This is a genomic window from Pantoea sp. XY16 (assembly GCF_025153065.1).
GTDB lineage: Bacteria > Pseudomonadota > Gammaproteobacteria > Enterobacterales > Enterobacteriaceae > Pantoea > Pantoea alfalfae.
The window spans coordinates 1-57,671 of record NZ_JANZNP010000013.1 but is presented as its reverse complement, the minus strand read 5'-3'; the positions used below and the strand labels follow the sequence as shown (position 1 = coordinate 57,671).

Below are 57,671 nucleotides of genomic sequence, written 5' to 3'. Positions count from 1 at the left end.
CTGATAATGCGCTCGGTACTGACCTGATTAAGCCGGGTCAGTAAGGCGCGGATGCGATGAAGGCGCGTTTCCTGCAGCATAGAGGTTTCCTTATAAAGCGCGAAGGGGACGGATGATACGCCAATGACGCGAAAGATGCCGTCTGAATCAGGAGCAAGCTTAGCGCGGGGATCGGCCTGCGTCATGTGTATTTTATTGCGTTTGTGTATTTGGTTGCATTTTGGATTCAGGCAGGCATGATACAGGGGTCAGCTCTTCCTCCTTCATCCTTGTCACGGGAGTCATTATGGCCACGCGTTCCACCATTATGGATACCAACAGTTTCCGCGCCGAACATGCCGATGCGCTCGACAGCGAGACGCGCAAACTGACCGATAAACGCAGCAAAGTGCTTGGCGAATCCTATCGCCTGTTCTATCGCAAACCGGTTCATCTGGTGCGGGGTGAAGGGCAATATCTGTGGGATGCGGCGGGCGATAAATATCTCGACGTCTACAACAATGTGGCGAGCATCGGCCATTGCCATCCGGCCGTGATTGAAGCGGTGACGCAGCAGATGAAAATGCTGAACACCCACACCCGTTACCTGCATGAAAATATTCTCGACTACAGCGAAGCGCTGCTGGCGACCACGCCTGCGGCGATCGATCGCGCGATGTATATGTGCACCGGCTCTGAAGCCAATGACCTTGCTATCCGCGTGGCGCGTGCTTTCAGCGGCGGTACCGGAATTATCGTCAGTAAAGAGGCCTATCACGGTACCAGCGAGCTGACCTCCGGCGCTTCCCCGGCGCTGGGCAGTGGACAGCCGCTGTCGCCTACCACGCGGCTGGTGATGCCACCGGATGCGTATCGTGTGGATGCGCCGGACCTGGGCGACTGGTTCGCTGATCAGATTCAGCAGCAGATTGATGATATGACGGCGCACGGCATTAAATTTGCCGGTTTCCTGGCGGACTCGATCTTCTCCTCCGACGGAGTTCTGCCCAATCCGCGTGGCTTCCTGAAAAAAGCGGTCGGGGTGGTGCACGCCAATGGCGGCATCTTTATTGCCGATGAAGTGCAGCCTGGCTTTGGCCGTACCGGCGACGCCTTCTGGGGCTTTGGCCGCCATGATGTGGTGCCTGATGTGATTACTACCGGCAAGCCGATGGGCAATGGCATTCCGGTGTCCGGGCTGCTGGCAAAAAGCGAGGTGCTGGCCGCCTTCAGTGACTCGATTCCCTATTTCAATACCTTTGGTGGCAATCCGGTTGCGATGGCGGCGGCGCAGGCTGTTCTGAACGTGATCACCGAAGAGGGATTACAGGAACACAGCCGCGTGGTCGGCGCGAAGCTGCTGGCGGAGTTGCGGACCCTGATGGATCGCTATGAGTGCGTGGGCGATGTGCGCGGTGCCGGGCTGTTTATCGGCTTCGAACTGGTCACCGATCGTCACAGCAAAACGCCGGACAAAACCCTGGCGCTGAACCTGATCGAGAAGCTGCGTGAACATCGTGTGCTGACCTCGGTCGCTGGCCCGTATGGGAATGTACTGAAACTGCGTCCGCCATTGGCTTTCCAGGAAAGCGACATCGACTGGCTGGCTGGTGCACTCGACAACTCCCTGCGCGAGCTGGGTCAGTAACGCGCAGGGCAGGGCAGATGCGGCGTCCGGGTGGAATGCATGCCCGCTTGCAGTCTGGCTCAGGCCTGCCGCGCGCCCTGTCAGATGGGGCAAAAAAGGGAGAGCCAGCAGCAGCATGCTGTAAAAACAACGGGTTGCTTTTGCCGGATTTCTCAAATCCTTATGGTTAATAGGGCATTGATTACCCTTTTACGCTACATGAATTTAACTATAATGATTCGACTGCTTACGCGGCACGCCCCGAATTCGTCGTGCTGCTCACACTAAATGGAGAGGAAGAACATGAGTTATTCACTGCCATCCCTGCCTTACGCATACGACGCACTGGAACCGCATTTCGACAAGCAGACGATGGAGATCCATCACACTAAACACCACCAGACCTACGTGAACAACGCGAACGCGGCGCTGGAAGGTACTGAATTTGCTAATCTGCCGGTAGAAGAGCTGATCACCAAACTGGATCAGCTGCCAGCAGACAAAAAAGGCCCACTGCGTAACAACGCAGGCGGCCACGCTAACCACAGCCTGTTCTGGAAAGGCCTGAAAACCGGCACCACGCTGCAGGGCGACCTGAAAGCGGCTATCGAGAAAGATTTTGGTAGCGTGGAAAAATTCCAGGAAGAGTTCGAGAAAGCTGCCGCCACCCGTTTCGGTTCTGGCTGGGCATGGCTGGTTAAGAAAGGCGACAAACTGGCTGTGGTTTCAACCGCAAACCAGGACAACCCACTGATGGGCGAAGCGGTTGCCGGCGTTTCTGGCTTCCCGATCATCGGTCTGGATGTATGGGAGCACGCTTACTATCTGAAATATCAGAACAAGCGCCCTGACTACATCAAAGCGTTCTGGAACGTGGTTAACTGGGACGAAGCGGCAGCCCGCTTCGCGTCTGCTAAATAAGTTAACCAAACGTAAACGTAATGAAGATAAACCGGTGAAATCTATTTCGCCGGTTTTTTTTGTCCTTATTTTGTGCATTGCCAAAAGGAAATGAAAATCGTCAGTTATCGGTTTTAATGTTATTCCACATTAACTTTTCGTTGATATTGGCTATGTTATGTTCGGTGACATTCCTGCTTAACTCACTGTGTGTCGCTGACTATGTCAATTATAACTACTCACGAAAATACGACCGAATCCTCTGCTTCACTTTTTTTCCAGTTAATCAGTGGCAAATACATTCCGGATAAACTCTGGAACAGTAAACGTTTCCGTCTGAAATTTGTGTTAAGAACCTTGATATCGCCGCTGACCACGCTGCATTATCTGGATGCGCTGTCGCATCTGCCGCAACTTCCTTTGCTGATGAGTACCCAGGGATTGCTGCCAGCCAAGCTGCACCGGCCCTATCTGCGTTCAGGTATGAGCATTGCTGCGCGTGCGCAGGCGATTCTCGACCACTACACGCTCATGAACAATCTCGAAAATCCTATGCTGCGTCAGCTGCTGCAGAGCGCTTCAGATAATCCGCTGGCCGCGCTGACTGGAAAAAATGGTGAGGCCTTTTTACTCTCCTGCAGTTCCGGTTATTTTGATCGTGAAGGGGAAGTGACGCTGGTATTACGTTATAACGACGAGATTATTGCTTCACTTTCTTTTTCGATTCTCAACGAGAATAACCAACGCACCTTATTAATTGGCGGATTACAGGGGCCGCGAAAACATATTAATAATGAGATGATCCGCGAGGCGACCAAAGCGGCTCACGGTCTCTTCCCGAAACGCCTGTTAATGGAAGCGGTATTTATTGTGGCGAAACAGTGCGGCGTGGAAAGTATTCAGGCGGTAGGCGATGAGACGCATGTATTCCGCAGCCTGCGTTATCGCCACAGCAAAGGGGATAAGTTCTTTGCCAGCTACAGTGAATTCTGGCTGTCGCTGAGTGGTGAAGCGCGCAGGGATGGGATGTTTACGCTGCCGCTGAGTCTGCCGCGTAAAACGCTGGAGGAAATTGCCAGTAAGAAGCGGGCAGAGTATCGCCGCCGTTATGAACTGCTGGATGCGCTGGCGGAGCAGGTTTATGCCGCCGCCGGCGAACACAAAGCCGATGTCGATCAGGCAGCTGCCTGATCGACCCGTCAGAATGCGGTTTTAGCGAAGCCCGTCATCGCTTTCAGACCCATCTCACGTCCCAGCGCGGTCATTGGATGCACCACCACCAGGCCGCGCACGCTTTTCTTCAGCGCACCCAGATTTGCCTGCTCTTTTTTGGTAATTTCGCGGCTGAAGCCCATTTTCTGCAGCTTCTGCGCTTCGGCACTCAGTTTTTCAACCCGCTGACCGCGCAGACGCTCAATCTCAATGACCAGCGCTTCTTTCTCTTTCAGCAACGCGCCCAGTTTCTCGACATCACCTGATTCCAGTAACTGCGGCTCTTTGCGGTTCAGTGCGTCCAGCTTATCGCTGAGAAGTTTGATTTCGTTCTTTTCTTGCTCTTTCATGACAACAACTCGTTGAGGAAAACAGGCCAAGGATACACCAAATCTGACGTATATTCCCGGCCAGGTTAAGACGAAAAAGGCGTCGTGATGACGCCTGACAGGATTAGCTACCGGACTTTTTAAACGCCTGCTTCATACTGATGCGGGCGATCAGCTCGGTGAGCGACAGGACCATGGTGGAACGCACCATCTGCAGATAGCGCTGCTGCTGCATGCTGCGCAGCTCAGCATCGTCGGTGTGAAACACCGGCGCAGGTGGCCAGGCGGTCACACAGTGCAGTTCACCAAACGGGCCGAGGATCTCATCGTCGGTGAAACGATAATCGCCGCTGTCGTGATTCAGCTCTTCGCGTAGTGCCAGCAGCAGTTCACCATCTTCATATTCGTGTCGGCTGATCACGCCAAGTCCGTAAATCAGCTTCAGGCGAACCGAGAGTTCGCCCAAAGGACCATCGCCCAGCAGCAGCGGTTCTACCGCATATTTCACTGCATAGTCATCTTTACGAAATACCTGCAGCACCAGCAGATTGACGGCTTCAGCCAATAGCTCAACGGCGGCGATCAGAAAGCTTCTCACCGAACGACCGGCGTTCAGGCGCTCAAGCACCCGGTTCTCAAAAGCCTGCTTCTCTTCCATTATTGCCTGCATGGGTTTAATACCGCCGTCGGGAGCAGGCGAACTGCGCCCGGCTTGCATCACTAACACGCGCGCATTATGCCATAGCGTGCCAGGCGCTCACCACAGAAGCCACCACTTCGCTATCGGCATCCAGCCCTGAAATCTCAGCCAGCGTCGTCTGTGGGCCTTTTTCGGCCAGCAGTGTGGCCAGTTCCTGCGCCTGTGGGTCCTGATCGCTGCGATAGTGCATCGCGGCGGCAATGCCCTGCACCAGGCTGGTGTGCGGTAAACCATATTCCAGCGTGCCCAGCGTCGGCTTGATCAGGCGATCGCCTGCGCTGAGTTTACGCAGCGGCTGACGGCCCACGCGCTCCACATCATCTTTCAGATACGGATTTTCAAATCGACCCAGAATCTTCCGGATGTAGGCCGCATGTTTCTCCGCATCGAAACCGTAACGCTTAATCAGCACCGCGCCGCTCTCTTCCATTGCGCCTTTCACCACAGCCCGGATTTTTTCGTCGAGGATGGCGTCACGAATGGTCTGATGACCGGCCAGCTGGCCGAGGTAGGCGGTAATGGCGTGACCGGTGTTCAGGGTAAAGAGTTTACGCTCAACAAAGGCCATCAGATTATCAGTCAGCTCCATGCCCGGAATGGTCGGCAGGTCGCCTTTAAACTGAGTTTTATCGACGATCCATTCGCTGAAGGTCTCAACGGTCACTTCCAGCGGATCGGTGCTGCCTGCTTCAGACGGGGGCACGATGCGATCGACAGCGGAATCCACAAAGCCGACATGCTGCTCCAGCCAGGCGTGATACTGCTCTGGCAATGCTTTCAGTACGTGCTGTTTCAGCTGGCTGGTGCCGCGTACCATATTTTCACAGGCGATAATATTTAACGGATGGGTGTTGCCGTTGTCGCTGCGTTTTGCCAGCCCTTTAGCCACACTGCCGGCAATACGCTCCAGAATCTGCGGACCCACCGCGGTGGTGACCAGATCGACCTCTGAAACCAGGGTGATGATCTCATCGCTGGTGCTGTTTACCGCACTGACGCCTTTAACGGTTTCCACTTTGGCCTGCTCGCCAACTACATGAACGGGATACTCATGACGCGCGTTCAGTGCATCCAGCACCGTCTGATTCACATCAGCAAAAACCAGTTCGATACCTGCATCAGCCAGTAATTTGCCGATAAAGCCGCGACCAATGTTTCCTGCTCCGAAATGTAACGCTTTCATAATTTTTGACCCATATCAAATGACGATGGGGCGGGCAAACCCGCCCCAGGAAATCGGGACGGGCATGACCGCCCCAGGGAAAATAATTGCTATAAATTACGCGATTACAGGCTTGCCTGACAGCAGATCCAGCACTTCCTGCACGCTGGTGGTGTTAGCCAGCTTCTCAATCACGCTGTCATCATCCAGCGCGTTGGTCAGGCTGGTAATCACCTGGATGTGCTCGTTGTTACGAGCGGCAATACCAATCACCAGTCGCGCCACATCGTCCGGCTCTTCGCCGAACAGGACACCTGCCGGATACTGACAGAACACCACGCCGGTTTTCAGCACGCGATCTTTCGCTTCAACCGTGCCGTGTGGCACTGCGATTGACTCACCCAGATAGGTCGGCGTCAGTTTTTCACGCGCCAGCATCGCATCAATATATTCAGGTTCAACGTAACCGCCCTTCACCAGCTGTTCGCCGGCAAAGCGAATCGCCTGCTCTTTGTTGCTGGCGGTCAGACCGAGGAAGACATTATCTGCGCCCAGTTTAAACAGGTGCGCATTGCCCTCATCGTAGCTGTCTGAGAGTGCAGTGTTCACCGTTTCACGATGCACATCGCTGCGGTTAGCCGCCACCAGACGTTCGGTCAGGGTGCTGTAGAGCGCGCTGTCGAGGAAGTTATTCAGCGAGATATGCTGCGCATGTGGCGCCTGGCGAATCGCGCGTTCAGTCAGGTCACGATGCGTAATCACGAGATCCACATCACCCGGCAGGGCGTTGATCGCGGTGTTGGTTACCGACACATTGCTCAGACCGGCATCCTGCACTTTCTTGCGCAGCACGCCCGCACCCATGGCGCTGGAACCCATACCGGCGTCACAGGCAACGATGATTTTGCGCACGTGATGCAGCTCGACGCTCATGGCATCGCTGGCGACGGCGCCGCCCGCTGTGCTCTGGCCTTTAGACTGCGCTTTCATCTCATGCATGCGCTGGGTCGCGGCTTCAATATCGTCATCTTCTTTGACTTTGCTGGTTTTCAGCAGGATAGCGGACACCACGAAGGAAACGGCGAAGGCTGCAGCAATAGCCGCGATGTTCGCGAAGTAAGCACCTTTTGGTGTCATTGCCAGCACGGCCAGGATAGAACCCGGTGAGGCAGGAGAGACCAGGCCACCGTTCAGCACGGTCAGCGTGAAGACGCCGGTCATACCGCCCAGGATAACCGCCAGCAGCAGGCGAGGGGCCATCAGCACATACGGGAAGTAGATTTCATGGATGCCGCCGAGGAAGTGGATAATTGCTGCACCGCCCGCAGACTGTTTAGCACTGCCACGGCCAAAGAACATGTAGGCCATCAGCACGCCCATACCCGGACCCGGGTTGGCTTCGATCAGGAAGAAGATCGACTTGCCCGCTTCGCTCGCCTGCTGGATGCCCAGCGGTGAGAAGATACCGTGGTTAATGGCGTTGTTCAGGAACAGGATTTTTGCCGGTTCCACGAAGATGGACGTCAGTGGCAGCAGGTTGTTCTGCACCATCAGATTCACGCCCGCGGCGAGAATGTGTGACAGGCCTTCAACCAGCGGACCAATCGCCAGGAACGCCAGCAGTGCCAGAATCATCCCGATAATACCGGCCGAGAAGTTGTTAACCAGCATCTCGAAGCCGCTTTTGATTTTGCCGTCAATCGCCCGGTCAAACGACTTAATAGCCCAGCCGCCCAGCGGACCGGCAATCATCGCACCGAGGAACATCGGCATATCCGCACCGACAATCACACCCATGGTCGTAATCGCGCCGACCACGCCACCGCGATCGCCGCCTACCAGACGCCCACCGGTAAAACCGATCAGCAGAGGCAGCAGGTAGGTGATCATCGGGCCAACCAGTTTGGCCAGCGTTTCGTTAGGGATCCAGCCAGTTGGAATAAACAGTGCAGTGATGATACCCCAGGCGATAAACGCCCCGATGTTCGGCATCACCATATTACTCAGAAAGCGACCAAAGCTCTGTACTTTGACCTTCACTGATGAGGACATAAACCCACCCCTTATTGAGACGCGCTGCAATAGGAGAGCGCGCTTGTTTTTGTTTAGCCACCCCGACTCACAGCCGGTGGTATTACTGTATGCACGCGGACTCTATCACGCGAATTTGACGCTGCGTAGCGCATGGAGCAAGTGTGATCTGTATCACGGATTAAGGGTGGTGACAGGGGTGATTTGCGTGACTGTGATCACAATTTTATCGGAGTTAAGGCCTGTTTTGCCTGGATTTTGGTCGGGCGGGCAGGTTATCTGTGAGATGAATCACACTTAGCTGCAGGGTGTTTGTTATATAAATGTGACTTAGATCACAAACTATTTTTGGTCGAAAATGCGCCAGATCACACTTCATTATCCAGTTAACAGTAAGGGTGATGAAAAGGGGAATGAGACGGGCAGACGAATGACGCCTGCCCGTTAGAGGGTTTTACTGCAGACCACCCTGGACGGCGGCCTGGGCCTGAGGAAGCGCCTGTGCATTGGCTGATAAGGTGCTCATCAGCGCGTTATATTGTGAAGCCTGATCCTGCGTCGGGAACTGCACGCCGCCATCATTGAAGCTGACACGGTTTCCCTGCGTTTGCAGGAAATCGCCAGTCTGTACGGCACCCTGGCTCAGCGCCTGGAGTTTTGGCAGCAGCGGAATCAGCTGATTGGCGGGCACCGTCACCACTTTGTTGTAGGCGGTGTCATAGACTTTTTTCAGGTCATCCGGCTGCTTCAGGGCCGCTTTGCTGCTGTCCGCCTGCATTTTTGCACTTTCAATCTGCTGGGTAACGATCACCAGTGCGCTGTTCGCCTGACGCAGGGAATCACGACGGCTCAGATAATCCTGCGGAACGCGAATGGCCGAAAGTTCATCCACCACCGGACGCATACCCTGCTCAACGGCCTTGTTCGCCTGCTGCGAGAAGCCATACATGATGGCGTAATCGCTGGCGAAGTTGCCAAAGCTCTGCTTCTGGTTCTCGCTGAGGCTGGGCAGATGTTCGCCGCTGCGCATGACGGTGTTCTGGAGGAAATCGATAAATGCTTTGCGCTGCTCGCCTTCTTTATCACCGCACGCGGTGAGTTGCAGCACAATCAGCGCGCCAGCGAGCATCATGCCGCCGCGTGCCATAAGGCGTGTAAGTCCTGAAACCATGGGTTCAACTCCTGTCGGTGATACTGTCGGATGTCCAGGTAAGAATGGCCTAAAGAATAGAACAAACCCGCGTCACGGCACAATGTGAAACAACCTGTGAAACAGATGCTTTCTGAAACACCGGTTAAAGAACGGGATTATCTGCACGTCAGAACGCACTATGATCCCTGCCATCGCTGGCTTAGGCGTGACGATTAAAGAGGCATGTAGCGGCCTGGCGTGGCCTTAAAACACCACCGCCTGACCATCTTTGCGACTCTCGCTGGCGGCGATATAGAAGCCCTGCGGATCGCGTACGATTGCCTGCGCGCCACCAAAATTGTAATTGCTCAGGGGATCTTCCAGCACCACATTGTGCCCCATACGGCGCAGGGTGCTCAGGGTATTGCGATCGAGAGTGGATTCGAACACTACCTCGCGTCCCTGTACCACGCGCCAGCGCGGCGCATCAATTGCGGCCTGTGGATTCTGCCGATGCAGCATAATCCGCAGCGCCAGCTGAACGTGTCCCTGCGCCTGCATCGGGCCGCCCATCACGCCAAACGCCATCATCGGCTGGCCCTGCTGATCCCGCGCAAAGGCTGGAATGATGGTATGAAACGGCCGCTTACCGCCCGCCACAACGTTGGGATGCTCCGGGTCGAGTGAAAAGCCCGCGCCACGATTCTGCAGGCTGATGCCGGTATCGGGTACGACCACGCCGGATCCAAAGCCCATGTAATTGGACTGGATGAAAGAGACCATCATGCCGCTGGCATCCGCTGCCGCGACATACACCGTGCCGCTTTGCTGCGGTGATCCAAAGCGGAAATCTCCTGCTTTATCAGGGTCGATTAATGCTGCCCGCTGGCGGATGTACTCTTTGCTCAGCAGTAACTCAGCCGGAAATTCGAGGTGATCCTCGTCGGTGACATAACGGTCCAGATCAACCAGTGCCAGTTTCATCGCCTCAATAGAAAGATGCAGCCACTGCGGTGAATCAGGTGCATAACGATTGATCTCCCACGCTTCCAGAATGCCGAGCGCAATTAAGGTCGCAATCCCCTGACCATTCGGCGGCAGCTCCTGCACCGATCCCCCGGCAAACGGATGCGAGAGCAGGGTCACCCAGTCGGCGCGATGGTTTTTCAAATCCTCCAGCGTCAGCGCCGCGTTATGTTCACGGGCGAAGGCTGTCATCTTTTGCGCCAGTGCGCCGCGGTAAAAGCTTTCGCCCCTGGTCTCAGCGATTTCCTGCAGGGTGCGGGCCTGCGCCGGGTTGCGGAATAGCTCGCCAGCACGAGGCGGACGACCCTGCGGCGCAAAGCAGTCGCTGAAGCCAGGTTGATCCCGCAGCTTGTCATAGCCGCGCTGCCACAGCTGACCAATCAGCGGTGAAACCGGAAAGCCGTCGCGCGCATAGTCAATTGCCGGTTGCGCCAGGGTGGTCAGCGGTAAGGTGCCGAAGCGCTGCGCCAGCGTCACCCACGCCGAGACGGCCCCTGGCACAGTGACGGATTCCCAGCCGGTTTCAGGCATCGCACTAAAACTGGCAAAGCGTTCGGGATGCCACGCGGCTGGCGATCGGCCTGAGGCGTTTAAGCCATGCAGCGCGCTGCCGTCCCAGACAATGGCAAACGCATCGCTGCCGATGCCGTTTCCGGTTGGCTCCAGCACGGTTAAGGCGATGGCAGTGGCGATAGCCGCATCCACAGCGTTACCACCCTGTTGCAGCATACGTAAACCCGCCTGTGCCGCCAGCGGTTGCGAGGTTGCAACGGCATTACGACCCATCATCGGTACACGATGAGAAGGGTATCCGACGTTAAAATCTGTTTCACGCATCGCTTTTCCTTAAAGAGTTCACGAGTGAATTTTTCCGTCGTCAGTACGCGTTTAATTAACAGCTGCACGTTTAGCGCGCAAAGGGCTCGCTTTTAGCCGCCAGCTGCACCGTTATGAGGCGTCAGCCGTTTCGTTAGGGTGACTGCTGATTTATCTGACGATACCGGGACGTTCAGAATAAAAGATTTCCCTGCACCGCACTGTGAGCCGCCGCGCGCCAGGATTCAGGCCTCAACCAGGACTATTCTTAATTTAATAAGAACAGTGAATATATGTGTTCAGGAAGTAAACCATTGGCGTATATTTTGCACTCACTACCTGAAGAGGTGTATTGCCTCACAGAAATGAGAATATGCCAGCAAAAAGCTTGATGGCATCCACATAAATAGCAAACACCATTTGATTTTTTTTGCCCACACCGAAGGCACAAAATTCAACTGCCTCAGCGGGTTAGAGGTGCTGGAACTTTTCCGGCAAACCATAGTGAAAAAAATAATTATAAATTGCGCGGCAAATAGTCAGGTCTCTATCCATACTTAGTCTCCCGGCATTTGTTGCATTGATCTGACATCTTTAAAGCAGTGCACCGCAGGCTGTGTCCCGTAATGGTTTCTCTCATAACAAAAATAAACCCTTGCGGGATCCAGCCTGAAACAGGCCCGGTTTCAGAGTCCTGACTTCAGGCTCGTACCTCTCTACTTTCACGTGCTTCATAGCGAGTTTTTAAGGAGTTCTCTATGGAATTAAAAGACCCGATGTTTGAATTGCTCAGCAGCCTTGAGCAGATTGTTTTGACACGTGATGATCGCGCCGCCGAGTTACTTATTCAGCGTCAGCAACCCGCCCAGCCAGAGCCGCAGCGTCTGCGTGAAATGACCGGCATGCAGGTTGATGAGTTTGCAAAAGTAATGGGCGTGAGCGTTTCTTCCGTGAAAAGCTGGGAAGCCCGGCGTACCCGTCCTTCCGCGACGGCGCAGAAATTGATGAAGTTATTACATGCCAATCCCTATCTGGGACGGCAGTTGCTTGAATAAACTGATATCACGAAAAGAACCCGCCGCTGGCGGGTTTTTTATTAGCGTAATTCGCTGTATTTAGCCGCCTGTCTGGCAAACCAGCTCTCCGGCACGCTATAGGGCGGCTCCCGCAACTGTGCGAGTCCGCTTTCAATAATCATTGAAGCCTGCTGCCATAACTGCGCATCTCCCTGCTTCAGCAACGCAATCTGTATTTGCTTTTCAACCAGGTAGACCCGCGCAAAGTCGGGATCAAACCGCACAATCGCGCGGGTGTTATCGATGATGTCAGCCAGTTTGATGGTTTGTGCCTCAGGACTGGCGCTGGCTGTATGGCGGAAGTGCGCCAGTTTACGGGCCGTCCGATTTTTTGCCCCAGCGGGTGCGCTGTTGGTCAGCATTTCTACCAGGCTTGCCACGCGCGTACCAAAGTGGGTTTCGATATCGCTCTGTATGGTTGCGGTATCTTCCACGGTATCGTGCAGCCAGGCCGCCGCTAACAACGCATCGTCATGGCTGACGCTGCGCACCAGTTCCACCACCGCTGCCGGATGAACAATATAAGGCTCATCGGTATATTTGCGGCGCTGTCCGGCACTGGCATGTGCCTCGGTGGCGAAGCGACGCGCCTGTTCTTCCAGTGAATCCTGCATGCCTTTCCCCCTGACAAAAAGTTTGCTTGCAATTATCTAGCGCGCTATCTATATTATTAACCATGAACTGTGATCAAGATGACAAAAAAGTGAAAACGATGCCACTGTTGGTCGATCAGCACCTCTGCTTTGCGCTTTATTCTGCCAACCTGGCGATGAATAAAGTCTATCGTCAGTTGCTGAGCCAGCTCGACATCACCTATCCTCAATATCTGGTCATGCTGGTGTTGTGGCAGAAAGATGATGTCACGGTGTCAGAGATTGGCGAGCAGCTTTTTTTAGACTCTGCAACATTAACGCCACTTCTGAAGCGGCTGGAAAGTGCAGGCCTGATTAACCGGCAGCGAACCCGTCAGGATGAACGCCAGGTTGCGGTGACGCTGACCGACGCTGGACAGGCGTTACGGGCCAGGGCTGAAGCCATTCCTGAAGCGGTTAAGTGTGCCACAGCCTGTGATGATGACGCTCTGCTGGCGCTGAAATTACAGCTGGATGGGTTGCGAGATAACCTGAATCGATCACGATAAGTATTGCCGACGGATGCGCTGCATCCGTTGAACCTCACCGCCTGCTTACAGTTAAATAAGTAGCAGGCGATTAAATAGCGTAACGGAGAAATGTCATGTCTTTAGAACAAGTGGTTTACCGCGCCAAAGCCAAAGCAACCGGTGGTCGTGATGGTCGCGCAACCTCTTCTGACGGTGTACTGGACGTTAAACTGGGCGTGCCAAAAGAGATGGGCGGTGCAGGCGGCGAAGTGACTAACCCTGAGCAGCTATTTGCTGCAGGCTACTCTGCCTGCTTCCTGGGCGCGATGAAGTTTGTTGCAGGCCGCGACAAAATCGCAATGCCAAAAGATGCGTGGATTGAAGGTGAAGTCGGTATCGGTCCGATCCCTGACGGCTTTGGTATCGAAGCCACGCTGAACATCCATCTGCCAGAGATGGATGAAGCAGAAGCACAGAAGCTGGTTGATGCGGCGCATATCGTTTGTCCTTATTCAAACGCTACCCGCAACAATATCGACGTCACGCTGAACATCATTCGCTAAGCGTACTGCGGGCCTGACACCATCAGGCCCGCATTTTTTTACATCCTCTCTCCTGCTGTTTTCTGCGTCAGTCAGCCAACAGCTACTGTCAGCCGTGTACAAAAAATGTGCTAATCAGGTCGACAAAGATTATTTTCTGGTCTATCAAACGCGGCCATGTTTTACTGAGCCACCTTGCGTTATAGCCAGTAAATCCGTTCAGAATTTTCCTTCATCTTGTCCGGTCCGCTTATTCAGCGAACTCTGCCGGGTTTTGGCAGTCACATAAAAGATTTGGTCAAGCGCTTCACACCGGAGAAACCCCTTTTTTCATGAATTATATTAAAACCCTGACCCAGCAGAAGTTATCGCTATTGCTGGCGCTCTACCTCGGTATTTTGCTGAACTTACCGATTTTCTATCGTCGTTTTGACGGTTTTCTCAGGCAATCCACGGTAACGAACTGGCTCACTGCCGTTACCGAGGTGGTTGCTATTGTGCTGCTGACGTTCTTCCTGATGCGTCTGCTGTCGCTAGGCGGAAAGTGGTTTTATCGCGTGCTGGCCACGCTGATTGTTCTGATATCTGTTGCCGCCGCCTATTACATGGCGTTTTTTAACGTCGTGATTGGCTACGGTATTGTGGCGTCGGTGATGACGACCGATACCGATCTTTCTAAAGAAGTGGTTGGCTACCATTTCATCCTGTGGATGGTGCTGGTCAGCGCGCTGCCGCTGCTGATGATCTGGCGCAACAGGCTGAGCATGACGCTGAACGAGCAGCTGCGTACGCCAGGACAGCGCCTGAAACCGACCCTGATTATGCTGCTCTGTGTAGCTCTGGTCTGGCTGCCGATCCGTTATTTCGACAAGCTGCAGAAGCATAATGAAGAGATTACTAACATCGATCTGCCGAGCTACGGCGGTGTGGTCGCCCACTCGTATCTGCCTTCTAACTGGCTGGCGGCTGTAGGTCTGTTTGCCTGGACTCGCGTGGATGAGTCGCTGCAAAGCGAGGAACTGCTGGATCCGGCGAAGAAGTTTACCTACGTTGCGCCTGCCGGCCTGGATGACACCTATGTGGTGTTTGTGATTGGCGAAACCACCCGCTGGGATCACATGGGGATGCTGGGTTATGAGCGCGACACGACGCCTAAGCTGTCGAAAGAGAAGAATCTGGTCGCGTTCCGCGGCGAGTCCTGTGATACCGCGACTAAGCTGTCGCTGCGCTGCATGTTCGTGCGCGAAGGCGGCACCATGGATAACCCTGGCCGCACGCTGAAAGAGCAGAATGTGTTTGCGGTGATGAAAGAGCTGGGCTTCACCTCTGAGCTGTTTGCGATGCAGAGCGAAGTCTGGTTCTACGACAACATCAATGCCAACAACTTTGCCTTCCGTGAGCAGATTGGTTCAGAAAAGCGTAATCAGGGTAAATCGGTAGACGACATGCTGCTGGTGCCGGAGATGAAAGCGTCACTGGATCGTTTCCCGAAAGGTAAGCATCTGGTGGTGTTGCACACTAAAGGTTCACACTATCTTTATTCACAGCGTTATCCGCGCAGCTTCGCGAAGTATCAGCCAGAGTGTATGGGCGTCGACGAGACCTGCAGTAAAGCGCAGCTGATCAACGCTTATGACAACTCAGTGCTCTATGTCGATAGCATGCTGGATAGCGTGCTGGATCAACTGCGTGATAAGAAGGCGATCGTTTTCTATGCTGCCGACCACGGTGAGTCGATCAGCGAGAATATGCATCTGCATGGCACGCCGCGTGAGATGGCCCCGCCGGAGCAGTTCCGCGTACCGATGATGGTCTGGGCGTCAGATAAGTATCTGGAAGACAGTCAGAACCGCAGTAACTTCGAACGCCTGCAGGCGCAGCAACGTGTGGGCCGGACCCATCGTCACGTTGAGTTGTTCGATACCATTCTGGGCTGTCTGGGTTATACCTCGCCAGATGGCGGCATTAACCCGGCTAACAACTGGTGTCAGGCACCGACTAAAAGTCAGGCTAAAGCGCTGTAATAGTGGCCTGAAAGGGACATGCCGGCGATTGATTTCCGGCAACCGCGTGCTTTCCAGGCGATTGACGTCAAAAGCATAAAAAGCGGTTGACGCTGATCGGGGGTAGCAGTAACATGCGCCCCCATCGGCGAGTAGCGCAGCTTGGTAGCGCAACTGGTTTGGGACCAGTGGGTCGGAGGTTCGAATCCTCTCTCGCCGACCATATTTAAGAAACCTGTCTGAAAAGACAGGTTTTTTTTCATCTGAAGAAAAGAGGATGAGAACCGACAGAGGAGGTTTGAGCCGAGCGTAGCGAGACAACGTTGCTTCAGCAACGGCCCGAAGGGCGCTGCTCGCAGAGCAGAGTCATCCTCTCTCGCCGACCATATTTAAGAAACCTGTCTGAAAAGACAGGTTTTTTTTCGTCTGTAGAAAACCACCGACAGGGACGGTTTTTCCTGAACAGTCTCGATCTGGCCGCTAAGCATTCACATTCTTACCGCTTAGCAGGCTTCAGGGAGCATACGCCTTTCGCAAAGACGCAAAAACGCCATCCCTGACAGGCTCAACGCGGGCGATTACGCACCTCATCCCTGAGGTGCGCCCGTAGCCCGGCGTTTTTGTCCATGGCCCGCGATGCTTTGCTACAGGCGTATGCTCCCTCCGCTTCACGTCTGGCAGACGCATCGGATACTCACATGTGCATTTCGGACGGCTGGGAGACCCAAAGTCAGGTGTATCTGACCGCAGCGCATAAACTCAAGGCGGAGGGAACACGGGCAGAGGAGGAAAGCGTCCCACGCCATGGACGGCGTGGGCCGAGCGTCCAGGGAGGGTTTAAGCGCCTTTCCGATCTGCCCGTGTTCCCGAAGCAGTCTCGATCTGACCGCTAAGCATTCACATTCTTACCGCTGAGTGGGCTTCAGGGAGCATACGCCTTCTGCAAAGATGCAAAACCGCCATCCCTGGCGGGCTCAGCGCGGGCGATTACGCACCTCATCCCTGAGGTGCGCCCGTAGCCGGGCCAACGCTTTGCGTTGTTCAAAAACGCTCCCGGCGTTTTTGTCCATGGCCCGCGATGCTTTGCTACAGGCGTATGCTCCCTTCGCTTCACGTCTGTCAGACGCATCAGGTACTTACAGAAGCATCTCAGACAACTGACAGATCCAAATCAGAGTGCATCTGACCGCAGCGCATAAACTCAAGGCGGAGGGAACACGGGCAGAGGAGGAAAGCGTTCCACGCCATGGACGGCGTGGGCCGAGCGTCCAGGGAGGGTTTAAGCGCCTTTCCGATCTGCCCGTGTTCCCAAAGCAATCTCGATCTTAACGCTACTCCCGCTTGCCATCTTCGCTATCTTCCAGAAAGTTCCAGTAACCCCCATCCGCGGCGTGTTCCACTTACCAGCCCTGTTATTGTCACTTACCCGCTGGCAGGCCTTGCCATATAAGAGATGCGATCATAATTCGCGACACATTCTTCTTATGACCGAAAGCGGCAACATGCTGATTTCTTATGCTTCTTTGCCAGCATATTCCGCTGGTTGAACGTCATAACGCACAATGAATCGTTCAGTTATTCAACATTTGCCGGTAAAAGTTTTAAGTTTTTTAGCGGTGAGAATCACTAGCGATAGAGCAGCAAGCCAGCACAATGCACGGAATTCAGGTCAGCTACGCTGTGCATTGTATGGCTTTTAGACAGAAACGGTTTTTATTACCGTTGCATGCTATTCCTCACACTCTGTGTAAATAAGTAACCGTTGTATTGACGTTCTTTGCAACTGTTGACAAATTGATGCGTCAATAAACGCGCAGTTACGGAATTTTCTGAATGCACAATCTGCGTCAGAAAAAACAAAAAAAACGCAGCGCGCGTTAACCACCTGTTCGGTGGTACGCCTGAACCGCATAAAAAAATCAGAGGTCGGGCAATACACACAACATCACATCACAATGGAGCAAAAGCATGATCAACTCCCTGGCTAAATCCGGGATGCTGAAGGTCGGTCTGAGCCTGATTGCTATGACTGTCGCCGCCGGTGTTCAGGCAAAAACCCTCGTTTACTGTTCTGAAGGTTCTCCGGAAGGCTTTAACCCGCAGTTGTTCACCTCGGGCACCACCTACGATGCCAGCTCACGTCAGATCTACAACCGACTGGTTGAGTTCACTATCGGCACCACCGAACTGCACGCTGCGCTGGCAGAGAAGTGGGATGTCAGTGAAGACGGTAAAACCTACACCTTCCACCTGCGTAAAGGTGTGAAGTGGCAGACCACCAAAGATTTCAAACCGACACGCGACTTCAATGCGGATGATGTCGTGTTCACCTTTGAGCGCCAGCTGGATAAAAACAACGCCTATCACGGCGTCTCTGGCGGCAGCTACGAATATTTCGAAGGCATGGACATGCCGAAGCTGATCAGCAAAATCGAAAAAGTGGACGAGAATACCGTGCGCTTTGTGCTGACGCGTCCTGAAGCGCCGTTCCTCGCCGACCTCGGCATGGACTTCGCCTCGATTCTGTCGAAAGAGTACGCAGATAACATGCTCAAAGCGGGCACCCCGCAAAACGTTGACCTGAACCCGGTCGGGACCGGTCCGTTCCAGCTGCTGCAGTACCAGAAAGATTCGCGCATCCTTTACAAAGCTAACCCGGATTACTGGGGCACCAAGCCGAAAATCGATCGCTTAGTCTTCTCCATTACCCCGGATGCGTCGGTGCGCTACGCCAAGCTGCAGAAGGGCGAATGTCAGGTGATGCCTTATCCAAACCCGGCTGACATTGCGCGTATGAAGCAGGACAAAAACATCAACCTGTATGAGCAGGCTGGCCTGAACGTCGGCTATCTGTCGTACAACGTTGAGAAAAAACCGCTGGATAACCTGAAAGTGCGTCAGGCACTGACCATGGCGGTCAACAAAAAAGCGATTATCGACGCCGTTTATCAGGGTGCAGGTCAGCCTGCTAAAAACCTGATCCCCCCAACGATGTGGGGCTATAACGACGACGTAAAAGACTACGCCTACGATCCTGAGAAAGCCAAAGCGCTGCTGAAAGAAGCGGGCATGGCAGACGGTTTCTCCATCGACCTGTGGGCGATGCCGGTTCAGCGTCCGTACAACCCGAACGCGCGCCGCATGGCTGAGATGATTCAGAGCGACTGGGCGAAGATTGGCGTCAAAGCCAAAATCGTCACCTATGAGTGGGGCGAATATCTGAAGCGCGCCAAAGCGGGCGAGCACCAGACCGTCATGATGGGCTGGACCGGTGATAATGGGGATCCGGATAACTTCCTGGCCACCCTGTTCAGCTGCTCAGCGGCCAAAGATGGCTCAAACTACTCGCGCTGGTGTGATAAATCCTTTGAGGATCAGATTCAGCCCGCGCGCGCCACCGCCGATCAGGCGAAGCGCATCGAGTACTACAAGCAGGCACAGGTTGTGATGCATGACCAGGCACCGGCGCTGATGATCGCGCACTCAACGGTATACGAACCGGTCAGCAAGAAAGTCTCCGGGTACAAAGTGGATCCGCTGGGCGGACACTACTTTGCTCAGGTAGACATTAAAGAATAATTGTCGCCTTTTCCGGGGCGGCTGCGCGTCGCCCCGGCTTTATCTCCCTGTTTTACTGGAAACGGTAGAGGCGCAGCCTGTCTGCGTCGCGGTCGGGCCTACCCGATCGTCAGATGTAAGCAATAACAACCCTCGCGGCGACGGTCGCGCGGACAAGAGAGAACCCGGATTATGCTGCAGTTCATACTCCGACGTCTGGGCCTTGTCATCCCAACGTTTATCGGTATTACATTACTCACCTTCGCGTTTGTTCACATGATCCCCGGTGATCCGGTGCTGATCATGGCCGGTGAGCGCGGTATTTCTCCTGAACGTCATGCTCAGTTAATGGCGCTGTTAGGTCTGGATCAGCCGCTGTGGAAACAGTACCTGAACTACATTAATGGCGTATTACATGGCGACCTGGGCATTTCACTGAAGAGCCGCATCCCGGTCTGGGATGAGTTTGTTCCACGCTTCAAAGCGACGCTGGAACTCGGCATCTGCGCCATGATATTTGCCGTTGCCATTGGTATCCCGGTTGGTGTGCTGGCGGCGGTAAAGCGTGGTTCGATTTTCGATCACACCGCCGTGGGCATCTCACTGACCGGCTACTCCATGCCGATCTTCTGGTGGGGCATCATGCTGATCATGCTGGTCTCGGTGCAGCTCAATCTGACACCGGTTTCCGGGCGGGTCGGCGACACCGTCTTCCTGGATGACAGCATGCCGCTGACCGGCTTTATGCTGATCGATACCTTCTTCTGGGGTGAGCCAGGCGACTTCCATGATGCGGTGATGCACATGATCCTGCCTGCCATCGTGCTCGGCACTATTCCGCTGGCGGTGATTGTGCGTATGACGCGATCGGCAATGCTCGAAGTGCTGGGTGAAGATTACATCCGTACAGCGCGTGCCAAAGGCCTGACGCGGATGCGCGTGATCGTGGTGCATGCGCTGCGAAACGCCATGCTGCCGGTGGTTACGGTCATCGGCCTGCAGGTCGGCACGTTGCTGGCCGGGGCGATTCTGACCGAAACCATCTTCTCGTGGCCGGGTCTGGGTCGCTGGCTGATTGAAGCGTTGCAGCGCCGTGACTATCCGGTGGTGCAGGGCGGTGTGCTGCTGACCGCAGTGCTGATTATTGTGGTCAACCTGCTGGTTGATCTGCTGTATGGCGTGGTTAACCCGCGCATACGTCACAAGAAATAAGGGGGCATCATGTCTGTTGTTGATCCCGGCAGCGTTACCGTTGCACCCAAGCCGATGACCCCGTTTCAGGAATTCTGGCACTACTTCAAACGTAACAAAGGCGCGGTCGTCGGTCTGGTTTACATCATCATTGTGCTGCTGTGCGCCATCTTTGCCGATGTGCTGGCCCCGCATGCCCCTGCTGAGCAGTTCCGCGATGCGCTGCTGCATCCGCCGGTCTGGCAGGAAGGCGGTAACTGGAGCTACATTCTGGGCACCGACGATGTGGGCCGCGATGTGCTATCGCGTCTGATGTACGGTGCGCGCCTGTCGCTGCTGGTGGGTTGTCTTGTAGTCGTACTGTCGCTGATTTTCGGCGTGATATTTGGCCTGCTGGCCGGTTATCTCGGTGGCGTGGTCGATGCCATCATCATGCGCGTAGTCGATATCATGCTGGCATTGCCAAGTCTGCTGCTGGCGCTGGTGCTGGTCGCCATCTTCGGTCCCTCAATCGTTAATGCCTCTATCGCGCTGACGTTTGTGGCGCTGCCGCACTATATCCGTCTGACCCGCGCCGCAGTGCTGGTGGAAGTGAACCGCGACTATGTGACCGCTTCCGGCGTGGCCGGTGCCGGTATGCTGCGCCAGATGTTTGTGAATATTCTGCCTAATTGCCTGGCACCGCTCATCGTGCAGGCGTCATTAGGTTTCTCCAACGCCATTCTTGATATGGCGGCGTTGGGCTTTCTCGGTATGGGTGCGCAACCGCCAACGCCGGAGTGGGGCACCATGCTCTCCGACGTTCTGCAGTATGCGCAAAGTGCCTGGTGGGTCGTGACCTTCCCTGGATTGGTCATTCTGCTTACCGTGCTGGCATTTAACCTGATGGGCGATGGTTTGCGTGATGCCCTCGACCCGAAACTCAAGCAGTAAAGAGGCACCGAGATGGCGTTATTAAATGTAGACAAACTGTCGGTGCATTTCGGCGACGATAAAGCACCGTTCCGCGCGGTTGACCGCATCAGTTATCAGGTTGAGCAGGGCCAGGTCGTGGGTATCGTGGGCGAGTCCGGCTCCGGTAAATCGGTAAGTTCACTGGCGATCATGGGACTGATCGACTTCCCAGGCAAAGTGATGGCGGAGAAGCTGGAGTTCAACCAGCGCGATCTGAAACGCATCTCCGAACGCGAGCGCCGCCAGCTGGTGGGCGCAGAAGTGGCGATGATTTTTCAGGACCCGATGACCAGCCTGAATCCCTGCTACACCGTGGGCTTCCAGATTATGGAAGCGATCAAGGTGCATCAGGGCGGCAATAAGCGCACCCGGCGTCAGCGGGCGATTGACCTGCTGAATCAGGTCGGGATTCCCGATCCTGCGTCACGGCTCGATGTCTATCCGCACCAGCTGTCGGGCGGCATGAGCCAGCGTGTGATGATTGCGATGGCAATCGCCTGTCGGCCTAAGCTGCTGATCGCCGATGAGCCGACCACGGCGCTCGACGTGACCATTCAGGCGCAGATCATTGAACTGCTGCTGGATCTTCAGCGGCAGGAGAACATGGCGCTGATCCTGATTACGCACGATCTGGCGTTAGTGGCAGAAGCGGCGCACCACATTATCGTGATGTATGCCGGTCAGGTCGTGGAGAGCGGTAAAGCGACCGATATCTTCAAAGCGCCGCGCCATCCTTATACGCAGGCGTTGCTGCGCGCGCTGCCGGAGTTTGCGGCCGACAAAGCGCGTCTGGCTTCACTGCCTGGCGTGGTGCCGGGCAAGTATGACCGCCCGGCTGGCTGTCTGCTTAACCCACGCTGCCCTTATGCGACTGACCTTTGTCGTCAGGAAGAACCTGAACTGCGCACCATTCCAGGACGCCAGTCCAAGTGTCACTATCCGCTGGACGATGCCGGGAGACCCACTTATGAGTCATGAAACCACGAAAGATCAGTTCCTGCTGCAGGCGATTGATCTGAAGAAGCACTACCCGGTGAAGAAGGGTCTGTTTGGTCAGGAGCGTCTGGTCAAAGCGCTGGATGGCGTCTCTTTTAATCTGGAGCGCGGCAAAACGCTGGCGGTCGTCGGCGAGTCAGGCTGTGGCAAATCCACCCTGGGACGCCTGCTGACCATGATCGAAACCCCGACTGAAGGCCAGCTTTACTGGCACGGCCAGGATCTGCTGAAACACGATCCCCAGGCGCAGAAGCTGCGTCGCCAGAAAATCCAGATCGTCTTCCAGAACCCCTATGGCTCGCTCAATCCGCGTAAGAAAGTGAGCCAGATTCTGGAAGAGCCGCTAGTGATCAATACCCAGCTCACGAAAGCGGAACGCCGCGAGAAGACGCTGGAGATGATGGCGAAAGTCGGCCTGAAAACCGAGCACTACGACCGCTATCCGCATATGTTCTCAGGCGGGCAGCGTCAGCGTATCGCGATTGCGCGTGGGCTGATGCTCGATCCGGATGTACTGATTGCCGATGAGCCGGTTTCGGCGCTCGACGTGTCGGTGCGCGCCCAGGTGCTGAACCTGATGATGGATCTGCAACAGGATATGGGCCTCTCTTACGTCTTTATCTCGCACGATCTGTCGGTGGTGGAACACATTGCCGATGAGGTGATGGTGATGTATCTCGGCCGTTGCGTAGAGAAAGGCAGCAAAGAGGCGATTTTCGCCAACCCGCGCCATCCTTATACCCAGGCTTTGCTGTCAGCGACGCCGCGTCTGAATCCTGACGACCGTCGTGAGCGCATTAAGCTGACCGGCGAGCTGCCCAGCCCGCTCAATCCGCCGCCAGGCTGCGCCTTCAATGCGCGCTGCCACCGACGTTTTGGCACCTGCGTGCAACTGCAACCGAAGCTGAAAAACTACGGTGGCCAGGAGATTGCCTGCTTCGCGGTCGATCAGGACGAGAATCAGCCGGTGGGTGTGGCAGAAAAGGTCAGCTGACGATTGGCAGCTCAGGCCGTTAATGCAGTGATGGCCCAGGGAGCATATGCTCTTCGCAAATACGCCATCCATGGCCCGCGATGCTTAGCTACAGGCGTATGCTCCCATCTCCTGAAGAGAGTTAGCCGTCTGTGGTTCTGATTTGGTAATGCAATACACCCTGAGCCAGTACAATTTCTTAAGCTGAAGGCTCCTTATTGGAGCCTTTTTTTATCTCAATTCTGCTGCAAACCGCACCGCTGGCGGACCGCCATCACGTTTCGGTTATTTCCCCTCTTTTTCCGTTATCAGATTTAATCTGTTTTTCTTCTGGCGAAATTCGCAGCGAAAAAAGATAAACAGGCTCAATCCCTTATGACAGCGATCGGTTTTTTTTGCGCCTGCGGCCGCCCGATCGTGGCTTAACATTGCGTTTATCATGTCACGTCTGGTTGTGCCAGGGGTTGTCAGAGCGGCTAAGTCTTAAAAATTATTGAAACATCGCAGATTAATTTAACTTAAACATCACTTATTAATTATAGGGGTTACTTATCTTATATTGGCTTTATTTTGCTGTAAGTGAATCTTTATGATTAAACTATTTTATTGAATATGCTTTATTTGTAATCAGGTTTTTCTGACTGACATTAAAGGGATGTGTTATATTCCAGGAAAAATCCTCCCTTGTTGCAGGCCACGGCCAATGAAGAATAATTACGATGATTTGCAGCGTTTTAAAGAGAAAACGCAAACGCTCGACATCGACTTTAAAGATATGTCTGGCCAGGCGCAGGAAGCGGCGGAACACAGTAAATGGGCTTTAATTCGTCAACTGGCGAAAGAGGAGCATCAGACCTCATTGGGTGGCGGTCAGCGTATCGACCTGCCGCAGCCACAGCCGCTGCGTGGAGATGAATTTACCGCACCACCACCTGAGGCACCGGCAAGGCCTGCCACACTCAGTGCGCAACCGACGACATCCGCCCGCAGCGCAATTCTCGATAGTCTGTCAGGCAGCAACCTGCCCACGGCCCGCACCGCTGAACGTGACCCTTCAGCACTGTTTCCGCCACCGCCGCCACCGCAAAAACGGGTTGCGGCTGATCCTGTTGCTGTATCACATGCTGAGCCAGTCCGGCCCGCCATGGTGGCGGATTTAAAGCCCACCATCACGCCTGCTACACCCCATTCTGAACCGGAACGGTTTGGTGCGTTGTTCCGCTCGCGCAACAGCGAACCGTCGAATCTGCCAAAAGAAACCTTACTCAAACCGTTACTGGAGAAGATTGCGCTATGCCGTTAGTTTGTGTGTGCTCGCCGAAGGGAGGGGTGGGGAAAACCACGCTGGCGGCGAATCTGGCCTGGAGTCTGGCGCGTTCCGGTAGCAAAGTTCTGGCCATTGATTTCGATGTGCAGAATGCACTGCGTCTTCATTTTGGCGTGCCGCTGCATGATGGCCGCGGATTTGTGGCGCGATCAGAAGAGCAGGCGGACTGGAGCCAGTCGATTCTTACCACCGGCGGCAATATCTTTGTCCTGCCCTATGGCAATGTCACCGAGCCACAGCGCGAACGGTTCGAAGAGAACCTGATGAAAGATCCCCACTTTATTAAGCGTGGTCTGGATACAGTACTTAATTATCCCGGTCTGGTGATTGTCGCTGATTTTCCGCCTGGTCCGGGTCCGGCCCTTAAAGCAATGACGGCGCTGGCCGATATGCATTTAGTGGTGATGTTAGCGGATACCGCCTCTGTGTCGTTATTACCGCAGATTGAAGAGAACCGGATGACCGGGAAACCGCTCAATAATAAGCAGGGGCACTATTTTATCCTGAACCAGTGCGATAACCGCCGGAATATTAATCGCGATGTCACTGCATTTATGCAGCAGCGTCTGGGCGATAATTTACTGGGCGTGGTTCACCGTGATGAAAGTGTGGGTGAAGCCAATGCTTCGCAGCAGTCCGTATATGATTTCAGCCCTGCCTCAGCAGCGGCATTTGATATTGAACTGATCGCCAAACGGGTCAGCAGCATTCTGAATATCACCGTGGGAAATGGCGAAGTTCAGGCTCCCATCCGCACAAATCATTTTTAGTCGGCTATTGCAGGCGACTGACTTAAACAGCTCTTCTCAGGGTGAATCATGAGTAAAATCGGGTTTTACCTGCTGCTGCTGGTGCTTGCACCCGTTGCCGCGGTGATCATCATTACGCCGATGGACAGCCAGAAACAGTATATTTTTGGTCTGATCAGCATCGGCATGATGTTTTTATTGGGTTTCAGCAAGAGCCGCAAAATAACCGTGGTGATGGTGATTCTCTCTGCCCTGATGTCCAGCCGCTATATCTGGTGGCGCACCACTGAGACGCTGCACTTTAATTCCGAAATCGAGGCGATATTAGGGATTGGCTTATATCTTGCGGAGCTTTACGTCTGGCTGATCTTAATTCTTGGCTTCCTGCAAACCACCTGGCCATTAAAGCGCACCATTGAGCCGTTGCCGGACGATACCCGTCTGTGGCCGACGGTCGATATTTATGTGCCGTCTTATAATGAAAGTCTGGATGTGGTGCGCGATACCGTGCTGGCGGCGCAGTGTATCGACTACCCGCGTGACAAACTCAAAATCTATCTGCTGGATGATGGCAAGCGCAGCGAATTTGCCCGATTTGCGGCGGATGTCGGGGTAGGGTATATCACCCGCGACGACAACAAACATGCCAAAGCCGGTAACCTCAACCATGCAATGAAAATCACCAAAGGTGAGCTGATTTGCATCTTCGACTGCGACCACGTGGCGACCCGCACCTTCCTGCAGGCGACGGTGGGGCCGTTTCTGAAAGATCCGAAGCTGGCGCTGTTGCAGACGCCGCACTACTTCTATTCGCCCGATCCCTTTGAGCGTAACCTGCGCGCTGCGCGCAGCATTCCTAACGAAGGCGCGCTGTTTTATGGCCCGGTGCAGCAGGGGAACGACAACTGGAATGCTACCTTCTTCTGCGGCTCCTGTGCGGTGATCCGTCGTTCGGCGCTGGAAGAGATTGGCGGCTTTGCCGTTGAAACTGTCACCGAAGATGCACACACCGCCCTGAAAATGCAGCGCCTGGGCTGGGGCTCAGCCTTCCTGTCGATCCCGCTGGCGGCCGGTCTGGCGACCGAACGTCTGGGTCTGCATATCATCCAGCGTACCCGCTGGGCGCGCGGCATGACGCAGATTTTCCGCGTCGATAATCCGCTGTTTGGCCGTGGCCTGAACTGGCAGCAGCGTCTTTGCTACCTCAACGCCATGCTGCATTTCCAGTTTGGCCTGCCGCGCGTTGCCTTCCTGACCGCGCCACTGGCTTACCTGCTGTTTAACCTCAATATTATTCACTCATCGGCGTCGCTGATTTTTGCCTACGTGCTGCCGCATCTGGTGATGTCGCTCTACGTTAACTCACGCATGAATGGCCGTTTCCGTTACACCTTCTGGGGTGAGATTTATGAGACGGTGATGTGCTTCCATCTGGTCATTCCGACCATCCTGACGCTGCTGTCGCCGAAACATGGCAAGTTTAACGTGACCGACAAAGGCGGTGTGCTGGATCAGGGCTTCTTCGATTTCCACATCGTGCGTCCGCACGTGATTGTGGCGCTGCTGCTGGGCATCGGCATTGTCGCTGGCGTAGTGCGTGCCGTGATGCATGACTATTTTGGCGTCGACCCTTACGTTATTGCGCTCAACGTCGGCTGGGCGATTTTCAGCCTGATTATTCTGATGGCGGCGATTGCCGTGGCGCGCGAAACCAAACAGGTGCGTAAAACCATCCGCGTTGACGTACAAATCCCGGCGATTATTCACTACGCCAGCGGCATTTCATCACGCACCCAGACCAGCAACCTTTCGATGGGCGGTGCACAGCTCGATGCGCCGGATGGCCGTCATGAAACGGATGAAATTGAAGAGATTGATCTGCTGCTGAAATCCGGCGCGATCACCATCCCGGTGAGTAAGATTTCCGGCGATGACGAGAGCATTCGCCTGCGCTTTGAAGCGATGCCGCTGGCGCGTCGTCGCGAACTGGTGCGTGTCGTGCTGGCGCGTGCGGACGCCTGGATCCAGCCAGAGTATAAGCAGGACAACCCGCTGATGTCGCTGGGCACCATTATTCGTACCGTATTTGAGCTGTTCTGGCTGACCTGGAAGGGGCGCCACGATAAACGTAAAAAAGTCGACCCGGTTGCCGCGGCGGCGAAAGAGGATGGCGCGGCATGAAGATCCTGACGCACACGTTGCTGGCCAGTTCACTGACCGCCGCGTTATGGCTGACGCCCGCTGGCGCCGAAACGCCGACGGCGATCGATAACAGCAGTGCCGCGCCGGTAAACAGTCCGGCTCCGACGCCGCCTGATGCTGCTGCAACCACCCAGCCAGCTGAGGCCACTGCAACCTCGAAATCTGCTGATGCCGCCACGAGTGTGCCGGTAACCAGTACGGCTCCGGCGTTGCCTGATGCGGCTGCAACCACGCAACCTGCCAGTGCAGCAGCGAGTGTGCCGGTAACCAGTACGGCTCCGACGCCGCCTGAGGCTGCTGCAACCACTCAGCCAGCTGAGGCCACTGCAACCTTGAAATCTGCTGATGCCGCCGTCAGTGTGCCGGTAAACAGTGCGACTCCGGCGTCGCCTGATGCTGCTGTAACCACACAGTCAGCTGAGGCCACTGTCAGTACACCCGCGGAAAATCAGGCCCCGGCCAGCGGTGCGGCGTATGTGACGCCACCTGCAACGCCTGTTAATCACGCTGCCACACCGGATGCCGGTTCAGCGCAGATGACGGCCCCGGTGAGTGTGGGCGGGTCAGCAGCGCCGTTAGTGCCGTTCGCGGCCCAGCCCGCGGAATCTGTACCGGCCTCTGCGCCACAGAGTGCAGTACCTGATGCCACGCCGACATCAACAAACTCTTCTTACGCACCAGCGGGTGAGGCAACATCAGCGCCTCAGGCGTCAGCGAACGGCGGGTCTTCTTCCGTCGCGCCGGTGACGAGCAGTGGCGCCGTGACCCAGGATAGCAGCGCGCTCTCCGCGGTGCCGCTGCCACAGGGGCTGAGCAATGCCGATCCGGCGCTGGAAGCGGCCGCCAGTGCGCTGCCCTACGCGCCGGGCCAGGCGACTGCGCCGGTTGCAGAACCGCAGCCACCTATCGCGTCGGCCATCAATCAGCCGATCAGCAGCGTGATTTCAGTGGCCCAGATGGGCCAGTCACGCGGCATTACGCTGACCGGCGGTCAGTTACAGTCGGGCATCACTTTTACTCTCCCCAGCGATGAAGTGATTACCAATGCGCGACTCAGTCTGACGCTGCACGTCTCCGCCGCGCTGGCGGCACGCAATACCTCACTGCAGCTGATGCTGAATGGTCAGCCGCTCGGCACGCTGCCGCTGGGAGCCACGGACAGCGACGTCAGTGATTATGAGCTGGATATTCCGGCGGCGATGGTGGTGTCGAACAACAACCTCAGTTTTAAAATCAACGATGCGGACAAGCTGCTGTGTGAGAAAGAGAGCGCACAGCAGTATCAGGTCACCATTCTGCCGAATACCACGCTGCACCTTGAAGGTCAGCAGCTCAATATTGGCACCCGTCTGCGCAACTTCCCGCGTCCGTTCCTGGATCCGCAGCGGATGACGGCGTCCACCATCACGATGGGCTTTGCCAGTAACGTCTCACCTGATGCGGTCAGCGCGGCTGCGCTGGTGGCTTCCTGGCTCGGCATTCAGAGTGATTATCGCGGCATCCGGTTCCCGGTGGTACGCGGCGAACTGCCGGAAAACAACGGCATCCTGTTTGGTCATCCTGGCGATCGAATCGGCACCCTGACGTTCCCGGCCAGTAATGGCCCGATGCTGCAGGTGGTGGATAACCCCAGTAATCCGGTTTACAAATTGCTGCTGGTCAGTGGTAACAATGACGATCAGCTGCGTCAGGCGGCGAACCGTCTGACGACGCAGCCTTTTACCACCGATGAGAGCCAGCTGCAGGTTCCTGTACAGACCATTGGCAACCGTAAACCTTACGATGCGCCGCGCTGGATTAACACTGACCGCCCGGTTCGCCTGAGCGAACTGCTGCGTAAAGATCAGAGCCTGACCAGCAGCGGCATCTGGCATGATGCGCTGCGGGTTAATTTCCGCGCCGCGCCTGATCTGTTCCTGTGGGATGGCGACACGGTGCCGGTCAATGTGCACTATCGCTTCCCGTCTGAAAGCTGGATTGATGAGGACAACTCGTTCCTTAACGTCATGCTCAACGGCACGTTCCTGCGCAACCTGACGGTGAACAAAGTTGGCCTGCTGGAGAACGCCTGGCATAGATTGGACGGTGATGCGCGTCAGGAGCAGTATCAGCTGAATCTCGAGCCCTATCTGATCTATGGCGATAACCAGCTGGCGCTCTACTTCAATATTAAACCCCGCGCCGATGCGCCCTGCGGCGTGCTCCTGAATAACAACATCAAGAGCCGGATTGAAGAGGACTCGTGGATCGATCTGAGCCATACCCGCCACTTCAGCATGTTGCCGAACCTCTCTTACTTTGTGGGTGCCTCGTTCCCGTTCTCGCGGCTGGCTGACTTCGGCCAGACCACGCTGCTGCTGCCGGAAACGCCCAGCGATGCTGAGCTGTCGACGCTGCTGGATCTGACGGCGCGAGCCGGAACCGCGACCGGCGTGGCGCTGACGCAGAATCAGGTGCTGTTTGGTCTGCCCACTGGCGGCACCCATCTGGCGCGCATACAGCAGAGCGATCTGCTGGCGGTCAGCACGACAGGTAACACGGCCTTTAATCAGGCGATGCTGGCGGCGTCACCTTATGATGCCACCAGCGGCACCTTTGGAGTTAAAGAGCCCGACACGCTGGAAAAATTACGCGGCTGGCTGACCGGCGACTGGAGTCGTCAGCAGCTGGATGCCGATCGTTACTTCTCATCCAACGAAGCGTGGCGGGGCTTTCTCAGCTACCGGTCGCCATGGAATCGCGATCGGCTGGTGGTGATGACGGTGGCAACCAGCGACGATCAGCTGTTGCGACTGCACAACGATTTAAGTTCGGCGCAGATTAACGCCGCAGTGCGGGGCGACACCGTGATTATCACCGATGAAAACGGCATTCGTAGTTTTCGCGTTGGTGCACAGTTCCCCAGCGGCGAGATGCCCTGGTACATGATGGTGGTATGGTATGCCAACCAGCACTCGGGGCTTCTGGCGGTGGCAGCGATGCTGCTCTCTGCGCTGGTGGGCAGTGCGGTCTGGGTGATGCTGAAGCATCATGCCTGGCGGCGTCTGAACCCGAAGCAGGGCCATGATTCCGGCAGGAAGTAAGGACAACAATAATGAAAAAAAATCCGTTAAGTGCCGGTATTCGTAAAGCGTTGCTGCTGGGCAGCGCGCTGGCCCTGTCACCGCCGCTGCTGGCGGCAGAAAGCGCCAATCCGGCGTTGCAGGCTCTGTTCGATCAGGCCTCCTACTGGCATCAGAAAGCACATGACGACCTGGCGAAAGCCTCACTGCAAAAGGTGCTGATGGTTGAACCCGGCAACACCCAGGCGCTCTATCTGCTGGCCCTCTATTCACAGCAGGGTGGCGACACGGCTGCCGCAGCGCAGTATCGCGCCCGTCTCAGCCAGGTCTCTCCCAGCGATCCGCACCTGAGCGAGCTGGATAATGCGCGCCAGATGCAGACCATTCCGCAGGCGCAGCTTTCGCTGGCACGTCAGCAGGCGCGCAGCGGCAACATTGCGGCGGCATTACAGACCTGGCGCAACACCTTCAGTGGTAATGAGCCGCCACCGAGCGTGGCGGCGGAATATTATCTTACGATGGCGGGTGACCGTACGCTGCTGCCGCAGGCCGTTGAGGCGCTGCGGCAGTTTGCGGCTCAGCATCCGCAGGATACCGGCGCACGGCTGGCGCTGGGTAAAGCGCTGACCTGGCAGGAACCGACCCGTCGCGAAGGCATTGAGGTGCTGAGTTCGCTGGCAAGTGGTAATCAGGATGCCGATCGTTCACTGCGACAGGCGCTGCTGTGGCTCGGTCCGCAGCCGTCAGACGCGGCACTCTATCAGACCTGGCAGCAGCGTCATCCGCAGGACTCCGCCGTCATCGACTACTATCGTAAAAATGTCGGTGGCGCAGAAAAAGGGGCCGGATTCAGCGCGCTGAACAGCGGTGATGTCGGCGGTGCGCAGTCCAGCTTTGAAAAAGTGCTGGGTGCGAATCCGCAGGATGCCGATGCGTTAGCGGGGATGGGCTATGTGGCCCAGCGAGCCGGACATTATCAGGAAGCGGCAGATTATCTGCAGCGGTCTGCTCAGCAGGGCGGCGATCAGGGTTCCTTGCGCCAGCAGCAGGCCGACGATGCCCGCTTTTATGCGCAGCTGGCCAGCGCGCAGCAGGCGCTGAAAAGCGGCGACACGGCGCAGGCGCTGACCTTAAGCGAACCGCTGGCCCAGGCTGACGGCGAAAAAGGGCTGGCCGCCAGGCTGTTCCGCGCCGACGTGCTACGCCGCACCAATCAGCCTGAGCAGGCTGAGCAGATCTACCGCACCATTCTGCAAAGTGATGCGGACAACCGCAGCGCCAAAGAAGGGCTGTTCTACGTTCTGCGTCAGCAGAATCGCAGTGCCGAAGCCAGTACGCTGCTGGGGGCACTGCCGGACAACGTACGTCAGAGCGTCACGCCACGCGCCAATGAAGCCGATGCGCTGCGTCAGCAGGCGAAGCGGCAGCAGGCGGCCGGTAACAACGCCGCTGCTATCGCGACACTGCAGCAGGGCATTCAGCGCTATCCCTCCGATGGCTGGCTGCGGCTCGATTTAGCCCGACTCTATCGTCAGCAGGGCGATACGCTGCTGGCGGCCAACGTGATGCAGCCGGTGATGCGCAACGGGGCCAGCACCAGCGAGCTCTATGCCGGTGCACTTAACGCCAGCGAAAGCGGTGGCTGGCAGCAGGCCAGCGCGTTGCTGTCGCGCATTCCCGCAAACGCACAGACGGCGGCGATGCGTGAGCTGGCGCAGCGGGTGAATTTCAATCTGCAGATGAGCACCGCCGATCAATATCTGGCGCAGGGCGCGATGGCCGCCGCCACCAATACCCTGAAAGCGCTCACGGTCACGCCGCCCGCTAATCCGGTGGATGCCGGAAACCTGGCGCAGAAGCTGGCAAAAGCGGGCGATCTCACCAGCGCGGTATCAGTGGTGCGGACGAACCTGCAGCGTGGCGTACAGGGCAATGCGGGCGATTATGCCGCGCAGATGGCGGTGCTGAATCAGGCAGGCCTCGGCAGTGAGGCGCAGCGCTTCCTCAGCAACCCGGAGCTGCAGGCGCGCAGTACCCCGGCGCAGCTGGCCGGTATTCGTAACGGCTATCTGATTAACGAAGTGGATCGCCTGCGGCAGCAGCGGCAGTACGCAGTGGCCTATGACAAGCTGATAGGTGCGCTGCAGCAGGATCCGCAGAACCGCGATCTGATGTTCGCGATGGCCCGTCTCTATCAGGACGGTAAGATGAACCGGGATGCGGGAGTCGTGTATGACTACCTGATGACCCAGGATACGCCGACCCAGGATGCGCGTGTCGGGGCCATCAACGTCGCGCTGGCGCAGAACAATGTGCAGCGCGCCAGTGAACTGAGCCGCGGCCTTAACAGCACCACGCAGACTCCGGATCGCCTGCTGCTGCTGGCGCGGGTCGCTGAAGCCAATGGCGAGCATTCACAGGCGATGGCGTATCTGCGTTCGGCACGCGGGCAACTGATTGGCCTGCAGGGCGTGCAGTCTGGCAGTGTGCCGACCGTGGGCGGCCTGGCGCTGGCGGACAATCCGTTTATCAACCGCACCACCTCGCCGGTGGGACGTTCACCATCCAGCTACGGTACCGTGCTGCCGTGGCAGGCGGCACCAGTGGCGGCTACTGCGGGGGTGACCACGCAGGATGAACCGGCAGCGGGCAGTAAAACGGTTTCTCAGCAGTCACGGATTCTGCATGACATCGACACCATGATGGATTCGCTGCAGGAGAAAACCGGCACCTGGAGTCAGGGGATGGTGCAGGTACGCGGGCGCGATGGCGAGTCGGGCCTGAGCAAGCTGACGGAAGCCAAAGCGCCGCTGACCTTCTCTACCGTGCCGTTTGAACAGGCGCGTCTCGACTTTACCGCCACGCCGGTCTCACTGACGGCGGGCAGTGGCGCAGCTGATGCCTGGCGTCGTTTCGGCACCAATGCGCTGAGCCAGGGCCGCGTCGTGGCCGCAGGCGGCGCGACGGTCAATGACCTGCCCAACGCGACTACCGATTCGCAGACCGCTTCTGGCGTCGAGCTGAATCTGGCGCTGAAAGGCGACAGCTACAAAGTGGATATCGGCAGTACGCCGCTGGGCCAGGATCTCAGTACGCTGGTCGGTGGCGTGCAGTGGTCACCGAAACTGACCGACTTCCTGACGCTGATCCTGACCGGTGAGCGTCGCGCGATTACCGACAGCCTGCTCTCTTATGTCGGCGCAGAAGATAAAACCAGCGGCAAACGCTGGGGACGGGTCACGAAGAACGGCGCGAACGCCCTGTTAAGCTATGACAATGGCGATGCGGGCTTCTACGCTGGTGGCGGCGCTTACAGCTACCTTGGCGAGAATGTCGCCAGCAACAACAGCCTGCAGGCGACTGCCGGGGCCTATGTCCGTCCGTTCCACAGTGACGATCGCGAGCTGAAAGTGGGCATGAATCTGGCGTGGATGGACTTCTCAAAAAATCTCAGTTACTTCAGCTATGGGCAGGGTGGTTACTTCAGCCCGCAGAACTACGCGTCGGTCTCGTTCCCGATAGAGTTCACCCGCAAATTTGACGATTTAAAAGTCAATATCGGCGGTGCAGCCGGTTATCAGACCTACAGTCAGGATAAGAGCGCGTACTTCCCGTCGGATGCCAGCCTGCAGTCGGCGCTGGAATCTCTTGCTGCCAGCGGCAGCGTGAAAGACGCTTACTACTCTGGCGGCAGTAAAAACGGCATCGGCTATAACCTGCACGCCGGAGCGGACTACAAACTCAATAAAGATGTGACGATTGGCGGCCAGCTGGGTTATGACACCTTTGGTGACTACAACGAAAGCAGCGCCCGGCTCTATGTCCGTTACCTGTTCGGAGAGAAGTAATGAGTGAACATTCGGGGGTATCGCATCCTTATCAGCCGGGCTGGTTTGACCTGGTCAGCGTACTGATTGACGGGATGATCGCCAACGCCGGTCAGCAGGAGGCGGAAGCCTTTCTCTACAGGATGGGTGAATCGCTGGCGACCCGCTATCCTTTGCCAGAGTCGCGCACCGTGCAGGATCTGGAGCGCGAGGCCAACCTGCAACTGGCGCGGTTTAACTGGGGCTTTGTGCAGCTTCAGCCGGAAGAGAAGGCGCTGCTGATTGCGTATCACGCCTTACCGGCAGGCGACAGTCTTCCTTCTCCGGCTGACTGGCAGGCGGCATTTGGTGCGGTCATCGCCGGACTTTTTTCAGGCTGGTTGCAGGGCCAGGGCGGCAGCAGAATGGTGCCGGTGACGCTTGAACTCAACGATGGCAGCACGCTGCACTATCGATATCAATAGGATCAGAAATGAAACGTAAGCCATTCTGGATGGGCTGGATCTGCTCTGTTTTACTGCTGGCCTGCAGCGCGCAGGCAAGTGCCAGCGGCTGGGATACCTTTAAAAGCCGTTTTCTGACCGCCGAAGGGCGGATCACGGACACCGCTAATAACAATGTCAGTCACACCGAAGGTCAGGGGTATGGCATGTTGCTGGCGGTGGCCAACAACGATCGCGCCACCTTCGATCGGCTGTGGCAGTGGACGCGCACTCAGCTGCGTAATCCGCAGACCGATCTCTTCTACTGGCGCTATGTGCCGGGCAGTGATAATCCGGTGGCTGACAAAAATAACGCCTCGGATGGCGATGTGCTGCTGGCATGGGCGCTACAGCGCGCCGCACAGAAATGGCAGGAGGAGAGCTATCAGCAGGCGTCTGACCGCATTCAGCGCGCCATCATCAAGCTGGATGTGACCAGCTTTGGCGGCCATACCGTCCTGCTGCCGGGTGCACAGGGTTTCAATAAAACCAGCTACGTGGTGCTGAATCCCTCGTACTTCCTGTTTCAGGCGTGGCGGGAGTTTGGCGAGCGCAGTCATCTGCAGGTCTGGGATAAGCTGATTAATGATGGTTTTGATCTGCTGGGTAAGCTGAGCTTTGGCAAAACCGGCCTGCCACTGGACTGGGTCGCGCTGAATGCGGATGGGTCGGTTGCGCCGGCTGTCGGCTATTCAAACCGCTTCAGCTACGATGCGATTCGCGTGCCGCTGAACATCTGGTGGTACGATCCGCACAGTCTGGCGCTGGTGCCGTTTCAGCGCGTCTGGCAGGGTTACAGCCGCATGCTGACCCCCGCCTGGTTCGATGTGCTGGCGAATGCACCAGCCCCTTATCATCTTGAGGGCGGTCTTCTGGCGGTACGTGACCTGACGCTGAATGAGACCGGCTATCTGAGCGATACGCTGGCTGCCGATCAAAACTACTTCTCTGCCAGCCTGCAACTGTTGACCTGGCAGGCGTTTCAGGAGAAGCGCTGATCAATCGCATAACGTCGGCGCTGGCCGCCATTATGCGGCTGATAACCCGGTGTGTCAGGCGCTGAGCCGCGCCTGACACATACTTCTGCTATCCGGCGGTAAGGCGTTACTGCGGATAGGGCACCCAGTCGCCGCCGTTGAGCCTGATCCAGGGCTTGCCCTGATACATCATCACCACCGCCCCGTCGTTTTCTGACACCACTGGCGTCTGCGGCAGCTTGTCGGTCAATACCGACATATTCACATTCGGCGCATTAAATACCTGCCCATCCACCACCCGCGACACAATTTCTGAGATCGCCAGCAGGCTGGTCGGTGCATCAATATTGAGAGGCTGACCCTGATGCGGGGCTTTCATGCCGACAAACTTAATCCCCACCGGCACATGCGTAATGGCAGGGCTGGGAATATCCCGCAGGCCTGACATCTGCATCTTATCACCCTGCAGTGCGGCACCATGCTCCGGTACGACCAGCACCATCACCCGACGGCCCGACTTCTCCAGCTGGGTGAGGAAGGCGTCGATTTGATCAAACAGCAGTTGAGCGCGCGGCTTCCATGGGGCGGTCTGGGTGCTGCCCAGCTCACGGGTGCCGTCGTGCAGCGGGATCAGGTTGTAGAAGGTGGCGCTGCGGGCATCGCTGCTCTTGCTGCGTTCGTCCAGCCAGCGCTGCATCAGCTGAGCATCGTTAAGCACCGGCGAGCCGTCGAATGAGGTCAGCTCCGGGGCAATGCCCGCCTGTGACATCAGCGGTGCCTGAATATCGCCGCCCTCGCGCAGTTCCTTGAGATAGTTACCGAACACACCAGTGTGATCCATCATCAGTTGCTCTTTAAAGCCCAGCTTCGCCAGATTATCGAACAGATAACAGCGTGAATCGGTGGGTTTGTAGAGTTCGCTGTGCGAAATCTGACCGCAACTGGCACGCAGCAGACGAATCCCCGCCGGTCCGCTGTAGCTGGTGGCGGAGTTATAGTTGGTCAGCATGATGTCGACGTGCTGCCACAGCGGATGATTACGCAGCTGGGCGGCATCCATGTCGGACCAGGCGAGTGAACAGATGTTGATCACCAGGATGTCGAACGGCTGCGAATCGGCTGGCAGGCTGTCAGGGAAATGGGTGTAGCGCTTGCGTTCATTCTCGTAAAAACGGCTGAGCCAGGCGGTCAGGCTGGCGCTGGTGGGCGCGGCTGACTGATCAAGCCCATCCGGCACGGCAGCGGCCTGGCTGGCAGCAGCCGGTGTCTGATTCAGCACCACCGGCGGGGTCGTCGCGCGGGTCGGCAGCAGCGACATCGCCGGACCCGCAATGGTCAGCACGTTGAGCCAGATCAGCATCAGCGAAACCAGCACGGTGATGCGAACCCACTGTGAAATAAACAGATAGAGCACCAGCAGAACAAACAGAGCACCCACCATTTGCCAGTTGATAAAACGGTCAGCCAGATCGAGCAGGTAAGCACCCGAGAAGCCCGCCAGCTGATCGCCCTGGCTGAGAATGCTGCTGAGTCCCGGTAGCCAGGTGTCATGCCAGAACAGCGCGAGGCCAACAGGGATCGAGACCCAATGGCGCAGGCGATGCAGGCGAACCGACGGCAGCGGGAAAAGCAGCCAGGCAAGAAACACCAGATTACTCAGGGCGTGAAAATTGAGGTAGCCGTACCACAGCAGGGCGAATTTGACTAAAAAGTAGAAGTTCCAGCCGCCCAGTCCGCGCCAGCAGGACCACAAACGGGAAGAGTGGGCCGCAGCGGGTTGATCATTTTTCATTAATTTTTGCATCCGTTTTTGGAGATTGACGCTGCCAGTGACCTTCAGACTTCAGCGCGCGAGCAGGCAACAGCCGATTCAGCAGGCCATTCCAGCGACGCGGCAGCCACTGGTGCCAGACCGGCTTTAAAATCAGCAAAATAACAACGACCAGCAGCGCAATCTGTACCCAATCCATCAGGTTCATCGGGATTCATTCTCCGGCAGTAAAGTGATGGGCAGGGGAGCTGAGCGTTCCTGCGCTTCGTGCCGGCGCTCGACGGCGACACGTGTTGTCTCTGATACCGGCGTCAGATCCTGAATCGCCATGGGCGTCAGTTTCTTAATATTGCTGACTTCCGCAAGGATCTGATTATCCTCGAACCAGACCATTCGGTTTGCAAACAGCTCGTCATGAGGCAATGAAAATATATATTTCAATGCTTTATCAAGATCGTTATAGCGGCAGGAGGAGAGAAACAGAATGACGCGATCTTCCAGTACCGTGACCAGGTCGCCAAAGCGGCGCGGCTTACAAAGTGTCAGAATCTGCTGCGGTTTAAGCTGTGGCACCGGCCGCAACGCCACCAGCAGGCCCTTATCATTTTCCGGCAGTAAAGTATTACTGATCAACTGGCTGACTGACTGGCAGAAGGCGTCAAGCCGCAGGTAGCCTTTTTCATGCAGAGGCTGCAACGACGCGGTTAACGCTTCAAGACTGGCGGGAACACGGCGGTTAAACACCTGTCCCTGAAGACCTTCAAGTGTGGTCAGAAACCGCGACATTGGCGCGTTGGTCGGCACAATAACGTTTACCCCGCAGGCCAGCAGCAGACGTTCGTCGCTGTAACGCAGGCTGGCACCCATCTCACGCACCACAATTTTCAGGCCGTTGCCGCGTCCGCGTCGCAGGCTGTGTACAAACTTCGCCAGTTCGTTGATAAGGTCGCTTCGGGTCAGGCTGAAAATAACCGTTGCGGCATTGGCCTGTTGAGCCCGTAACCAGACCTGCTCATTATCATCAAAGAGTTGCCACTGGCGTGAAAGTGGCGGTGCACCCTCAAGCACTATTTTGTCTGCAAGATAATGCTGCTCGTCATTAAGGCTCAGCGGTTCCTGATTTTCATTTAAAGTAAAGAAACGATCCGCTTCACAGCCCAGGCGTATTGCACGATCGGCCAGCAGGCGTTCTGCGGCATACCACCAGTTAATTCGATACTGCCAGCTATCCTGCTGAAAGCCCAAATGCGCCACGCCATCCAGCTGACGAAAATAACGCTGAAGATTATTACTCAGGTTTATTGTAGTGGAACCGGAAGTCACGATTAAAAGCGTGAGTTTTCTTTTATGCAGCGTGTGGCGCATACCCTTTATCCACCGCGTTAATTCGGCGTCATCGAGCTTATCCCATTGCGCTGCACTGCTGTTAAATATCACCAGGCCGTTTTTACTGCCGAGCGTGCGCAGAAAATCACTTTCCAGCTGCAACAGACTCCGTTTGCTTTTGGGAAGAGAAAACAGCGGGATACGGTCAGGGCCGCCGACCGGGTCAGGCGTCAGTAAATCACGCGGCGGCTGATCAGCGCTGATGAGCGTGACGGCCTGCTGATGTGAAATCACCTGTCGAATAAAAGTGCGGGCGTCATCCTGCCGTGCACAAGTGACCCAATAACAGCCAGGGGTTTGCAATGCCGTTAATTCAGGCTGAACATGCAACAGCCCTAGCGAAAAAGAATTTTTCATATTGAATTCGTTATTTTTCCAGTCCAGGCTAGCTTATTATAGACAGGCCAGGATGTAACCTGAGAAATTTAAAGATTTCTGATGGCAGGCTGGCTCACAATGTTGTGCAAATGCCGCGTTTCTGGAAATTTTTTAATGCCCTTTTTACGCGCGGCCGGTCATTCTGAATCTGACATTGTTTTATTTTTGGCGAACAGTAATGAAAAACCAGAATCTTTATAACCCTGTCGCCACTGCTGGCGAGCGTCAGGATGATATTAGCGCTTTGCGTGACGCCTTTTCTTTGCACTCTTTTCGCTATGTCGATATTGCACGTGAAGAGCGCCTGAAAGAGATCGTGTCACGCTGGCCGCTGTTAGCGGAAACGCTCCCCAGCCAGCCTGAGCAACCTGACTGATGCCGCTGATAGCGCTTCAGGGCGTGCGGGGCGGCGTTGGCACAACCTCTCTTTGTGCAGGACTCGGCTGGGCGCTCGCGACCCTCGGCGAGCGGGTCTTACTGATCGACGGCTCGCCGGTCAGTCAGCTCGGCGTGCATTTTAATCTGCCCGCTCAGCAGGAGAGTGGCTGGATGCAGGCGCTGTGCGATGATGAGGCGTGGCAGCATGCCGCGCTTCGCTATCCCAATGGACCTGATTTGCTTCCTCATGGTGTGCTTTCTCATCAGCATGCGTTGACTATTGCCCACCAGAATGAGGCGGTGGCCGCGCCGCTGCTCCAGGCATTGCCGGACCTGCAGGTGCGCTATCAGTGGATTATTTTCGATTTGCCCGCCGATCCCCTGCCGTGGCACGAAACGCTCTATCCGGAACTGGACGGTGTACTGTGCGTCACTCAGCCAGACGCGAATTGTCATTTACGCCTGAGCCAGCGTCATTTTCCAGTGCATACCCGGTTTATTATCAATCAGTTTAATGCTAACAGTCGTCTGCAGCAGGACCTCCATCAGCTCTGGATGGCTTCGCTGACAGAGCTGATACCGCTGCTAATCCACCGCGATGAGGCGCTGGCTGAATCGCTGATGATGAAGCAGCCGGTCGGTGAATATCGGCCACATGCGTTAGTCAGCGAAGAGATCATCACGCTGGCAAACTGGCTGCTGCTCAATCTGAATGGGGTGAGGTCGTGAACCCGTTGCGCTGGCTGTTGACTGCTCCCGCCTGGCAATCGCTGCACAGCGGCTATACCACCGCGCGTGGCAACGGCGCTTCACGCTTCGCCAGTGCACTCCACCTGTTCTGGTCTGTTCTGGGGGTGATGCTGCTCCGTTTCGAAAGCCCGGCCTGGCAGCGTGTTATTCAGCAGCGTCGCCGACTTTATCCGCACATCTCACCAGAGCGTCCGCGTCCGCTGGATATTTTGCGTTTTCTGATTCAGACACTCTGGCTGATTGTGATCCGGCTACCGGGTGCGCGCGGGCGCGGCGGCGTTAATCGCCTGAGCGTGCTGACTGGCTGGCGGCACCACGGTTATCGCTGGCTGGATAATCTTGTCGCCCGCTCGCAAACCCAGGGCATTGATACGCGTCTTGAACAGCGGCTGAAGCGCCTGTCGCCGCTGATGCGACGCAGCCTTTTCATTGTTATTGCCCTCTTTGCCTCACTGCTGGCGTTGCTCTGTATCAGCCAGCCCTTTGGTCTCATGACCCAGTTTATTTTTGTCGTACTGCTCTGGGGCCTGGCAATGCTGGTACGGCGCATACCGGGGCGTTTCCCCACGATGATGCTGATCGTACTGTCGCTGACCGTATCGTGCCGCTACCTCTGGTGGCGCTATACCTCGACGCTGAACTGGGACGATCCACTGAGCCTGATCTTTGGTCTGCTGCTGATTGCAGCAGAGACCTACGCCTGGGTGGTGCTGGTGCTGGGCTATTTCCAGACACTCTGGCCGCTTAACCGTCAGCCAGTTTCTATGCCGGCGGACCGTTCGCAGTGGCCATCGGTGGACCTGCTGGTGCCGACCTATAACGAACCGCTCAGCGTTGTCAGACCGACGCTCTATGCTGCGCTGGGCATTGACTGGCCGAAAGATCGCCTGACTATCTATCTGCTCGACGACGGCAACCGACCGGAATTCCGCGAATTTGCCACCAGCATTGGCATTAACTATGTGGTGCGCCCCTCTAACGAACATGCCAAGGCGGGCAACATCAACCACGCGCTGAAAAAGTACTGCCGCAGCGACTTCGTCTCGATCTTTGACTGCGACCATGTGCCAACTCGCTCATTTTTACAGATGGCCATGGGCTGGTTTATCAAGGACCCCCGGCTGGCGATGCTGCAGACGCCGCATCACTTCTTTTCGCCCGATCCGTTTGAGCGCAATCTCGGGCGGTTTCGCCGTACGCCGAATGAGGGATCGCTGTTTTACGGGCTGGTGCAGGACGGTAATGATACCTGGGACGCCACCTTCTTCTGCGGCTCCTGCGCCATTCTGCGTCGTACCGCGCTGGAAGAGATTGGCGGTATTGCCGTAGAAACCGTGACTGAAGATGCTCATACCTCGCTACGTCTGCATCGGCTTGGCTACACCTCAGCCTACATCCGCATTCCTCAGGCGGCCGGACTGGCAACCGAAAGCCTGTCAGCGCATATCGGACAGCGTATCCGCTGGGCACGCGGCATGGTGCAGATTTTCCGCCTGGATAATCCGCTGTTTGGTAAAGGGCTGAAGTGGGTGCAGCGGCTCTGTTATGCCAACGCCATGCTGCACTTTCTGTCCGGCATTCCAAGGCTGGTCTTCCTGCTGGCACCGCTGGCATTTTTACTCTGCCATGCCTACATCATCTACGCGCCTGCGCTGGCGATCGCGATTTATGTTTTACCTCACATGCTGCATACCAGCCTCACCAACTCGCGTATCCAGGGGCGCTGGCGTCACTCTTTCTGGAGCGAAGTCTACGAGACGGTGCTGGCCTGGTATATCGCCCGCCCGACCACCGTAGCGCTGTTCAATCCCCACAAAGGCAAGTTTAACGTTACCGCCAAAGGCGGACTGGTCGAGGAGCAGCACCTGGACTGGGTGATCACCAAGCCCTATATGCTGCTGGTGCTGCTCAATCTGGCGGGTGTGCTGATGGCGTTCTGGCGCATACAGCATGGTCCGGCAAACGAGATACTGACGGTATGCGTAAGCCTGATTTGGGTGATCTACAACATGATTATTCTCGGTGGCGCGGTAGCGGTGTCGGTTGAAGCACGACAGATCCGCGAGGCGCATCGGGTAGAGATTGCCATGCCCGCTGCCATCGCACGCGAGGATGGTCACATGCTGCCCTGTACGCTGCGTGATTACTCTGATGGCGGCGTAGGGCTGGAAATGCGCGAACCGGATGCGCTGCGGGAAAATGAAAAAGTCTGGCTGCTGCTGCGTCGTGGACAGCAGGAGTTCAGTTTTCCGTGCCAGGTCCAGCGTGTCTTTGGCCGTCGGGCAGGTGTCCGTCTGCATCAGCTGACCACCCAGCAACATATTGATTTTATCCAGTGTACCTTCGCCCGTGCCGATACATGGGCACTGTGGCAGGACGGTTTTCCGGAGGATAAGCCGGTGCAGAGTCTGGCCGACATCATGATCCTCGGCTTTAAAGGTTATCTGCGCCTGGCGGAATATGGCCCGCCGCAGTTACGTCGGTTGTTTAACCTGCTTACCGCTGGGGTAAGCTGGCTGGCTTCGCTGTTGCCGCAAGGCATCGGACGCGTGCCCGCTTCAAAAAATCTGCATTGAGTTGATGATATGACAACAACAGGAATAAACAGGTGGGTCGCTGCACTGCTGCTGGGCTCGGCAACGCTGAACTGCGCAGTGGCGCAGGAGAGTGCGCCGATCATGGCCACAGGAGAAACGGCGGTGCAATCGTTGCCCCAGCAGCCTGCCGCGCCGCTGCGTAGCAGTCAGCTGAGCTTCGTTAAGCTGGCCCCGCCGCCGGGCAGCATGACGCTGAGCGGAACCCGCCCCAGCGGGCAGATCGAGTTCGGGGTGCGCAGTGATGAGGTGGTGACACGTGCGCTGCTTAATCTCAGCTACCGGCCGTCGCCTGCGCTGCTGCCCACGCTGTCGCAGCTGAAAGTCTATCTCAACGATGAGCTGGTGAGCCTGATCACCCTGACGCCGGAACAGCCTGGCAAACAGAATCAGGTGCAGCTGGCGATCGATCCCCGTTTTATCGCCGACTTTAACCGCGTGCGCTTTGAGCTGGTCGGTCACTACGCCAACATCTGTGAAAATCCGGCCAACAGCACCATCTGGCTCGATATCGGCAAAGAGAGCGGTCTGGATCTGACGCTACAAAAACTGCCGCTGAAAAACGACCTGTCTCATTTCCCGGAGCCCTTTCTTGATACGCGCGACACGCGGCCGCTGACCCTGCCGATGGTGTTTGCTGCCCGGCCAGACGTTAACCAGCAGCGTGCCGCTGCGATCCTGGCCTCCTGGTTCGGCAGCAAAGCGGCCTGGCGCGGACAGCATTTTCCGGTGCTCTACAATCAGTTGCCGCAACAGCAGCATGCGGTGGTGTTTGCCACCAACAATGCACGCCCGGATTTCCTGAAAAATTTGCCACCGGTGATGAAGCCGACCGTGGCGATGGTAAGCCAGCCTGACAGCCCCTATGAAAAGATGCTGCTGATCCTGGGACGCAACGACGACGATCTGCTGACGGCGGTGCAGGGGATTGCGCAGGGCGAGCTGCTGTTACGCGGCGACAGCGCGACCGTCGACCGCGTCACACTGCGGGCACCGCGTCAGCCCTATGATGCGCCAAACTGGGTACGCACCGATCGCCGCACCACTTTTGCTGAGCTGACGCAGTATGAAAACCAGCTGCAGTCTGACGGTCTGCAGCCCAACCCGATCAGTCTGACGCTGAACCTGCCGCCCGATCTCTTCCTGGTGCGCGCGCGCGGTATCGATATGGATCTGAGCTATCGCTACACCTCGCCTGTTCACCCGGATGGCTCACGACTGGCCGTTAACCTGAATAATCAGTTTATTCAGGACTACCCGCTGGTGCCGAAAAACACGGCCGGGCAGCAACTGCTGCATATTCCGCTGATTCAGGGAATGATGGACAAGAATCATGAGCTGCTGATCCCGGCGCTGCGGCTGGGCGTGGTTAACCAGCTGCGCTTTGATTTTGACTATGCCAATACCTTTATGGGGGGCACCGCCGACGGGCGTTGTGAAACCGTGACGCCGGTAGGACATCATGTGGTGGTGGACGACAATTCCAGCATCGACTTCTCTGGCTATCGCCACTACATCGAAATGCCCTCATTGCAGAGCTGGGCGAATGCTGGCTTCCCGTTCAGTCGCTACGCCGATCTGGCCCAGACGCTGGTGCTGGTCCAGTCCAACCCTGATGCACAGCAGGTGAGTACACTGCTGAATGCGCTGGGCAATATGGGCGCGCAGACCGGCTATCCGGCGCTGCGCGTGCAGCTTACCGATGACTGGAGTACGGCGAAAAAGCAGGATGCGGATCTGCTGATGATCGGCGATATTCCTAAAGATCTTCAGGATGACCGTCGGATCACGGCGCTGGTCGATGCCACCGCCAGCTGGCTGAAAACCCCGGCGCGCAAGGTTTCTCAGCCTGTTCAGCCGCTGAGTGAGGCTGAAAGAGCAGCGGAAAGTACCACAGCCATTGGTTCACGCGGCCCGCTGGCGACCGTGATCGGTTTCCAGTCGCCGTTTTACGATCAGCGCAGTGTGGTGGCACTGCTCGCCGATGGCAGTCCGCGCAGCTGGCAGCTGCTTGATGAGGCGCTGGATGACAGCGGCAAACGCCAGGCGATCTCAGGCTCCACGGCGATTATCCGTGAGTCTGGCGTCAACAGCCTGCGCGTTGGAGAGACCTACTTTGTTGGCCATCTGCCGTGGTGGGAACGTCTCTGGTCACTGCTCTCTTCACATCCCTTCTGGCTGGCACTCTGTGCATTCTTTGTGGTGGTGCTGTTCGCGCTGATGACATGGCGTCTGATGCGAATTATTACCCGTCGTCGTTTACTGGATGAAGATGAATAACGCTCAGTTATTGCGGACAGGCATGCTGCTCGGCGCACTAAGTGCGCTGCCGGGAATGGCCGCGTCCGCTGACGGATCGGAAGTCTCACCGGTCGACTGGCTGCTGACCCAGGTCCGTACCGGCGAGTCGACCAACAAATACGATCTGGTACAGCAATCGCTCTATCGGCTGGAGAAAATCGATCCCGATAATCCCCAGGTGCTGGCGGCACGTCTGCGGCTGGCGCTGCATCAGGGTGATATCGCCAGCGCGCAATTGCTGCTGGCTCAACTGAAAAAGGTTGCACCTGATTCGGCAGAGACACGCGAATCCGCTGTCGGCCTGGCGCTGACCTCATCCGATGGACGACAGCAACTGCAGCAGGCGCGTCTGCTTGCCACCTCGGGGCGACTGACCGAGGCGAAAAGCGCTTATGATGCGCTGTTTAACGGCGTCTTCCCCGATCCCAATACCGCCCTGGAGTACTGGCGGCTGCTGGCACGTCTTCCCGGTCAGGAGGGCGTGGCTTATCAGCAGCTTCAGGCACTGGAACAGCGCTATCCGGGCAATATCGGGGTTGAGCTACAAATTGCGCGTATGGCGTTTAATCAGCAGCAGCCAGAAAAGGCGATAGCGCAGCTGAAAAAGCTGGCAAACAGCAATGGCGGGCGTACCGCTGCCGCCGACCTCTGGCTGCAGCAGATCACCGATCAGCCCATCAGCGACAGCAGCGTGGCACAGCTTAAAGCTTATCTGGCTGTTTTCACTGAGGGCGATGCGCACCAGCAGGGCGCAGAGGCGCTCGCGAAGCAGCAGACGACGCTGGCCGATCCCGCTTATCGGGAACGAATGCGGGCGCTGGCGCTGGTTGACGCAGGCGACGTGAATAACGCGATGACGACCCTTAACCGGGCGCTGAAAGCGAATCCCGACGATGCCGAATTAATGGGCGCAATGGGACAAACTCAGGCCCGCGCAGGTCATCGTGATGCCGCCATTCTCTGGCTGGAACGCGCCATTAAAGCGGGTCAGCAGAGCACGCTGATTGGTAAATGGCAGTCACTTTTGCAGAGCAATCGCTACTGGCTGGCGATTGAGCAGGGCGATAAAGCGCTGGCACAGCACGATATTGATGCTGCCGAAAAATACTATCGCGCGGCGCAAACGTATGACAGCAGCGACAGCTATGCCCTGATTGGTCTGGGTGATGTGGCGATGGCGCGCAAAGAGACGGCGGCGGCTGAACAGTTCTGGCAGCGCGCGCGACGGCTGGATGGCACCAATATCACCGCAGTGCGTCGGCTGGCGGGGCTGTATCAGACGGTGTCGCCTGCCCGCGAGATGGAATTTATCACTACCTTGCCCGCTGCACAGCAGCGTGCACTGGCCGATACAATCCGGACGCTGCGCAGCGACAGCCTGCGCGCGGAGGCGGATGCCCTGGCGCAGCAGGCGCGCTGGTCGCAGGCCGCAGAGAAATATCGCCAGGCGCGCGAGCTGGCACCGGATGACGTCTGGCTCAGTTACCGGCTGGCGGGTGCACTGCGTAACGGCGGAGCCGGACAGCAGGCGGATGCGGTAATGCGCGCACTGTTGCAGAAGCATCCCCAAAACGCCACCGCGCTTTATGCGACCGCACTCTGGTTCTCAGGCAACGATAACAATAGTGAGGCGATGGCTTCGCTGCATCGGCTGCCCGACGCGCAGTGGAGCAGCGATATGCGCGAGCTGGCTGACCGCCTGAAGCAGGATCAGATCTTTGACCAGGCTGAGGCGCTGCGCGTCGCCGGGCAGGAGCAGGCAGCGGTGACGCTGCTTAAGCAGCAGCCGGTTTCCAGCCAGCGCGACCTGCTACTGGCCGACTGGGCGCTGGAACGCGGTGAAGCGCAGCAGGCACTGGCGGATTATCAGCAGGTGCTGTCGCGCCAGCCGGATAACGGCGATGCGGCGCTGGGACGAATCGAAGCGCTGGTTGCCCTGCAGCGCAACAGCGAAGCCCGACAGGCGCTTGAGCAACAGCCGCCGGTACAGGCCAGCGTCAATGCGGATCGCCGTGCTGCGCTGGCGTGGCAGGCGGTGGGTGAAACCACACGGGCTGTCGCGCTATTTACCGATTTGAAACAGCGTGCTGCCGCGCTGCCGCCTTCGCAGGACAAGGCGCTGGTGTTTCGTGATGCGGCACGGCTGGAGGGTGCGCAGCAGCAGCCTGAACAGGCGCTGACAGACTATCGTCAGGCGATGACGGCCAGCGGTATCGATAGCCGTGGCAATATCAGCCGCGCAACCCGCAACGATCCTCAGGATGACTGGCTGAAGCGCAGCCTGCGCAGCGACACGGCCGATCTTTACCGTCAGCAGCAGACCACGCTGACGGTGCAGCAGGACTATTCACGCAACAGTGGTACCGGCGGCATCTCCGATTTTACGGCGCACACCACCATGCTGCAGGCGGAACATCCGTTTGCCGATGGCCGGGGCTTTGTCCGTCTTGATCGGGTGGATGTCTCCGCAGGCACCTTTACCACCCAAAACGGCAGCATCGACGCCCTGTTTGGCAGCTGTGACGACGCCAGTTCGGGCGGCTGCAGTCGCCAGACCCGCCAGCGCGATGAGGGTACGGCGCTGGCCGCTGGCTGGCATAACGCGACCTGGTCGGCTGACCTCGGTACCACGCCGCTGGGTTTTGAAGTCACTAACTGGACCGGCGGGCTGAGCTGGAAAACCGATGTGAAACAGCTCGGCGTCACACTCACTGCCTCACGCAGGCCGATAGCCAGTTCGCTGCTCTCCTATGCCGGGACGCGCGATCCTGCAGCCAACGGGGGCAAAAGCTGGGGTGGCGTGGTGGCCACGGGCGGCAGCATCGGGCTGAGTTACGATCAGGGCGGCGCGCATGGCGTCTGGGGTGATATCAGCGCGCATCAGATCACCGGTAAAAATGTTGCCGATAACAGCCGTGAGCGCCTGATGGGCGGCTATTACTACAAGCTCATCAACAGCGACAACCGCCGTGCAACCGTCGGGCTGAACAGCATGCTCTGGCACTATCAGAAGGATCTCAGTGATTACACCTTCGGCCAGGGCGGCTACTACAGTCCGCAGCAGTATCTCTCCTTTTCCGTGCCGGTGACCTGGCGGCAGCGGACAGAGAACTGGTCGTTTGATCTGGGCGGCTCCGTCTCCTGGTCACATTCGAAAACCAGTGCGCAGCAGCGTTATCCGGTTAATCCGGGCTATACCCTTGCCAGTAATCCGTCTTCTGCCAGCAGTTCCGGCGGCGGTACGGGCTATACGCTGCAGGCAGTCATTGAGCGACGGCTGACGTCGAACTGGTTTATTGGTGCGGGTGTCGATATTCAGCAGGCGAAGGATTACACCCCGAGTCATGGTCTGCTCTATGTGCGCTATGCTGCCGGCGGCTGGGAAGGCGATCTCGATATGCCGCCACAGCCGCTGATCCCTTACGCAGATTTTAAATAACACGGAACGGGAAAAAGCAGGACTTTTCAGACGGTAAAAAAGTCAGTTTTTGGGATATACTGGCGGGCATTGTCCTGTCTGCTATCTGGGCTTTTTTCATCGTCGGGAGAGAATTTTTTGCGCGTAAGCCGGTCACTTACGATAAAGCAGATGGCGACAGTTTCGCTGGTTGCGGTTATCACCATCAGTATCTTTATCGTCATCCAACTGTTTCATTTTGTGCAGCAGCGCAGGATTGACTACGCCCAGCAGATGGAGAATATCGCGCACACCGTCCGCCAGCCGCTGTCGGAAGCGGTGCTGCGTGCCGATATTTCTCAGGCCGAACGCATTCTTCATTCACTGAAGCCTGCCGGTATTTTATCGCGCGCCGACGTGGTGCTGCCTAATGCGTTTCAGGCCCTGCATGCCGACTTTGAGACGGAAAAACCGGTGCCGCTTCTGGTGGCCCGCCTGTTTGAGCTGCCGGTGCAGATTACCCTGCCGCTCTATTCGGTCGAAAATACCGGGATGCCGAAGCCGCTGGCCTATCTGGTGTTGCAGGCTAACTCGACGCGCGTCTACCAGTTTATCCTCAGCACGCTCTCAACCATGATCATCACCTATCTGCTGCTGGCGCTGATCCTCTCCGTGGCGATCAGCTGGTGCATCAACCGGCTGGTGGTGCATCCGCTGCGCAATCTCTCACGCGAGCTGCAGGAGTTGCCACCGCAGTCGATTCTGACGCATAAACTGACCCTGCCGCAGAGCCATCGCGATGACGAAATCGGCATGCTGATCCGCAGCTACAACCGTAATCAGCAGGTGCTGGAGTCGATTCATGACGAGATGAGTCGGCTGACCACCCATTTTGCCGTCACCGATCTGCCTAACCGTACGCTGTTTCTTGCGCTGGTCGAACAGTTCATGTGTAACCCTGAACAGCCTCTGGGTCTGATGGTGATCCGCATTGAAACGCTGCAGGAAGCCAATGGCGTCCTGCGCGATGAGCAGCGCGATACGCTGATGCTGACGCTGGTGGAGAAAATCCGGCATACGCTGGATGACCATACCCTGCTGGCACAGACCGGTGTCAGCGACTTCGTGTTGTTAATGAAGCGCGCCAGTAATCCGTTTCGTGCGCTGCGCCTGGCGCGCAACCTGATGATTCGCCTGAATCAGCCGGTCAACCTGCATCAGCTGCAGCTGCGTCCTAACGTCAGCATCGGTCTGGCGCTGCGCGACGACAAGCCGATGAGCGCTAACGAGCTGCTTGACCGCGCGACCTCGGCGATGATGTCGGCCCGTCATCAGGGCAAAAATCAGATCCTGTTCTTTGACGCCGCGCTGACCGAGCGCGCTCAGAAGCGTCTGACACAGGAGCATGACATTCTGCAGGGGCTGCACGATGAGCAGTTCGCCCTCTACCTGCAACCCCAGGTGGATATGCGCACCGGTACGTTAACCGGCGCAGAAGCGCTGCTGCGTATGCGCCAGCCTGATGGCAGTTACGGTCTGACCGAAGAGTTTATTGCCAGTGCTGAAGAGATTGGTGTGATTAGCGCGATTGGCCGCTGGGTGTTTGAAGAGGCGTGCCGCATTCTGGCTGGCTGGCAGCGACAGGGTATTATGCTGCCGCTGAGTGTGAATATTTCCGCAGTGCAACTGCGGGATACCGGTGTAGTTTCTCACCTGCAATCCCTGCTGGCGCGCCACCGTATCGCACCAGGCACTCTGGTGCTGGAAGTGACAGAAACGGCTCAGCTTGACGATGCGGAACAGGCGATGTCGATGCTGCGGATGTTGCAGCAGACCGGCGTGGCGGTGGCGCTGGATGATTTCGGTATGGGCTATTCTAACCTGAACTATCTCCATCAGCTGAAAGCGTTGCCGGTTAACAAACTGAAGATGGATCGCAGCTTTGTGGCGGCACTGCCGCATGACGACACCATGGTCCGCATCGTGGCGGCTATCGCCGAAATTATCCATCTGGAGGTGATTGCCGAAGGTGTGGAAACGGCGGAGCAGCGCGACTGGCTGCTGGCGCGCGGCATCGCTATCGGTCAGGGCTACCTCTATGCGGAAGCGCTGCCGGTGAGCCGCTTCAACCAGACCTGGATCGAAAAATCCTCACTGCCGCAATAATTGCCTGATTCATTGATTTTGCGAGAATTTTAGTTACAAAACCCCTTGCTGAAGCGTTTCAGTTCAGAATTACGATCCCAGGGTTTCCTGGGCGTTTGTCACCCTGTATTAATCACGTAAACAGAGTGTTATTTTCGGGTTACTGTCAGGCGCCACCTCTGTTGCCCGCCAGTCACAATAACGAATCCGACAACATCACCTCACGGCGTTAGTGGACACCTGTTTATGAAAACCTCACTTTTTAAAAGCCTTTATTTCCAGGTGCTGATGGCGATTGGCATCGGCGTTTTGTTAGGCCATTTTTACCCGGAGTTAGGGACCCAGATGAAGCCGCTGGGAGATGGCTTTGTTAAATTAATCAAGATGATTATCGCCCCGGTGATTTTCTGTACCGTGGTGACCGGCATCGCTGGCATGGAAAGCATGAAAGCGGTAGGGCGTACCGGCGCAGTTGCACTGCTCTATTTTGAAATTGTCAGCACCATCGCGCTGATTATCGGCCTGATCGTGGTGAACGTCGTGCAACCAGGTGCCGGGATGAACGTTGATCCTGCCACGCTGGATGCCAAAGCCGTGGCGATGTACGCCCAGCAGGCAGAACAGCAGGGCATCGTCCCCTTCCTGCTGGATATTATTCCTAACAGCGTGATTGGCGCCTTTGCCAGCGGCAACATTCTGCAGGTATTGCTGTTCGCCATTCTGTTTGGTTTCGCCCTGCATCGCCTGGGTAACACCGGCACGCTGATTTTCAACGTGATTGAAAATTTCTCAAAAGTCATTTTCGGCATCATTAACATGATCATGCGTCTGGCACCGATAGGGGCATTTGGCGCAATGGCGTTCACCATCGGTAAGTATGGCGTGGGATCACTGGTGCAGCTCGGCCAGCTGATCATCTGCTTCTATATCACCTGTGTTCTGTTTGTGGTGATCGTGCTGGGGCTGATTGCGCGTCTGTTTGCCGGATTCAGCATCTTTAAGTTCATCGCCTATATCAAAGAAGAGCTGCTGATTGTGCTGGGGACCTCCTCTTCCGAGTCTGCACTGCCGCGCATGCTGGATAAGATGGAGAAACTGGGCTGTAAGAAATCAGTGGTCGGGCTGGTGATCCCCACCGGTTACTCCTTTAACCTCGACGGCACCTCGATTTACCTGACCATGGCGGCGGTGTTCATCGCTCAGGCGACCAATGCGCACATGGATATCTTCCATCAGATTACGCTGCTGGTGGTGCTGCTGCTCTCCTCGAAAGGCGCAGCGGGGGTAACCGGAAGCGGATTTATCGTACTGGCGGCGACGCTCTCTGCGGTAGGACATCTGCCGGTGGCGGGTCTGGCGCTGATACTCGGTATTGACCGCTTTATGTCTGAAGCCCGTGCGCTGACTAACCTGATCGGTAACGGTGTGGCGACCGTGGTGGTCGCGAAGTGGGTCGATCAGCTGGATCATAAACAGCTGACCGACACGCTGGCAGGCCGTAATAAGGAGAATAAAGCGTCTGAATCTTCAATTTAATCATTGAATTTCACTTAAATCCCCACAAATGCCCGCTGTCGCTTGCCCTGACAGCGGGCATTTGCATAATGAACCCCACTTGTTTTTTTTGACGTTTTTCACTTCGTTGCGCGACATCCTGACCTTCCTGTGGTCAAACACTCTGTTGTTGGATAACAGCGCGAATCGGCGTCAGCCGGTTCGTTAATAACAGCGGCAATATGCGCCAGTGATAATGATATTTGAATTATTTGAGTAGGGGTTCACATGCAGGGCACCAGAATTCGGCTTTTGGTTGGTGGATTAGTGCTGGCAGGCAGCTTTGGTCTCCAGGCCGAAACGCTGCAACCGGATCCGGCCTGGCAGGAAGGCAAGCTGGATAATGGATTTAACTGGCAGTTACTGGCCACACCGCAACGGCCCAGCGACCGCATTGAACTGCGTCTGGTGGTGAATACCGGTTCGCTGGTGGAGAGTGCGCAACAGACCGGCTTCAGTCATCTGCTGCCACGCCTGGCGATGGTGCATAACACTGCACTCGATAATCATCAGCAGCGTGCGCTATGGCAACAGGCGATGGATCCTCAGCATCCGCTGCCGCCCGTCATCATCTCCTATGATTCCACCCAATATAATCTGAGCCTGCCGAATAACCGCCCTGAGCTGCTGAAAGAAGCGCTGAACTGGCTGGCGGCCACGGCGGGCAATATGGCGATCACTGAAGAGGTGGTTAACACCGCGCTGGCCGCCTCCGATCCGGTGGCGACCTGGCCGAAAGATCCGCAGGATGTCTGGTGGCGCTACCGCCTGAAAGGCTCCGCGCTGCTGGCGCACGATCCCGCTACACAACCCCGTGCGCCGGTGGATTTAACCCAGCTCAGCGATTTTTATCATCAGTGGTACACCCCGGACGCGATGACGCTCTATGTGGTAGGCAACGTCGACAGCCGTAACCTCTCTGAACAGATCAACAAAACCTTTTCGGCGTTAACCGGCAAACGTGAAACCCCTGCGCCACTGCCGACGCTGTCACCGCTGCCACATGAGCCGGTGAATCTGGTCAGCAGCAACATGACGCAGGATCGTCTGTCGCTGGTGTGGGATACGCCATGGCAACCGATTCGTGACTCCCAGAATCTGCAGCGTTACTGGCAGAGCGACCTGGCCCGTGAAGCGCTGTTCTGGCACGTTCAGCGTGCACTCAGCGACAGTAAGGCGCAGGGCATCCAGGTCGGATTCGACTGCCGGGTGCTCTATCAGCGGGCGCAGTGTTCCATCAACATGGATGGGCGCAATGACAATCTGGCGCAGAATATGAATCTGGTGGCACGTGAGCTGGCGAACGTGCGTGATAAAGGCATACCGCAGGAGGAGTTTGATGCGCTGATGGCGCAGAAGCTGCTGGAGCTGAACAAGCTGTTTACCACTTATGCCCGCACCGATACGGATGTGCTGATGAGCCAGCGCCTGCGCTCGCAGCAGAACGCCGTGGTCGATATCGCGCCAGAGCAGTATCAGAAGCTGCGTCAGACTTTCCTGGCCGGCCTGACCCGCGAACAGCTGAACCAGGAGCTGCGTCAGCAGCTGACGCAGGAGCTGATGATGGTTCTGATTCAGCCGGAAGGCGAAGCGGAAACCAACGTGAAGAGCCTGCAAAACAGCTGGGACAAAGTGATGTCACCGCCAGCGGCACCGGCGACCAGCAATGAAGCCAGTCCGCCGGATAGCAACGTCAAAGACGTTCCGCCCGCCGCGTAACGTCAGGTTTTTGCCCTGAGCCACTCGGTCACTAACATCGGCCAGCTGGCGAGGGGCAAATCTGCCACGCCACGGATACCAAATCCGTGCCCGCCTTTCTGATAGAAATGCACCTCTGCCGGAACCTTATGCTCACGCAGCGCGCCGAAAAACGCCATGCTGTGATTCACTGAGACATCGTCATCGTCGGCGGCGTGGATTAACAGCGTCGGCGGCACCAGCGGATGAACCCGGGTTTCCATTGAATAGGCTTCAATCGTTTTCTGATCGGGCCATGCACCCAGCAGGCGGGTTCTGGCACCTTCGTGGGCGATGCCGTCACGCATACTGATCAGGGGATAGACCAGTACCATCGCATCCGGACGCGGCGAGAAGTTTTCAGCGCCATCCTGCACTGGATAGAGTTTCTCTGCGAAACGCGTTCCCAGGCTGGCCGCCACGTGGCCACCCGCCGAAAAGCCCATCATCACAATGTATTTACCGTTCAGGCCGCGCTGCGCCCGATCACGCAGGACGCGAACCGCACGCTGCGCATCGGCCAGCGGCGCATCGGGACCTTCGTGATGCCCGTCGTAGGGCAGGCGATAGGTCATGACCGCCAGGGTGTAGCCCATTGAAGTAAAGAAGGTTGCCAGCGCGCTGCCTTCACGATCAATCATGACACGCTGATAGCCACCGCCCGGTGCGACCAGCAGGGTAATGCCATTGGATTCGACCGGATGCCAGATCGCCATCTCCGGGCAACGCACGCCGGTAGCGGCGCGATCGTAAGGCTCATACTCTTTTGCCATATCGACAATCTGCGGCTCGGCGCGCGAGTCGCTGGCGCCTGGTGCATCACCGTGTGGCCAGATATTAATAATTTCTGTGTGCATAAATAGATCCTGATGCGGGGAATATTTTAATTGTTTTGTTCGCGGCCGGAGAGAACAGCGTCCTGCTGTCTTTTGATTAAAAGATGGTCTTTTTTCAGGCGGTCGTCCATCCGAAAAGGGCGAATCTGACCAGATTAGGACTATGCCTGGAGAGCGATTTGTTTGCGTAACTGATTAATATTAATAAATAAATTATAAGAGAGATTAAAGAGGATTGCCGAAGAGTGTCTGTTATTAACCACTAATTTTCAGCTTAAGGTAAATAACTGGCACGGGCCACTTTGTTAGACGCAATTTACCGGATATCACGCTGTTTGCTGTTAAGGCGACATAATGCTTTTTGTGCCAGAGTGATCCCCGTCTCAATGCTGAGATTAATGTGCCAGTCTCATTTGGGAATGGTCAGCATTATTTACCACGCGGCAGTTTCCTGTTGGTTGATGCGGTTTAACATAACATCCTCCGTCTGTTCACAACGGTAAGAGGCATGTCATGCTTGATACCAATCTCTCAACCAGACAAACCTTTGGTCGCCTGTGGCCGATGATTTCTCCCTTCAGACTGGGGCTATTGGTCGCGGGTGTTGCCCTGATCGTCAACGCCGCCATAGACCCGTTTATGCTGACGTTACTGAAGACGCTGCTGGACGATGTCATTGGCCAGAAAAATCCCGGCATTCTGGTCTGGATGCCGCTGGTGATTATCGGGCTGATCCTGATCCGCGGTGTCAGCGGCTATCTCTCCAGTTACTGTATCTCGTGGGTGTCAGGCAAAGTGGTGATGGCCCTGCGTTGTCGCCTGTTCAGCCATATGATGGGCATGCCGGTGGCATTTTTTGATCAGCAATCAACCGGTACGCTGCTCTCCCGTATCAGCTACGATTGTGAGCAGGTCGCCTCTTCCTCTTCTGGTTCACTGGTGACGGTAGTGCGTGAAGGGGCCTCTATTCTTGGCCTGTTTGTGATGATGTTTTACTACAGCTGGCAACTTTCGCTGATCCTTCTGGTGCTGGCACCTATTGTGTCGCTGGCAATTCGTATCGTCTCCAGGCGCTTTCGCCACATCAGCAAAAATATGCAGAACACCATGGGGCAGGTGACTTCTCATGCCGAGCAGATGCTGAAAGGGCATAAAGAGGTGCTGATGTTTGGCGGCCAGCAGGTTGAGTCCGACCGCTTCGGACAGGTCAGCAACAACATGCGTCGCCAGGGAATGAAAATGGTCTCGGCGACCTCACTCTCCGATCCGATTATTCAGCTGCTCGCCTCCTCGGCACTCGCCTTTGTGCTCTATGCGGCCAGTTTCCCCTCGGTGATGGCCACGCTGACCGCAGGCTCTATCAGTGCGGTTTTTTCCGCCATGCTGATGCTGATGCGTCCGTTAAAGTCGCTGACCAACGTCAATGCCCAGTTCCAGCGCGGCATGGCGGCCTGTCAGACGCTGTTTGCGATTCTGGATATGGAACAGGAGAAAGATGAAGGGACACGCGTGGTTAAGCGCGCCACCGGAAACATTGAATTTCGGGATGTTACCTTTACCTATCCGGTCGCGGAAACACCGGCGCTGCAGCAGATCAATCTGACCATTCCTGCCGGTAAAACCGTGGCGCTGGTCGGCCGTTCCGGTTCAGGGAAATCGACCCTTGCCAGCCTGCTGACGCGCTTTTACGACATCGACAGCGGCGAAATTTTGCTGGATGGCCATGACCTGCGTGATTACACCCTGGCCTCGCTGCGCGAGCAGGTGGCGCTGGTCTCTCAGCATGTTCACCTGTTCAATGACACGGTTGCCAACAATATTGCCTATGCCCGTACCGATGTCTTCAGCCGCGAGGAAATAGAAAAGGCGGCAGAGATGGCCCATGCCATGGAATTCGTTAATAAAATGGATAACGGACTGGATACGGTGATTGGAGAAAACGGCGTGCTGCTGTCGGGTGGACAGCGGCAGCGCATCGCCATTGCCCGCGCCCTGTTGCGAGACAGCCCGATTCTGATCCTCGACGAAGCGACCTCAGCTCTGGACACCGAGTCTGAACGCGCGATTCAGTCTGCGCTGGAGACGCTGCAGCAGAACCGGACCACGCTGATCATCGCTCACCGTCTCTCGACCATTGAAAAGGCTGATGAAATTCTGCTGGTAGATGAGGGGGAAATTGTGGAGCGCGGCTCGCATCAGCAGTTGCTGCAACAGAACGGCGCATATGCGCGGCTCTATCAGATGCAGTTCAGTCAGCCGCTTTGTGCGTAAGAGTTGTTTGTGCCAAATCACTGCCTGAAAGGCAAATCAGAGTGAATCCAGCAGCAATAAATCAGCTCAACGTGCAGGGAACCGGGTCAGAAGAGGAAAGCGTCCCGCGCAAGACAAAAACGCCGGGAGCGTTTTTGAACAACGCAACGCGTTGGCCCATTTACGGGCGCACCTCAGGGATGAGGTGCGTACTAAAAACGCCGGGAGCGTTTTTGAACAACGCAACGCGTTGGCCCGG

At 56.5% G+C, this 57,671-nt stretch carries 40 protein-coding genes, 1 tRNA gene and 1 other RNA gene (1 of these 42 running past the window's edge); 30 read left to right on the top strand and 12 right to left on the bottom strand.

Annotated features, from left to right (window positions below; translation table 11 throughout):
• Positions 1-80, bottom strand: the beginning of a protein-coding gene (locus tag N1689_RS17745; protein ID WP_222924776.1) for a DeoR/GlpR family DNA-binding transcription regulator. The gene continues 697 nt to the left of window position 1, outside the view; the window shows 80 of its 777 coding nt (coding positions 1-80); it begins with the start codon at positions 78-80; its stop codon lies off the left edge, out of view.
• Between the two features lie 206 nt (positions 81-286).
• On the opposite strand from N1689_RS17745, the gene N1689_RS17740 reads away from it, so the two are divergent.
• The 3 genes from N1689_RS17740 (at position 287) to N1689_RS17730 (ending at position 3,697) form a co-directional block, all read left to right on the top strand.
• Positions 287-1,627 carry an aspartate aminotransferase family protein gene (locus N1689_RS17740; RefSeq protein WP_161734173.1) on the top strand — a complete coding sequence of 447 codons (1,341 nt, stop codon included), beginning with the start codon at positions 287-289 and terminating at the stop codon, positions 1,625-1,627.
• Positions 1,628-1,909: 282 nt separating this feature from the next.
• Entirely contained in the window at positions 1,910-2,527 is a 618-nt protein-coding gene (sodA, locus tag N1689_RS17735) for a superoxide dismutase [Mn] (protein WP_135910493.1), read from the top strand.
• Between the two features lie 201 nt (positions 2,528-2,728).
• Complete coding sequence (locus N1689_RS17730; RefSeq protein ID WP_260059605.1) at positions 2,729-3,697, top strand: VirK/YbjX family protein; 969 nt, start codon at positions 2,729-2,731, stop codon at positions 3,695-3,697.
• 8 nt (positions 3,698-3,705) lie between these two features.
• Here the strand turns inward: N1689_RS17730 and N1689_RS17725 are convergent, their stop codons facing one another.
• The 6 genes from N1689_RS17725 to N1689_RS17700 all read right to left on the bottom strand — a co-directional run bounded on the left by N1689_RS17725 (position 3,706) and on the right by N1689_RS17700 (position 10,935).
• On the bottom strand, positions 3,706-4,068 hold the full coding sequence (locus N1689_RS17725) for a YibL family ribosome-associated protein (RefSeq protein ID WP_013359626.1): 363 nt from the start codon (positions 4,066-4,068) through the stop codon (positions 3,706-3,708).
• A gap of 103 nt (positions 4,069-4,171) precedes the next feature.
• Entirely contained in the window at positions 4,172-4,765 is a 594-nt protein-coding gene (gene mtlR, locus N1689_RS17720) for a mannitol operon repressor MtlR (RefSeq protein WP_202604956.1), read from the bottom strand.
• Between the two features lie 16 nt (positions 4,766-4,781).
• On the bottom strand, positions 4,782-5,930 hold the full coding sequence (mtlD, locus tag N1689_RS17715; protein ID WP_253420635.1) for a mannitol-1-phosphate 5-dehydrogenase: 1,149 nt from the start codon (positions 5,928-5,930) through the stop codon (positions 4,782-4,784).
• A gap of 96 nt (positions 5,931-6,026) precedes the next feature.
• Complete coding sequence (locus tag N1689_RS17710) at positions 6,027-7,961, bottom strand: PTS mannitol transporter subunit IICBA (RefSeq protein ID WP_033734707.1); 1,935 nt, start codon at positions 7,959-7,961, stop codon at positions 6,027-6,029.
• 433 nt (positions 7,962-8,394) lie between these two features.
• Positions 8,395-9,111 (bottom strand): DUF3053 domain-containing protein, encoded by a 717-nt coding sequence (locus N1689_RS17705; protein WP_161734180.1) that lies wholly within the window; start codon positions 9,109-9,111, stop codon positions 8,395-8,397.
• 225 nt (positions 9,112-9,336) lie between these two features.
• Positions 9,337-10,935: a gamma-glutamyltransferase family protein gene (locus N1689_RS17700; RefSeq protein WP_260059604.1), complete on the bottom strand. Its 1,599-nt coding sequence runs from the start codon at positions 10,933-10,935 to the stop codon at positions 9,337-9,339.
• A gap of 737 nt (positions 10,936-11,672) precedes the next feature.
• On the opposite strand from N1689_RS17700, the gene N1689_RS17695 reads away from it, so the two are divergent.
• Entirely contained in the window at positions 11,673-11,969 is a 297-nt protein-coding gene (locus N1689_RS17695; RefSeq protein WP_010257438.1) for an HTH-type transcriptional regulator, read from the top strand.
• Between the two features lie 41 nt (positions 11,970-12,010).
• Here the strand turns inward: N1689_RS17695 and N1689_RS17690 are convergent, their stop codons facing one another.
• The gene (locus tag N1689_RS17690; protein ID WP_260059603.1) at positions 12,011-12,604 is read right to left on the bottom strand and encodes an HD domain-containing protein; all 594 of its coding nucleotides are present in this window, start codon (positions 12,602-12,604) and stop codon (positions 12,011-12,013) included.
• A gap of 62 nt (positions 12,605-12,666) precedes the next feature.
• Between N1689_RS17690 and N1689_RS17685 the strand changes: the two genes are divergently transcribed.
• The 17 genes from N1689_RS17685 (at position 12,667) to N1689_RS17605 (ending at position 35,956) form a co-directional block, all read left to right on the top strand.
• Entirely contained in the window at positions 12,667-13,131 is a 465-nt protein-coding gene (locus tag N1689_RS17685) for a MarR family winged helix-turn-helix transcriptional regulator (RefSeq protein WP_161734186.1), read from the top strand.
• A 95-nt stretch (positions 13,132-13,226) separates the two neighbouring features.
• Positions 13,227-13,655, top strand: coding sequence for an organic hydroperoxide resistance protein (locus tag N1689_RS17680; RefSeq protein WP_013359635.1), 429 nt, complete (start codon positions 13,227-13,229; stop codon positions 13,653-13,655).
• 311 nt (positions 13,656-13,966) lie between these two features.
• The gene (eptB, locus tag N1689_RS17675; RefSeq protein WP_161734188.1) at positions 13,967-15,658 is read left to right on the top strand and encodes a kdo(2)-lipid A phosphoethanolamine 7''-transferase; all 1,692 of its coding nucleotides are present in this window, start codon (positions 13,967-13,969) and stop codon (positions 15,656-15,658) included.
• Positions 15,659-15,783: 125 nt separating this feature from the next.
• A tRNA-Pro gene (locus N1689_RS17670) sits at positions 15,784-15,860 on the top strand.
• Between the two features lie 33 nt (positions 15,861-15,893).
• Positions 15,894-16,023, top strand: a non-coding RNA gene (locus N1689_RS17665) — RtT sRNA.
• 1,582 nt (positions 16,024-17,605) lie between these two features.
• Positions 17,606-19,216, top strand: coding sequence for a dipeptide ABC transporter periplasmic-binding protein DppA (dppA, locus tag N1689_RS17660; protein ID WP_033734771.1), 1,611 nt, complete (start codon positions 17,606-17,608; stop codon positions 19,214-19,216).
• A 171-nt stretch (positions 19,217-19,387) separates the two neighbouring features.
• The gene (gene dppB, locus N1689_RS17655) at positions 19,388-20,407 is read left to right on the top strand and encodes a dipeptide ABC transporter permease DppB (protein WP_013359638.1); all 1,020 of its coding nucleotides are present in this window, start codon (positions 19,388-19,390) and stop codon (positions 20,405-20,407) included.
• A gap of 9 nt (positions 20,408-20,416) precedes the next feature.
• On the top strand, positions 20,417-21,319 hold the full coding sequence (gene dppC / locus N1689_RS17650) for a dipeptide ABC transporter permease DppC (RefSeq protein ID WP_013359639.1): 903 nt from the start codon (positions 20,417-20,419) through the stop codon (positions 21,317-21,319).
• Between the two features lie 12 nt (positions 21,320-21,331).
• Entirely contained in the window at positions 21,332-22,318 is a 987-nt protein-coding gene (gene dppD / locus N1689_RS17645) for a dipeptide ABC transporter ATP-binding protein (protein ID WP_033784396.1), read from the top strand.
• Complete coding sequence (gene dppF / locus N1689_RS17640) at positions 22,308-23,330, top strand: dipeptide ABC transporter ATP-binding subunit DppF (RefSeq protein WP_013359641.1); 1,023 nt, start codon at positions 22,308-22,310, stop codon at positions 23,328-23,330. Before dppD ends, dppF begins: the two co-directional genes overlap by 11 nt.
• Positions 23,331-24,012: 682 nt before the next feature.
• Complete coding sequence (bcsO, locus tag N1689_RS17635; RefSeq protein ID WP_161734191.1) at positions 24,013-24,612, top strand: cellulose biosynthesis protein BcsO; 600 nt, start codon at positions 24,013-24,015, stop codon at positions 24,610-24,612.
• The gene (bcsQ, locus tag N1689_RS17630) at positions 24,603-25,406 is read left to right on the top strand and encodes a cellulose biosynthesis protein BcsQ (RefSeq protein ID WP_161734193.1); all 804 of its coding nucleotides are present in this window, start codon (positions 24,603-24,605) and stop codon (positions 25,404-25,406) included. Before bcsO ends, bcsQ (N1689_RS17630) begins: the two co-directional genes overlap by 10 nt.
• Before the next feature lie 48 nt (positions 25,407-25,454).
• Positions 25,455-27,566 (top strand): UDP-forming cellulose synthase catalytic subunit, encoded by a 2,112-nt coding sequence (bcsA, locus tag N1689_RS17625; protein WP_161734195.1) that lies wholly within the window; start codon positions 25,455-25,457, stop codon positions 27,564-27,566.
• Positions 27,563-30,670 carry a cellulose biosynthesis cyclic di-GMP-binding regulatory protein BcsB gene (bcsB, locus tag N1689_RS17620; RefSeq protein ID WP_260059602.1) on the top strand — a complete coding sequence of 1,036 codons (3,108 nt, stop codon included), beginning with the start codon at positions 27,563-27,565 and terminating at the stop codon, positions 30,668-30,670. The genes bcsA (N1689_RS17625) and bcsB (N1689_RS17620) overlap by 4 nt, the downstream gene beginning before the upstream one ends.
• Positions 30,671-30,681: 11 nt before the next feature.
• Positions 30,682-34,497 (top strand): cellulose biosynthesis protein BcsC, encoded by a 3,816-nt coding sequence (locus N1689_RS17615; protein WP_222924771.1) that lies wholly within the window; start codon positions 30,682-30,684, stop codon positions 34,495-34,497.
• Positions 34,497-34,940: a cellulose biosynthesis protein BcsD gene (gene bcsD, locus N1689_RS17610; RefSeq protein ID WP_253420639.1), complete on the top strand. Its 444-nt coding sequence runs from the start codon at positions 34,497-34,499 to the stop codon at positions 34,938-34,940. Before N1689_RS17615 ends, bcsD begins: the two co-directional genes overlap by 1 nt.
• An 8-nt stretch (positions 34,941-34,948) precedes the next feature.
• Complete coding sequence (locus N1689_RS17605) at positions 34,949-35,956, top strand: glycosyl hydrolase family 8 (RefSeq protein WP_161734204.1); 1,008 nt, start codon at positions 34,949-34,951, stop codon at positions 35,954-35,956.
• A gap of 106 nt (positions 35,957-36,062) precedes the next feature.
• Here N1689_RS17605 and bcsG read toward each other — a convergent pair whose 3' ends face one another.
• From bcsG to bcsE, 3 genes are read right to left on the bottom strand one after another with little or no spacing between them, the layout of a single operon-like run.
• Positions 36,063-37,727, bottom strand: coding sequence for a cellulose biosynthesis protein BcsG (gene bcsG, locus N1689_RS17600; RefSeq protein ID WP_161734206.1), 1,665 nt, complete (start codon positions 37,725-37,727; stop codon positions 36,063-36,065).
• Positions 37,717-37,914, bottom strand: a complete 198-nt coding sequence (gene bcsF / locus N1689_RS17595) for a cellulose biosynthesis protein BcsF (RefSeq protein WP_098051885.1) — start codon at positions 37,912-37,914, stop codon at positions 37,717-37,719. The genes bcsG and bcsF overlap by 11 nt, the downstream gene beginning before the upstream one ends.
• On the bottom strand, positions 37,911-39,449 hold the full coding sequence (gene bcsE, locus N1689_RS17590) for a cellulose biosynthesis protein BcsE (protein WP_260059601.1): 1,539 nt from the start codon (positions 39,447-39,449) through the stop codon (positions 37,911-37,913). The genes bcsF and bcsE overlap by 4 nt, the downstream gene beginning before the upstream one ends.
• A gap of 199 nt (positions 39,450-39,648) precedes the next feature.
• Here bcsE and bcsR point away from each other — a divergent pair, with 199 nt between their 5' ends.
• The 8 genes from bcsR to N1689_RS17550 all read left to right on the top strand — a co-directional run bounded on the left by bcsR (position 39,649) and on the right by N1689_RS17550 (position 54,308).
• Positions 39,649-39,846, top strand: a complete 198-nt coding sequence (gene bcsR / locus N1689_RS17585) for a cellulose biosynthesis protein BcsR (protein WP_161734210.1) — start codon at positions 39,649-39,651, stop codon at positions 39,844-39,846.
• Positions 39,846-40,577 carry a cellulose biosynthesis protein BcsQ gene (gene bcsQ, locus N1689_RS17580; protein ID WP_161734212.1) on the top strand — a complete coding sequence of 244 codons (732 nt, stop codon included), beginning with the start codon at positions 39,846-39,848 and terminating at the stop codon, positions 40,575-40,577. The genes bcsR and bcsQ (N1689_RS17580) overlap by 1 nt, the downstream gene beginning before the upstream one ends.
• Positions 40,574-43,174 carry a UDP-forming cellulose synthase catalytic subunit gene (gene bcsA / locus N1689_RS17575; protein WP_253420641.1) on the top strand — a complete coding sequence of 867 codons (2,601 nt, stop codon included), beginning with the start codon at positions 40,574-40,576 and terminating at the stop codon, positions 43,172-43,174. Before bcsQ (N1689_RS17580) ends, bcsA (N1689_RS17575) begins: the two co-directional genes overlap by 4 nt.
• A 9-nt stretch (positions 43,175-43,183) precedes the next feature.
• Complete coding sequence (gene bcsB, locus N1689_RS17570; RefSeq protein WP_260059598.1) at positions 43,184-45,472, top strand: cellulose biosynthesis cyclic di-GMP-binding regulatory protein BcsB; 2,289 nt, start codon at positions 43,184-43,186, stop codon at positions 45,470-45,472.
• A complete protein-coding gene (gene bcsC, locus N1689_RS17565) occupies positions 45,465-48,932 on the top strand; it encodes a cellulose synthase complex outer membrane protein BcsC (protein ID WP_260059596.1) in 3,468 nt (1,155 codons plus the stop codon). The genes bcsB (N1689_RS17570) and bcsC overlap by 8 nt, the downstream gene beginning before the upstream one ends.
• 117 nt (positions 48,933-49,049) lie before the next feature.
• Positions 49,050-51,056: a biofilm formation regulator HmsP gene (hmsP, locus tag N1689_RS17560; RefSeq protein WP_253420647.1), complete on the top strand. Its 2,007-nt coding sequence runs from the start codon at positions 49,050-49,052 to the stop codon at positions 51,054-51,056.
• Positions 51,057-51,281: 225 nt separating this feature from the next.
• The gene (locus N1689_RS17555; protein WP_013359658.1) at positions 51,282-52,571 is read left to right on the top strand and encodes a dicarboxylate/amino acid:cation symporter; all 1,290 of its coding nucleotides are present in this window, start codon (positions 51,282-51,284) and stop codon (positions 52,569-52,571) included.
• A 246-nt stretch (positions 52,572-52,817) separates the two neighbouring features.
• Positions 52,818-54,308 carry a pitrilysin family protein gene (locus tag N1689_RS17550; protein ID WP_161733860.1) on the top strand — a complete coding sequence of 497 codons (1,491 nt, stop codon included), beginning with the start codon at positions 52,818-52,820 and terminating at the stop codon, positions 54,306-54,308.
• 2 nt (positions 54,309-54,310) lie between these two features.
• Here the strand turns inward: N1689_RS17550 and N1689_RS17545 are convergent, their stop codons facing one another.
• On the bottom strand, positions 54,311-55,183 hold the full coding sequence (locus N1689_RS17545; RefSeq protein WP_013359660.1) for an alpha/beta hydrolase: 873 nt from the start codon (positions 55,181-55,183) through the stop codon (positions 54,311-54,313).
• Between the two features lie 492 nt (positions 55,184-55,675).
• On the opposite strand from N1689_RS17545, the gene msbA reads away from it, so the two are divergent.
• Positions 55,676-57,433, top strand: coding sequence for a lipid A ABC transporter ATP-binding protein/permease MsbA (gene msbA / locus N1689_RS17540; protein ID WP_260059584.1), 1,758 nt, complete (start codon positions 55,676-55,678; stop codon positions 57,431-57,433).
• Positions 57,434-57,671: the final 238 nt, after the last annotated feature.

Bases quoted from the DNA above. Each gene is read 5' to 3' on its own strand.
- bcsB (WP_260059602.1), top strand. From the start codon at position 27,563: ATGAAGATCCTGACGCACACGTTGCTGGCCAGTTCACTGACCGCCGCG.
- bcsE (WP_260059601.1), bottom strand. From the start codon at position 39,449: ATGAAAAATTCTTTTTCGCTAGGGCTGTTGCATGTTCAGCCTGAATTA.
- dppF (WP_013359641.1), top strand. From the start codon at position 22,308: ATGAGTCATGAAACCACGAAAGATCAGTTCCTGCTGCAGGCGATTGAT.
- N1689_RS17690 (WP_260059603.1), bottom strand. From the start codon at position 12,604: ATGCAGGATTCACTGGAAGAACAGGCGCGTCGCTTCGCCACCGAGGCA.
- bcsF (WP_098051885.1), bottom strand. From the start codon at position 37,914: ATGAACCTGATGGATTGGGTACAGATTGCGCTGCTGGTCGTTGTTATT.
- N1689_RS17730 (WP_260059605.1), top strand. From the start codon at position 2,729: ATGTCAATTATAACTACTCACGAAAATACGACCGAATCCTCTGCTTCA.
- N1689_RS17740 (WP_161734173.1), top strand. From the start codon at position 287: ATGGCCACGCGTTCCACCATTATGGATACCAACAGTTTCCGCGCCGAA.
- eptB (WP_161734188.1), top strand. From the start codon at position 13,967: ATGAATTATATTAAAACCCTGACCCAGCAGAAGTTATCGCTATTGCTG.
- dppD (WP_033784396.1), top strand. From the start codon at position 21,332: ATGGCGTTATTAAATGTAGACAAACTGTCGGTGCATTTCGGCGACGAT.
- msbA (WP_260059584.1), top strand. From the start codon at position 55,676: ATGCTTGATACCAATCTCTCAACCAGACAAACCTTTGGTCGCCTGTGG.
- mtlR (WP_202604956.1), bottom strand. From the start codon at position 4,765: ATGCAAGCCGGGCGCAGTTCGCCTGCTCCCGACGGCGGTATTAAACCC.
- bcsB (WP_260059598.1), top strand. From the start codon at position 43,184: ATGACAACAACAGGAATAAACAGGTGGGTCGCTGCACTGCTGCTGGGC.
- N1689_RS17680 (WP_013359635.1), top strand. From the start codon at position 13,227: ATGTCTTTAGAACAAGTGGTTTACCGCGCCAAAGCCAAAGCAACCGGT.
- N1689_RS17700 (WP_260059604.1), bottom strand. From the start codon at position 10,935: ATGCGTGAAACAGATTTTAACGTCGGATACCCTTCTCATCGTGTACCG.
- dppB (WP_013359638.1), top strand. From the start codon at position 19,388: ATGCTGCAGTTCATACTCCGACGTCTGGGCCTTGTCATCCCAACGTTT.
- bcsR (WP_161734210.1), top strand. From the start codon at position 39,649: ATGAAAAACCAGAATCTTTATAACCCTGTCGCCACTGCTGGCGAGCGT.
- N1689_RS17550 (WP_161733860.1), top strand. From the start codon at position 52,818: ATGCAGGGCACCAGAATTCGGCTTTTGGTTGGTGGATTAGTGCTGGCA.
- bcsD (WP_253420639.1), top strand. From the start codon at position 34,497: ATGAGTGAACATTCGGGGGTATCGCATCCTTATCAGCCGGGCTGGTTT.
- N1689_RS17615 (WP_222924771.1), top strand. From the start codon at position 30,682: ATGAAAAAAAATCCGTTAAGTGCCGGTATTCGTAAAGCGTTGCTGCTG.
- N1689_RS17685 (WP_161734186.1), top strand. From the start codon at position 12,667: ATGAACTGTGATCAAGATGACAAAAAAGTGAAAACGATGCCACTGTTG.
- bcsQ (WP_161734212.1), top strand. From the start codon at position 39,846: ATGCCGCTGATAGCGCTTCAGGGCGTGCGGGGCGGCGTTGGCACAACC.
- N1689_RS17705 (WP_161734180.1), bottom strand. From the start codon at position 9,111: ATGGTTTCAGGACTTACACGCCTTATGGCACGCGGCGGCATGATGCTC.
- sodA (WP_135910493.1), top strand. From the start codon at position 1,910: ATGAGTTATTCACTGCCATCCCTGCCTTACGCATACGACGCACTGGAA.
- N1689_RS17545 (WP_013359660.1), bottom strand. From the start codon at position 55,183: ATGCACACAGAAATTATTAATATCTGGCCACACGGTGATGCACCAGGC.
- N1689_RS17725 (WP_013359626.1), bottom strand. From the start codon at position 4,068: ATGAAAGAGCAAGAAAAGAACGAAATCAAACTTCTCAGCGATAAGCTG.
- bcsQ (WP_161734193.1), top strand. From the start codon at position 24,603: ATGCCGTTAGTTTGTGTGTGCTCGCCGAAGGGAGGGGTGGGGAAAACC.
- bcsC (WP_260059596.1), top strand. From the start codon at position 45,465: ATGAATAACGCTCAGTTATTGCGGACAGGCATGCTGCTCGGCGCACTA.
- N1689_RS17710 (WP_033734707.1), bottom strand. From the start codon at position 7,961: ATGTCCTCATCAGTGAAGGTCAAAGTACAGAGCTTTGGTCGCTTTCTG.
- bcsA (WP_161734195.1), top strand. From the start codon at position 25,455: ATGAGTAAAATCGGGTTTTACCTGCTGCTGCTGGTGCTTGCACCCGTT.
- N1689_RS17695 (WP_010257438.1), top strand. From the start codon at position 11,673: ATGGAATTAAAAGACCCGATGTTTGAATTGCTCAGCAGCCTTGAGCAG.
- N1689_RS17555 (WP_013359658.1), top strand. From the start codon at position 51,282: ATGAAAACCTCACTTTTTAAAAGCCTTTATTTCCAGGTGCTGATGGCG.
- bcsO (WP_161734191.1), top strand. From the start codon at position 24,013: ATGAAGAATAATTACGATGATTTGCAGCGTTTTAAAGAGAAAACGCAA.
- N1689_RS17605 (WP_161734204.1), top strand. From the start codon at position 34,949: ATGAAACGTAAGCCATTCTGGATGGGCTGGATCTGCTCTGTTTTACTG.
- mtlD (WP_253420635.1), bottom strand. From the start codon at position 5,930: ATGAAAGCGTTACATTTCGGAGCAGGAAACATTGGTCGCGGCTTTATC.
- bcsG (WP_161734206.1), bottom strand. From the start codon at position 37,727: ATGAAAAATGATCAACCCGCTGCGGCCCACTCTTCCCGTTTGTGGTCC.
- dppC (WP_013359639.1), top strand. From the start codon at position 20,417: ATGTCTGTTGTTGATCCCGGCAGCGTTACCGTTGCACCCAAGCCGATG.
- dppA (WP_033734771.1), top strand. From the start codon at position 17,606: ATGATCAACTCCCTGGCTAAATCCGGGATGCTGAAGGTCGGTCTGAGC.